Below are 43624 nucleotides of genomic sequence, written 5' to 3'. Positions count from 1 at the left end.
CCCGGCAGGTTCGACAGCGGGAGCCGTGTGACGCGAGAGTGTCACGCACGGTTCTGAGAGCGGCGGCGGGTGAAACTCCCGCCGCCGACTCACCATCGGCTGATCCATAAAAGCGAGTGGAAAGTCCAGATCGCCCAAGACGGGCTCCCTGAATTCACCGCACCTGCCTACCTCGACCCGACCGGAGAGCCAAGGCGCAACACCATGCATTTGCGGATATAGGCAGGACTTATTCGGCGGCGGCGGTGCTGTTGGCGGCGGCGAGCTCGCGGCCCGTTGACCGAGCGGTGAACGCTGCTCGCCAAGGCCGTCCTGCGGCGCGATGTCCACGCCTGTGTGACGCTCTGAGATAGCTTGGACACTCACCGTGGTCGACGTGCTCGTCGGCGCGCCGTTGACCCAGCGTCCGGAGAACGAAATCCTCGTCGACGCGATCGCCGGACAGGGGCCGATGCGGTCCGCTTCGTCGTGGCAAGGAGAGCATTTGGCACCTGACACGGGTGCGCCGTTCAATGACCGACTCGAGTCCTTTTTGAATCACAGAGCGTAGCCAAATCTAGATCATTTTCGTCTCAATTCACCCGCGCCGGGAACTGTCGAGGGGTGGGATGTCATGCTAGGTGTCCGACCATGGCCCTCTTTCGAACCGACCCCGTGTCGCCGGAGGGCCGGAAGAAGGTGGCAGATGACCTGGGCTAGGCATTCCAGTCGTCCCGACCCCGCTGAAGACCAGAGCCGGATGGCGGGTGTGCGCGCGGAAGAGGAAGTCCGCCTCACCCTGCAGAACGGCAGAGCCGCGCGAACCGTCGCCGGGCACTCTTCGAGTGCTCTCGACTGTGCGGAACTGCTGGCGATGCTCGGTCTTGAGGGAGTCCAGAAGAGGCACGCTCAGCGCACCTGACCCCCGATCCGGGTGGTCAGTTCGGCCGCGGTCAGACGGACCTCTTCCGCGAGGTCAGGCCAAGTTTCCCTGCATCCCTCGGCTCCCGGGCAGAGGTGGCGGAGGGTCACGCTGATCGCGGCCATCGGCCGGCCGCCGTGGTCGAAGACCGGGCAGGCCACCGAGGCGAATCCTTCGGTCACGTGACCGTCCTCGACCGCCCAGCCGAGTCTGCCCTCCGCGTTCAGCGTGCGGCGCAGTTCGGCGAGGGTGCGCGGGCCGCGATCGGTGCGCAGGACGAACGCCGACGCGGCCGGGAAGAGCGCACGCACGTGTGGTGACGGCAGGTGCCGCAGCATCGCCCTGCCCGACGCCGTGAGCTGGCCGGGCAGCCGGGCGCCGACCTCGGTGACCAGGGTTTCCGGTCGTGTGGGGCGCTCTTTGACCAGGTAAAGCGACTCGTTGCCGTGCAGTACGCCGAGATGAGCGGTGTGACCGACCCTGTCGGCCAGCTTGCGCAGCAGCGGGACGGCGAGCCGTTCCAGCGGGTCGTGTCGCAGATATGCCGAGCCCAGTTCGAACGCGGCGATGCCGAGTCCGTAGCGGCGTTCGGTGGGTAAGTGCGCCACAAAACCGGCGGTCTCCAGCTCGGCGAGCAGGTGATACGTCGTCGAGCGCGGCAGATTCAGCTCGCGCGCGATGGCGGCCGCCGACACCGGACCCGGCCGCGCGGCCAGGGCGCGAAGGATGCCGAGACCGCGTCGCAGTGCCGGGACCTCGCTGCTCTCACCCATGCCGACCTCCTCTGTCGCCGTGCGTGTCTTGGATACCAGACACAACCACCGGTTGGGGCCGCCCACCAGCGGGCATGGCATTGTCCAATGGGGCTATGCCGGAAACCGTACTTCTGGGGTCCGAATCGCTTCGGCCCGAACAGGTCGTCGCGGTCGCCCGTGACCACTCGCCCGTCGCGGTCAGCGAAGCGGCCGAGAAGAACCTCACCGCGACGCGTCAGCACATCGACGACCTCGCCCACGCCGAGGCGCCGACGTATGGCGTTTCGACCGGCTTCGGGGCGCTCGCCACCAGGCACATCCCGCTCGAGAGCCGTACTGCGCTCCAGCGGTCGCTGATCCGCTCGCACGCGGCGGGCGCGGGCCCGGTCGTGGAGACCGAGGTCGTGCGCGCGCTGATGCTGCTGCGCCTCCGCACCCTCACCAGTGGTTACACCGGCGTCCGCCCCCAGACCGCGCAAGCGCTTGCGGCCCTGCTCAACGCCGGGATCACCCCGCTCGTTCACGAGTACGGCTCCCTCGGCTGCTCCGGCGACCTCGCGCCGCTGGCCGCTGTCGCGCTCGCGCTGATGGGGGAGGGCGAAGTCGAGTACAAGGGCGAAGTCGTCCAGGCCGCCGTCGCGCTGAAGCACGCCGGGATCGAGCCGGTCGTTCTCGCGGAGAAGGAGGGCCTCGCCCTCACTAACGGGACCGACGGCATGCTCGGCATGCTCCTGCTGGCCGCGGCGGACCTGCGCAAGCTTCTCGACACCGCCGACATCACCGCGGCGATGAGCGTCGAAGCGCTCCTCGGCACCGATCGCGCCTTCGCCGCCGATCTCCAGGCCCTGCGCCCGCACCCAGGGCAGGCGCTGAGCGCCGAGCGCATGTGGAGGGCGCTCCAGGATTCGAAGATCGTCGAGAGCCACCGAGGCCCGGACTGCAACCGCGTCCAGGACGCGTACTCGCTACGCTGCTCGCCGCAGGTGCACGGAGGCGCACGGGACAGTCTCACGCACGCCGAGCTCGTCGCCGAGCGTGAGCTTCACTCCGCGGTCGACAACCCGGTCGTGCTGTCCGACGGCCGCGTCGAGTCGAACGGCAACTTCCACGGCGCCCCGGTCGCCTACGTGCTCGACTTCCTCGCCATCCCGCTCGCGGACGTCGCCAGCATCGCCGAGCGCCGCACGGACCGCATGCTCGACAAGGCCCGCTCGCACGGCCTGCCGCCGTTCCTCGCGTTCGACCCGGGCGTCGACTCCGGCCACATGATCGCCCAGTACACGCAGGCGGCCGTGGTCAGCGAGCTCAAACGCCTCGCGGTGCCGGCGTCGGTCGACTCGATCCCGAGCAGCGCCATGCAGGAGGACCACGTCTCCATGGGCTGGTCCGCCGCGCGCAAGCTGCGCAAGGCCGTCGAGGGCCTCAACACCGTCCTCGCCATCGAACTGCTCACCGCCGCGCGGGCACTCGACATGCGCGCGCCCCTGGTCCCGTCGCCGGTCACCGGCCGGGTCCGGGATCTCGTCCGCACCAAGGTCGAGGGCCCCGGCCCCGACCGTCATCTGGCGCCGGAGATCGCCGCCGCCGAAGAACTCGTCGCGTCGGGTGCAGTCCTCGCCGTGGCCCAACTGGAGGTCTGAGCCCATGTCCCGCACGGTCCGTGCCGCCCGAGGCACCACGCTCACCGCGAAGAACTGGCAGACCGAAGCCGCGTTGCGGATGTTCCACAACAACCTCGACCCCGAGGTCGCCGAGCGCCCCGAGGACCTGGTCGTCTACGGCGGCACCGGCAAGGCCGCCCGCAACTGGGCCAGTTTCGACGCGATCACCCGCGAACTGACCACTTTGGAGGGTGACGAGACGCTGCTCGTCCAGTCCGGCAAGCCGGTCGGCGTGTTCCGCACGCACGAGTGGGCGCCGCGCGTGCTCATCGCGAACTCCAACCTCGTCGGCGACTGGGCGACCTGGCCGGAATTCCGCCGCCTGGAGGCGCAAGGCCTGACCATGTACGGCCAGATGACCGCGGGGTCCTGGATCTACATCGGCACGCAGGGAATCCTGCAGGGCACCTACGAGACCTTCGCGGCCGTCGCGAAGAAGCGGTTCGGGGGCAGCCTCAAGGGCACGCTCACCGTCACCGCCGGGCTCGGCGGCATGGGCGGCGCGCAGCCGCTGGCCGTCACGATGAACGACGGCGTCGCGCTCGTCATCGAGTGCGACCCGCAGCGCGCCCACCGCCGTGTCGAGACCCGCTACCTCGACGAGGTCGCCGATGACCTCGACGACGCGATCCGCCGCGTGGAAGCCGCGAAGAAGGAGAAGCGCGCGCTTTCCGTCGGCGTGGTCGGCAACGCCGCCGAGGTGCTGCCGGAACTGCTGCGCCGCGGCGTCGAGATCGACATCGTCACCGACCAGACCTCCGCGCACGACCCGCTTTCCTACCTGCCCAAGGGCATCGGTGTCGACGAGTGGCAGGACTACGCGGACAAGAAGCCCGACGAGTTCACCGAACGCGCCCGCGAGTCGATGGCGGAGCACGTGGAGGCGATGCTCGGCTTCCTCGACAAGGGCGCCGAGGTCTTCGACTACGGCAACTCCCTGCGCGGGGAGGCGAAACTCGGCGGCTGCGAGCGCGCGTTCGACTTCCCGGGGTTCGTGCCCGCCTACATCCGCCCGCTGTTCTGCGAGGGCAACGGCCCGTTCCGCTGGGCGGCGCTGTCCGGCGACCCCGAGGACATCGCGGCGACCGACCGCGCCATGCTGGAACTGTTCCCGGAGAACGAATCCCTCGCCCGCTGGATCAAGCTGGCAGGCGAGCGCGTCGCGTTCCAGGGGCTCCCGTCGCGGATCTGCTGGCTCGGTTACGGCGAGCGCCACCTCGCGGGGCTGCGGTTCAACGAGATGGTCGCCAGCGGTGAGCTGAAGGCGCCGGTCGTCATCGGCCGCGACCACCTCGACTCGGGCAGTGTGGCCTCGCCGTACCGCGAGACCGAGGGCATGGCCGACGGCTCCGACGCGATCGCCGACTGGCCGCTGCTGAACGCGCTGGTCAACACCTCTTCGGGGGCCAGCTGGGTGTCGATCCACCACGGCGGCGGCGTCGGCATGGGCCGCTCCATCCACGCCGGCCAGGTCAGCGTGGCCGACGGAACCCTGCTGGCCGCGCAGAAACTCGAGCGAGTGCTCACCAACGACCCGGGGATGGGCGTCATCCGGCACGTCGACGCCGGATACGACCGCGCGGCCGACGTCGCCGACGAGCGTGGCGTCCGCGTGCCGATGCGGGACGCCGAGTGACCGCGTCCTCGCTGCTGGCGGAGATCTCCGACGTCGGCCGCGACCCGAAGCGTGGCGGCTACTCGCGCCACGCCTTCGACGCGGGCGAAACCGAACTGCGCGCGTGGTTCGTCGAGCGTGCGGGGCGGCTCGGGCTGGGCGTCGAGACGGACCGCAACGGCAACATCTGGGCCTGGTGGGGCACGCCCGGTCCGGACGCGGTCGTCACCGGGAGCCATCTCGACTCGGTTCCCGGCGGCGGCGCCTTCGACGGCCCGCTCGGCGTCGCGAGCGCGCTCGACGCGGTGGAGAGCTTGCAGGCCAAGGGATTCCGTCCCGCCAAGCCGTTCGCGGTCGTGGTCTTCGCGGAAGAGGAAGGCGGCCGGTTCGGCGTGCCGTGCCTCGGCTCGCGGCTGCTGACCGGGACCATCGACGCGGACAAGGCGCGCGGTTTGCGCGACCCGGACGGCGTCACGTTCGCCGAAGCGGCGGCGAAATCCGGCCTCGATCCCGAACGTGTCGGCCGCGATTCCGAGCGGCTCGGCCTGATCGGGCGGTTCCTCGAACTGCACGTCGAGCAGGGGCGCGGGCTGATCGATCTCGGCTCGCCGGTCGCCGTCGGCAATACGGTGATCGCGCACGGCCGCTGGCGATTCTCCTTCCAGGGTCAGGGAAACCACGCCGGCGCGACGCTGATCGGTGACCGTCGTGACCCGATGATCCCGGCGGCCGAGACCGTTCTCGCCGTGCGGAAACTGGCGAGGGCGAAAGCCGACGCCAGGGCCACGGTCGGCAGGCTCGTGCCGGTCCCGGGCGGGACCAACGTCATCGCGTCCACCGTGGACCTCTGGCTGGACGCGCGGGTGCCGGGCACGGACACGCCCGAACTGGTCGCGGAGATCGCGAAACTGGCCGAAGACGCGGCAGGTCAAGAAGGCTGCCGGGTCGAGGTGACCAGGGAGTCGTACTCGGACGACGTGATCTTCGATGAGGCGCTGCGGCGCGACCTGGGCACCTGGCTGGGCGGTCCGCCGGAGCTGCCGACCGGCGCCGGGCACGACGCGGCGATCCTCGCCGGGTTCGTCCCGTCCGGGATGCTCTACGTGCGCAACCCGACCGGGATCAGCCATTCCCCGGAAGAGTTCTCCGAGGCCGAGGACGTCGACCACGGTGCTCGCGCGCTCGCGGACGTCCTGGAGAAACTGTCGACATGACGACATATTGGTGTGAGCGCGCCTGGGTGCCGGACGGGATCGCCGATGCCGTCCGGATCGAGGTCGGCGGCGGGAAGATCACGTCCGTGACAGCGAGCGTGCCCCGCGAAGGAACCGTCCTGAGCGGACTGACCTTGCCGGGTTTCGCCAACGGGCACTCGCACGCGTTCCATCGGGCGTTGCGGGGGCGGACGCACCATGACCGCGGGACGTTCTGGACGTGGCGCGAGCGGATGTACTCGCTCGCGTCCCGGCTCGATCCGGACTCGTACCACCGCCTGGCGCGCGGCGTCTACGCCGAGATGGTGCTGGCCGGGTACACGAGTGTCGGCGAGTTCCACTATCTGCACCACGCGCCGGGCGGAAAGCCTTACGCGGAGCCGAACGCGATGGGCGAGGCACTGCGGCAGGCAGCCGAGGACGCCGGAATCCGGCTGACGCTGCTCGACACCTGTTACCTCGCGGGCGGTATCGGTGTGGAGCCCGACGAGGTGCAGCGGCGATTCTCCGACGGTTCGGCCGCGAAATGGGCGCAACGAGCCGGCGACTTGCGGGAGAAGGAGACGTTCCGGGTGGGCGGCGCGATCCATTCGGTGCGCGCCGTTCCCGAAGATCAACTGTCCGAAGTGGACAACGGTACGCCCGCGGATCGTCCGCTGCACATCCACCTTTCGGAGCAGCGGGCCGAGAACGAGCAATGCATGGCGGCCTACGGCTGGACGCCGACGGGCTTGCTCCACGACCACGGTGTGCTCGGCGAACGGCTCACGGCGGTGCACGCGACTCATCTGACGCCGCTCGACATCGAGCGATTGGGCGCGGCCCGCAGCCGAGCGTGCTTCTGCCCGACGACGGAGCGGGATCTCGGCGACGGCATCGGTCCGGCGCGGACGTTGCTGGACGCGGGGGTGCGGCTGTCCCTCGGCAGTGACAGCAACGCTGTCGTCGACGCGTTCGAGGAGACCAGGGCGCTGGAACTGAACGAGCGGCTCGCCAGCGAGCAGCGCGGCCGGTTCACCGCGGAGGAACTGCTCGCGGCGGCGACGGATCACGGCGCGATCGGGTGGGACGAGGTCGGTTCGCTGGCCGTCGGGGCGGGTGCGGACTTCGTGACCGTCAGCCTCGGTTCGGTGCGGACCGCGGGGATCGAGCCGTCCGGGGTGGTCTTCGCCGCCTCCGGGGCGGACGTCCGGGATGTCGTCGTCGCCGGGCGTGAGATCGTCCGCGACGGCACGCATCAGCTGATCGACCGGCCGGAAACGGTCTTGGCCAAGGAGATCGAGGCATTGTGGCAGTCCTGATCACGGGTATCGGCGAGCTCACCACGAACGACGACGAGCTGGGCAAACTCCGCGACGCGGCCGTCGTCGTCGAGGGCGAGACGATCGTTTGGGCGGGCTCGGCGGCGGACGCGCCCGACGCGGACGAGCGGATCGACGTGGACGGCCGCGCGGTGCTGCCCGGCTGGGTGGACAGTCACACGCACCTCGTCTTCGCCGGGGACCGGACGGCCGAGTTCGAGGCGCGGATGGCCGGGAAGGCGTACAGCGCCGGGGGCATCGCGGTCACCGTCGACGCGACGCGGTCGGCCTCCGACGAGCAGCTGGCGGCGAACCTGCGGCGTCATGTCGACGAAGCGGCGAGGCAGGGGACGACCTGCTTGGAGACGAAGACCGGGTACGGACTCAACGTCGAGGACGAGGTGCGCTCGGCGCGGATCGCGGCCGGTGTGGCGGACGAGGTCACGTTCCTCGGCGCGCATCTGGTGCCGCCGGGTGCGGACGCGGAGTCCTATGTGGATCTCGTGTGCGGTGACATGCTCGACGCCGTGGCGCCGCTGGTGCGGTGGGCGGACGTGTTCTGCGAGACCGGCGCTTTCGACGAGGCGCAGTCCGGGCGGGTGCTGAAGGCGGCGCGGGAGCGTGGCCTCGGACTGCGGGTGCACGGGAACCAGCTGGGGGAGGGGCCGGGAGTGCGGCTCGCCGTCGAGCTGGGGGCGGCGAGTGTCGACCACTGCACGTACCTGAGCGAAGCGGACGTCGAGGCTCTCGCCGCTTCGGACACTGTCGCGACCTTGCTGCCCGCGTGCGATCTGTCGACCCGGCAGCCGTTGGCGCCGGCGCGGCGGCTGCTGGACGCGGGGGCGACGGTCGCGCTGGCCAGCAACGCGAACCCGGGCAGCTCGTACACGACGTCGATGGCGTTCTGCGTCACGACCGCGGTGCTGCAGATGCGGATGACGATCGACGAGGCGGTCTGGTCGGCGACGGCGGGCGGCGCTCGCGCTTTGAGGCGTGACGATGTGGGCTTCGTGCGGCCAGGAGCGCGTGCCGACCTTCACGTGCTTGAGGCGCCTTCGACGACCCATCTGGCGTACCGGCCAGGGGTGCCGCTGACGGCCGCTGTCTGGCGACGCGGTGAGCTTCTGACCAGCGGTTTCGCCTCAAAGTGATAGCAAAGGTCCCTTGCTTTCCCCGTCGGGGTCAGGAGGCTTGACCGAGGGTTTCTTCGACGCGTTCCCGCAGCTCCGGCGGGAGTTCGCCGAGCAGGTGGGACCACTGCTCGATCCGCTTCTCGCTCAGGTGGGTGAGCAGGTCGAGCACCGGCGCCCACAGGTCCTCGTCGGCGGCCGCGACCCGCAGGAGGCCCCGGAACCGGCTCTCGGAGAGCAGCCCGAGGACGTGGTCGATCCGGCTCTTGTCGTCGAGGACGAACGCGATCCGGATCAGTGCCTCGTCGCCGATGACGCCGAGAGCCCTTCGTACTGTCGGATCGGGCAGGTGGCCGACGAACCGGCCGACGGTGATCCAGTCCTCGCGGCGCACCAGTTCCCCGGCGACCGCGACCACGGTGTCGAGCGGGATCCGCGCGATGATCGCGCTCGCCCTGCGCGGGTCCAGTTCGGCCGCGACGTCGGACAGGAACTGCGGCTTCAGCCGCTTCGCGACGTCGACACCACGGGAGGCGTCGACCAGCCCGGCGATCCGGGCGCACAGAAGCGGGCCGAAGACCTTCTCGGCGATCTTCGCGAGAATCGGGCTCGGGACGAGCTTGCTCGCCATCGCCATCCGCTCGAGGGCGGCGAGATTGGCGTCGAACAGCGTGTCCGTGACCTGCTCGCGGAACGTCTGGAGTTCGGCCGCGTCCACGGTCTCCAGGTAGGAAAGCCGCTCCGGGGTGGTGCCGAGGACGCGGGCGAGTTTGAGGATCTCCGCCTGCGAGGCGAAGTTCTCGGTGCTCACAGGCCCACCACCTTGCGGATGGTGCCCCGCAGCAGCGCGGGTACGTACTTCAGACCCTCTTCGCCCGCTTCGGCCAAGGCTTTGGCCTGGTGGTGGCGCGCGTCGCGCAACGCGTCGGAGAGGTCTTGTTTCTCGTTGTCGGCCAGCGCTTCGATACCTGCCGGGACAGGACCGCCTAGCTGACCGGTGAGTGTGCGCTCGGCCATGGTCGCTCATCATGCCTCATGACCCGCGCGGAGGCCGGGTGATCGGACCATCTTGACTTTCGTCCATGGCGAAGCGGCTGTCGCGGCTTGTAGCGTCCGATCCTGTGAAGGATGCGGAGGAGCCTGTGCGGCGTGGGCGGCGGCTGGCCATGGACGTCGCGCTGTGGCTCGGGCTCTGCGGTTGGGTGGTCGTCGACGCGGGATCCAGCACGAGGCACTGGGAACTGCTGGTCGGGCTCATCGCGACCACGGCCGCGATCGCGGTGTCACGCCGGTACCCGGTGGTCTCGCTCGCCATCGCGATGCTCGCGAGCTTCGTCATCCTGGGCAGTTTCGGCGGTCGAGTGCCGATTTGGGAGGGGTTCCTCCTGGTCGCGGTGAGCTATCTCGCCGGCTACCGGCAGCCGATCGCGAAGCCGATGTTGCGCGTTTTCGCCGTCGTCACCTTGGTCGCGATCCCCGTCGCGCTGATCTGGGGCGACGACGGGTTCGCCGACTGGGGCGCGGTGCTCGGGCTCCTGGTCTTCGCGTCGGTGACGCCGTGGCTGCTGGGCAAGTACATCCGGCAGCGCGAGGACATGGCGCGCGACGGCTGGCGTCGCGCCGAGGAGATGGAGAGCCGTCAGCGGCTCATCGCCGACCGGGCGAGGCTGCGCGAGCGCACCCGGATCGCCAGTGACATGCACGATTCGCTGGGTCACGAACTCAGCTTGATCGCGGTCCGGGCCGCGGCGCTCGAAGTCGCGGGCGGCCTCGACGAGAAGCAGCGGGAGGCCGCCGGTGACCTGCGGCAGAGCGCCGCGACGGCGACCGAACGGCTGCGCGAGATCATCGGGGTGCTGCGTGAGGACGACGCGCCGACCGAGCCGGTGGACGAGAGCATCGACGAACTTCTCGACCGGGCGAGGACATCGGGCGTGCTGATCAAGTCCTTTGTGGATGATCCGGCCGACGGCGAGCCACGCATGGTCGATCGCGCGGCCTATCGCGTGGTGCAGGAGTCGGTGACGAACGTCGTGAAGCACGCGCCCGGCGCCGCCGTCACCGTCCGGGTCGTGCGATCCGAAGGACGGACCGATGTCGTGGTCACCAACGCGCCGCCGCCGGCGGGACCCTTGCCCGGCCGGGCTTCGGGACGACGCGGGCTGATCGGGCTGCGTGAGCGGGTCCGGCTGGTGGGCGGGACCTTGCGGGCGGTACCGCACGACGGCGGCTTCGAGGTCAGTGCGAGCTTGCCGCATGACGCCGCACCGTCTGAGGAGTCGCCGGAAAGCCAGGCGGCGATGGACGCCGAAGTGGGACAGTCGACGTCGGCGAGGGAACTCGAACGCGCCCGCCGGGATGTCCGGCGCAGCCTGATCCAGGCGATCGTCGTGCCGATCGGGCTCTTCGGGGTGCTGGTCGGGATCAGCGGGGTGGTGTTCCTCGTCCAGTGGTACGGCTCGGAACTCCTCAAGGGGGACTATGACCGCATCCGGCTGGGCCAGCCGAGGGCGGAGATCGCATCCGTCCTGCCCGGTGGCCAGCGGAGCGCGCGACCCCGTCACGGGGAACCACTGGTGCCCGCCGGGGCGACCTGCGAGTACTACGGCACCGAGCGCACCCTGTTCCATAGGTACTACGAGGCTTACCGGCTGTGCTTCGCCGACGGGAAACTCGTGGCGAAGGACGTGATCAGTGAAGACGAGCAAAGGGGGAACCCGGATGATCCGGGTGGTGCTGGCCGATGACGAGGCGATGATCCGCGCCGGGGTGTCGGCGATCCTGGCCGCGGACGCCGGGATCGAAGTGGTCGCGGAGGCCGAGGACGGCCGCGCCGCCGTCGAGCAGGTCCGCGCGACCCGGCCGGACGTCGTGCTCCTCGACATCCGGATGCCGGTCATGGACGGGCTCAAGGCGGCCGAGGAGATCCGGCGGCTGCTGCCCGAGATCGGCGTGATCATGCTGACCACGTTCGGCGAAGACACCTACATCGAGCGTGCGCTGGGCCTCGGCGCGAGTGGTTTCCTGCTGAAATCAGGGGATCCCCGCGAGCTGCTGTCCGGGATCCGCGCGGTCGCCGGTGGGGCGGCCTTCCTTTCGCCGAAGGTCGCGCAGCGGGTGATCGCCCGCTTCTCCGGCAATCGGGTTTCCCGGGCCGAAGAGGCGAAGGCGCTGATCGGCAAGCTGACCCCGCGCGAACAGGAAGTGCTGGCGCTGCTGGGTTCCGGACTGTCCAATGCGGACATCGCCGGGAGGCTGTTCGTGGTCGAGGGCACGGTGAAGGCTTATGTGAGCACCATCCTCAACCGGCTCGGCGCGCGGAACCGGGTGCAGGCGGCGATCACCGCGTACGAGGCGGGGCTGGTCGGCGGGGAACGGGAGGAATCCAGCCGCTGACACCGGCGCCGGCGCGGGCGGTGAGCGCGCCGGGGAGCAGGCGGGCCACGCCGTTGCGGACGGCGACTGCGAGCGGATTGCGCAGCTGCGGGCCGAGTTTCCCCGCCTGGACCGAGGCTTTGACGACCGCTTGACTGCGCGGGCGGCGCTGCTCGTCGTAACTCTTCAGCGCCGCGTCGACGTCTTCGGTGTCGCTGAGCGCGGCGGCGAGGACGACGGCGTCCTCGATCGCCTGGCAGCCGCCTTGACCGAGGAACGGCGGCATCGCGTGCGCCGCGTCGCCGAGGAGCGCGACGCGTCCCCGCACGTAGGACGGCAGGGGAGTGCCGAGCAGATAGAGATCGTGGTGGAGCAGCGCCTCGGGCGCGGTCGCTTCGATGAGCTCGGGGATGGGCTCGTGCCAGCCGCCGAAGCGCCTCCGCAGGTACGCCTTCGGGTTTTCGTGCCGGATTCCCGGTTCGGCGACGTAGCTCGCCCACCAGTAGACCCGGCCGTCGTGCAAGGGGATGACGCCGATCTCGGCGCCGTCGTCCCAGCTCGTGCTGAGGTCGGCCGCGTGGGGAAGGGCGGTCACCGCGCGGAAGGCCGTGCTGCCGCTGTAGACCGGTTCGGGATGCCGCGGCCACAGCTGTTTCCGGAGCGCGCTGTGGATTCCGTCGGCGGCGACGATGACGTCTGTGTCGAGATCGTCAAGATCGTCGAGGCCGGTGACCTCGGTGCCGGTGCGGACGCAGCCCGCGGGCAGGGCGTCGCGGAGCGCGTCGATGAGGTCGGCGCGGTGGATGGCGGCGAGTGGGCGCCCGTGGTGACGGCGGAACGCCTCGGCATCCCAACGGGTGATGCGGCGGCCCGCGCGGTCGTGGAGGCCGCCCGAAGCCTGTTCCCGCAGTTTGCCGAGGTGGACGCCCAGTGTTTCGAGTGACCGCAGGGCGTTCGGCCACAGGGAGATGCCCGCGCCGGCCGCGGTGATCTCCGGCGCCCGTTCCAGGACGGTGACCTCCCAGCCGATGCCGTGCAGTCCGATGGCGGCACTCAGTCCGCCGATTCCCCCGCCGACCACGATCGCTTTGCGCATGTCGACCTCCTCTACATTTGTAGAGTACTACTACACTTGTAGAGTGCGAAAGGCGACGATCGGGGACGCGGCCATCGAGGTGATCGCGGCCGAAGGGATGCGCGGACTGACGCATCGGGCCGTCGACCGGTTCGCCGGGCTGCCGCCGGGGTCGACCTCGTACTACGCGCGGACGCGGGCGGCGCTGCTGGAGCTGGCGATCTCGCGGATGGTCGAACTCGACGACGTCACCCTGGATCCCGCGCCCGGGCAGCTGGCGGAATACGTGGCGGGGTTCGCCCACGCGGCGATCACGCGGGGGCGGACGCGGATGCTCGCGCGGTACGAGTTCGCGCTGGAGGCGACGCGGCGGCCGGAGTTGCGCGAGGCGTACGACCGCGGGGGGCTGGTCATCCGGCGGCGGTGTGCCGAGGTACTGGCCGTCCGCGGATCGGCCGAGCCGGAGCGGCACGCACGGGTGCTCGTCGCGTGGCTGGACGGGACGATCTTCGACGCGCTGGCCGGGACGGGCTCGCTGCGGCCGCCGGATCTCGCGGAGATGACGCGGGGAGCGCGGGAGGTCTTGGCGGGGCTCGGAGTGGCGGGGTAGCAGGGGACCTTTGCTATCGCCTGGGCGCTGACCTGCGGTTTTGGCGCGGAAGAGAGCAAGGGACCTTTGGTGTCGCTTCTCTCGATGTTGAGGTAAGCGCGAGCTGGCAGTGGCGGTGTGAAGGGACAGTTTGGGTCGGGGGTGTGTGGAAATAGGGACGTTGAATGTCCCTATTTCCACACACCCTGCACGGACGGTCACCTCTCGGGCGTGATCGGACCGGTGGTCACCCTTGTCAGGGCGCTGCCCGGAAGTCCTGGGACCCGAGAGTCCGTGAAGGCATCCTTGCCTACCTTGAGAGTAGGGAAGGAGACCTTCACGGACCTGCCGCTCCACCTGAAGTGTCGCGTGGAAGCGAGAGCAAAGGTCCCTTGCTCCCCCGCTCAGGCGTCGCGTCGCCGGAGCACGGTGGAACCGGCGGCGAGTCCGGCCGCCGCCCAAGCCGTGCAGAGCACGATGCCGACCCAGGGCGCGTAGGGCGCGACGCCGCCGAAGATGGGGTTCGGCTCCCCTGCGGAGAGCATCGCGTTCACGCCCGCGAAGCCGGGGAAGTAGTTCACGAGGTCTTCCCCGCCCAGCGAACCGGCGAACATCGGGATCATCACCAGCAGGACGAACACCGTCACGATCGTCCCCGCCGTGCTTCGCAGCGCCGTGCCCAGGCCGAGGCAGAGCAGGCCCAGCAGTCCGAAGTAGCCACCCATGCCCGCGGCAGTCGTGAGGACATCGCCCACCGAGGAATCCCGCGCGGGGATCAGCGGTGCCGAGATCGCCACGGCGAGAAGGGTGTTCAGAACGCCGTAGCCGAACAGGACCGGCAACAGGACCGCCGATTTCGCCGCGAGAAGCCGGTTCCGCACCGGGATCCACTGCAAGGTCGAGCGGATGCTGCCGCTGGCGTATTCGCTCGTGATGAACAGCGCCGCCAGCGCGACCACGGCGAACTGGGTGAGGTAGAAAGCCGCCCCGGTCACCACGGCGTGCGGGGCCATCGAGTTTTCGACGCCCGCGTGCGCGGCCAGGCCCAGCGCGCCGGAGTAGGCGAGCATCAGGACGACCCCGAGGCTCAGGCACCACCACGTCGAGCGGACCGACCAGAACTTGGTCCATTCCGAAGAGATCGCGTTCATCGTGCGCTCCACTGCTTGAAGAAACCGGTCAGCCGGTCACGGAAGAAGTCCAGCGCCTTCCGGGAATCGATCGAGCCGTACTGGTTCTCGACCTCTGCCGGCGGAATCTGCGGCCGCAGCCCCAACTGGTCGATCAGGATCGCCGCGTCGGTCACCGACGAATGGCCACTGTCCTTGACCAGGAACCGCTCTTTCGGCCCGGTGAGCCGCGGCCAGGTCTCGTCCCAGGTCGGGCTGAAGTGCTCCTCGCCGATCGGACTCGTCAGGAGAAGCAGCGGCCGGTCGAGGGAAACGGTGCCGTAGAAGGGGCCGTCGACGTTCACGCCCGCTTTGACCCGCCGGTCGGCGGCCATCGTGGCGGCGGTCGCCGAACCACCGGCGGAGTGACCGGCCATCCCGATCTTCCCGGTATCGATCGACCAGCGCCGGTCCTTCACCAGGGTGTCGATGACGAACGACGTGTCGATCGCGCGGTTCGCGATCGCGGCGGGCCAAGGGTCGTTCTGCTGTCCACAAGGGACGCACTGGCGCAGGCCGCCGGGGAACTCCGTCGCCCAGGCTTCGTAGGCGTGGTCGATCCCGGCGACCACGAAACCTTGTGCGGCAAGATGTTCCGCCACCGAGGTCAGAGTGATCCGGTTGTTGCCCGCGCCCGGCGAGAGCAGGACCAGCGGGCGACGTCCGGGCAGCGAAGGCGCGTTCTCCCTCGAGTGGACCCGCACCTTGCTCAGCGTGTCCGGCGGCACGTCGAGCTTCCGCCCGGCGACCGCGGCCGCCGACTCCGCGTGCGTCATGTACAGCGGTGCCCGCCCGATCGGGACCGCCGGGTACCAGACGTTGACCATCAGCTCGCGCCGCTTCTCGGGCACCCAAGGATCGGCTCGCGCCTGGTCGGTGAGGTGCAGCGTGCGCAGTCCGATCGGGAACGGGCCGCCCGGCGCGGGCAGCGACAGATTCGGTGCCGCCGCCGCGGCCGCCGGCACCCCCAGCAGACCGGCGATCACCGCCACCAGGACCATGAGTGACTTCATGCCGCGACTCCCGTTCCGTATTCGACCGACGACGCGGTCAATTCCATGTAGGCCTGTTCCAGCGACGCCGTCTGTTCGGTCAGCCCGTGCACGCGGATCCCGAGTTCGTGCACCGCGTCACCGACACGGTGGACGGGCAGGTCGTGCACGATCAGTTCGTCCCGGTCGGCTTCCGTGGTCGCGCCGAGCGCGCGCAGACGCTGGTCGAGTGCGCGCAGTTCGGCGGGAACGGGCACCCGTACCGCGACCGACGTCCGTGAATTGCCCGCGATGAATTCGTCCACCGGGGCGTCGGCGAGCAGTTTTCCCTTGCCGATGACGACCAGCCTGTCCGCGGTCAGCTGCATCTCGCTCATCAGGTGGCTCGACACGAACACCGTGCGGCCCTCCGCCGCCAGCGAACGCATCAGCTGTCGCACCCAGCGGACGCCGTTGGGGTCGAGGCCGTTGACCGGTTCGTCGAACATCAGCACGCCCGGGTCGCCCAGGAGCGCGCCGGCGATGCCCAGCCGTTGTCCCATGCCGAGCGAAAACGTCCCGGCTCGTTTGCCCGCGACATCGGTGAGACCGACCGTCGCGAGCACCTCGTCCACCCGGCTCGCCGGGAGCCCGTTGCTGCGCGCCATCGCCAGGAGGTGCTTGCCCGCGCTCCGGCCGGGGTGCAGTGCCTTGGCCTCCAGCAACGCGCCGACCTCACGCAGCGGATACCGCAGGTCCGCGTACTTCTCGCCGCCGATGTGGACCTCGCCGCCGCTCGGCGCGTCGAGGCCGAGCGTCATCCGCATGGTCGTCGACTTGCCCGCGCCGTTGGGACCGAGGAAACCGGTCACCTTGCCCGGCTCGACGGTGAAGGACAGCCCGTCGACCACCGTCTTCTCGCCATAGCGCTTCGTGAGTCCTCGAAGCGTGATCATCCGCGCCCTCCTTCGTGTACCGAAAGTTTCCGACGCGGGGACACGTGCGGACATCGCCCCGAAGTCATCGGTCATCCCTTACTTTCGACAGGTGCCGCTCGGCACGAGTCACCCCGGAAAGGCAGAATCGGCGCCATGACCACCCGCGAACAACGGCGCGTGAATCCGCTCGACCTGGTGATGCTCGTCCTCGCCGTGTTCTCCGTCGGGCTGCTCGTCTACGTGACGTTCTTCCCGCATTCGGACGAGACGGCGCACACCGTCTTCATCATCGACACGGCGGTGTGCGGGATCTTCGCGCTCGAATTCCTGTGGCGATGGCGGCGCAACGGCTGGGAGAAGTGGTTCCCGCTGCGCAACTGGTACGAAATCCTCGGCATGATCCCGATCGCGCATCCGGCGCTGCGCGGGTTCCGGCTGCTGCGGATCCTGGTCGTGCTCGTCCGGCTCGCGCGCACGGCCGACCGCGCGTTCGGGGAGCGGTTCACCCAGCGGCTGGTCGAACGGCTTTCGCGGCCGATCGTGCTGGCGATCAAGAAACCGATCACGATCGCGGTGCTCGACGAGGTCGTCAAGGTGCTGGAAACCGGGAACTACCCGCAGAACCTCGCACGGTCACTGGGTGACAACCAATCGCTGCTGCGGGGGATCATCGCCGAGAAGCTGAAGAACGACCCGCAGGCCGGACGGCTTTCCAAGCTTCCGTTCCACGACGAGGTGGTGCGTTCGGTGATCGACACCGCGATGCGCGTGATCCTCGAAGTACTGACGGACCCGCGGATCGACGAGTTCTTCGCGCATGTCGTGCGGGAGAACCGGGAGCAGATCCGGAGCGCGGTGCAACTCGGGCTGAACGAGAAAGAGGACGACGAGGAGCTGGCCGCGCAGCTGCCGACCAGGCCTCAGCACCAGATGATGGACTGAAGGAGATTCTGGAAGTGTCATGAAAGGGGCTTTCAGGACGAAAATTGTCCTGAAAGCCCCTTTCATGACATCCGGCGCCGCGCGGTCCGCCGGGTCGGAGCCGCGCTCAACGGGTCTTCCGGCCAGGGATGCTTCGGATAGCGCCCGCGGAGATCGGCGCGTACGGCCGCGTAACCGTTGCGCCAGAACGATTCCAGATCCGCGGTGACCGCCGCGGGCCGACCGGCGGGCGAGAGCAGGTGCAGGACGACGGGGACGCCCGCCAGCTCCGGCGTCGCGAGCCAGCCGAAGGTCTCCTGCAGTTTCACGGCCAGCACCGGCTGCTCACCCGAGTAGTCGACCCGGATCCGCGAACCCGACGGCACCTCCAGCCGGTCCGGCGCCAACTCGTCCAAGCGCGACGCTTCGGGCCAGGGCATCAGCCCGCGCAGCGCGGCGCCCGCGTCCAGCGACGCCAGGTCCGACCGGCGGCGCGCCGAGCCGAGATCGAGCCAGCTGTCCACAGTGGACAAGAGGGCGGCGTCATCGACCGCGGGCCACGGTGAGCCCAGCACCCGATGCAGGAAGGACAGCCGTTCGCGCAGTCGCCGCCCGTCCTCCGACCAGCGCAGCAGGCCGAGTCCCTCGGTGCGCAGGCCGTCCAGCAGCGCGGCGCGGATCGCGTCCGGCGCGGGGGAGCGCAACGGCTTCTCCGACAGCACGATCGCCCCGAGCCTCCGCATCGAACGCGCTACGACGTCCCCGCCCGCCCAGTGCACTTCGTCCACCGTCGAAACGAGATTCGGCGCCGCGCGCACGGCGAGGGCCTCGTCGGCGGGGGCGGCCAGCCGGATGATGCCCTGCGCGCGGCCGGGATCGCGGGTCGCTTCGGCCACCGCCAGCCATTCGACGTCCGCCAGTCCGCTGCCGCGCGGCAGTTCCGCCGCCGTGCCACCGGCCATCAGATACACCGGCGTCCCCGCGGAACGCCGCCGCGCGAGCCGTTCGGGATGCGCCAGGGCCACGACCAGTGCCGGATCGGACGCCTTGCCGCCGTCGGGCACCAGCTTGGAAAGTCTTCGCACGTCGGACTTCCAGCGCCCGTCGTCCCGCACACGCCGCAGCTCGGCTTCGAGATCGGTCAGGGTGCCGCCGCTGTCCAGCAGCGCGACGACCTCGGCCGCCGAACGCGCGTTGGTCCGCGCCGCGCCGTCCAGCAGCGCCCGCGCCAGGCGCGGATGCAGCCCGAGCCCGGCCATCTTCCGGCCGCGGTCGGTCACCGTCCCGTCTTCGGTGGTCGCCCCGAGCGTGGTCAGCAACGCGCGACCGGCGGCCAGCGCGCCTTCACCCGGCGGATCCCACCAGGAGAGGCCGGAGCCGTCCGGAGTGGACCAGCACGCGAGTTCGAGCGCGAAGCGCGCCAGCTCCGCCGTCCTGATCTCGGGTTCGGGGTAGGCGGGCAGGGACCCCTGCTCGTGCGCCGCCCAGCACCGGTACGCGCGCCCCGGCGCCTCGCGCCCGGCCCGGCCGGTGCGCTGTTCCGCGACGGCGGCCGAAACGCGGACCGTCGCCAGCCCCGGCAGTCCGCGCCGGTGATCGACGCGGGGGACCCGGGACAGGCCGCAGTCCACCACCGCGCGGACACCCGGCACGGTCAGGCTGGACTCGGCGACCGACGTCGAGAGCACCACCCGGCGGCGGGCACGCGGGCGCAGCGCGTCGTCCTGACTCGCCGCCGAAAGCCGTCCGTGCAGGGGCAGTACGTCCGCGTCCAGGCCGCCGAGCATGCCGCTGACCCTGGAGATTTCACCGGCACCGGGAAGGAAGGCGAGTACGTCACCGTCTCCTTCGGACAGTGCTTTGTGGATCGCTCGGACCACGGTCGCCTCGATCCGCTCGCCGCGTGCGGGCGGGGAGTACGAGACGTCGACCGGATAGGTCCGCGCGTGCGCGGTGATCACCGGCGCGTCACCGAGTAGGGCCGCCAGCCGTCCGGCGGCCACGGTGGCGGACGTCGCGAGCAGGCGCAGGTCGTCCCGCAGCCCTGCGCGCACGTCCAGCAGCAGCGCGAGCAGCAGGTCCGCGTCGAGGTGGCGCTCGTGGCATTCGTCGAGCAGGACGGTCGACACCCCGGCCAGTTCGGGATCGCCCTGCACCCGCCGGACCAGCAGTCCCGAAGTGACCACTTCGATCCGCGTCGAAGACGAGACCTTCCGGTCTCCGCGTACCGAGTAACCGACCGTCTCGCCGACCCGTTCGCCCAGCAGGGACGCCATCCGCGCCGCCGCGGCCCGTGCGGCCAGCCGCCTCGGTTCGGCGACGATCACCCGGCCTTCGCCATTGTCCAGCGCGAGCGGCACCAGGGTGGTCTTGCCGGTTCCAGGGGGCGCGACGAGCACGGCGGTGCCATGGGCGTCGAGAGCGGCTTCGAGTTCGGGCAGGACGGCGCGAACCGGCAGATCGGGAAGGGTCACTGCTCGGTGACCTGCGGCGGGGGCGGGATTCGGTAGCCGGACGGGCCGATGTTGCGGTTCAGCGAGTCGAGCCAGTCGCCGGAAGAGATCATCTTCTGGATGGCCCTGGCCACCGCCGCGCGGCCCTCCGTGTCACCTTTGCGCAGGCCGACGCCGTATTTCTCCTTCGAGAACGGCTTGCCGACGACTCTCAGCAACTCCGGGTTCTGCGCCACGTAGCCCGCCAGGATGACGTCGTCGGTGGTCACCGCGTCGACCTGCTGCGCGAGCAGCGCCGTGACGCAGTCCTGGTAGCGCGGGTATTCGACGAGCTGGACGGCCTGGGCGAACTTGTCGCGCACCTGCTCGGCCGAGGTGGTGCCGCCCACGGCGCACAGTTTGCGGCCGTTGAGGTTCTCGGGACCGGTGATGTCGGTCGACCGGAGGCGGACGAGCAGGTCCTGGCCGGTGTCGAAATACGGTCCGGCGAAGGCGACCGTCTGTTTCCGTTTTTCGGTGATCGAGTAGGTCGCCACCATCAGATCCGTGACCCCGGATGTTATGTCCGTCTCGCGCGACGACGGCTTGCTGTCGTGCCAGGTGATGTGATCCTCGTCGACACCCAATTCGCTCGCGATGTACTTCGCCACGTCGACGTCGAAGCCGACATACCGTCCGTCGACCGTCCGTTTGGAGAGACCCGGCTGGTCGAAGCGGATGCCGATGGTGAGTTTGTTGGACCCGACGGCGCGCGCGACGAGGGAATCCGCCGGACCCGCCTCTTTGCTGCAGGCCGCCGTTGTGACCAGCATCAAACAGACCGTCAGCAGGGCGCGTCCCCTCATCGGGTACCTCCGTCCGCCGCCTCACGTTGTTCTCAGGGTCGACGGCTAGCCTAGGCCCGTGCGTAGACCGCCCCAAGTCGTGCTCGACGCCGTGGGCACCCTCGCCCGGCTCGGACTGGCCGCCGTCTGGTTGATTTCCGGAGCGCTGAAGATCAGTGATCCGGGGCAGACCTATGTCGCCGTGCAGGCGTTCGACGTCCTGCCGGACGGGCTCGTCCGCCCGGTCGCGATCGGGATGCCGCTCGCGGAACTGGCGCTCGGCCTGCTCCTGCTCGCCGGGTTCGTGACCCGCTGGGTGTCGGTGCTGTCGGTGCTGCTGCTCGCGGTGCTCATCGCCGCGATCGCCCAATCGTGGGCGCGCGGGCTGAGCATCGATTGCGGCTGCTTCGGCGGTGGCGGTCAGATCGCCGCGGATCAGACGCAGTATCCGCAGGAGATCGCCAGGGACCTCGGGTTCGCCCTGCTGGGTGTCTGGCTGATCGTGCGGCCGCGGACCTGGCTGTCCGTGGACGGCTGGCTCGGGAACTCTCGGGGCCCCGCCGACGACGACTATGTGGGTATCGCTGAAGGGAACGAATAATCGTGGGTGGAGCTGAGCGCAACGCTCGGAAACGCAAGCAGCAGCAGACGGCCTCGCGCTCCGTGGCACAGGCCAGGGGCGTCGCGGGCGGCGACAAGAAGAAGGTCGTCGCGATCACGGTCGCGGTGGTCGTGCTCGCCGCGCTGGTGATCGGCGGCGTGATCTGGACGACGTCCAGCAAGGACAGCACCGAGGGCAAGGTGATCGCGGCGCAGTCGGGCACCTGGGCGGCGGGCGTCGTCGAGAAGCGCGACGGGGCCGTCGTGACGGCCGGCAAGCCCGAGGCGAAGAAGTCCATCGACGTCTACGCCGACTTCCTGTGCCCTGTTTGCAAGCAGTTCGAAGAGTCGTTCAAGGGGCAGATCGAGGAGCAGGTGAACAACGGGACCCTGCAGGTCCGCTATCACATGCTGCCGATGCTCAACCAGCGTTCCGACCCGCCGGGCTACTCGCTGGACTCCGCCAACGCCTCGCTCGCCGCGGCCGACGCGGGCAAGTTCCTCGCCTTCCACGACGCGCTGTTCAAGGACCAGCCGCAGGAAGGCGCGCGCGGATTCGACAAAGCGCAGCTGATCAAGCTCGGCAAGGACGTCGGCATCACCGACCCGGCCTTCGCGACGGCGATCAACACCGGCGTCTACGAGCAGCAGATCCAGGACGCGTACAAGAAGACCTCCACGGATCCGTCGCTGCAGCAGGACTTCGGCAACGGTCCCGGCTTCGGCACGCCGACGGTCGCGTCGAACGGGCAGGTCGTGAAGCTCGAGAAGGACTGGCTGAAGAAGGTCGTCGGCTAGTTTTTCGCCGCGTTTAGTCCTCTAGTTGCGGTAGTTGCGCGTGCAAAGACCGCAACTAGAGGACGAAACGCAGGGGAGTCAGGGGCGCGAAGCGGAGGCGACGGACGCGAGGGCCTGTACGCGGGCTGTCTCGGCGGAGCGCGGCCAAACGAGGCCCCACTCGACGTCGGGTGAACCGGCGAAGGGCACGAAGCGGATCCGGGGATGCGAGAAGTACTCCTGCGCGTGCGCGGCGAGCGGGCAGATTCCGGCGCCGGTGGCGATCGCGGCGAGCAGTTCCTGAAACGTCGCGAAGGGTTTGCCCCGGGTCACGAGATATCCGGCAGGCGTCAGCCACTGTCGCGGTTCCTCGAACCAGTACGGCTTTGGCGGATGTGCCGCGCGGAGGACGGTGTCGCGCGCGAGATCGTCCAGGGTGACTGACTTTCGTCGTGCGAAAGGGTGTTTCGACGACACCGCGAGCACCATCGGTTCGGCGTACACGGCCGGTCCGGTCGCGAGATCGGCTTCGTCGACCGGAAGCAGGGTCACCAAGACGTCGACCTCACCCGATCGCAGCATCGCGAAGGGGTCGGCGAAGTCGGCCTCTCGGATGAGCAATTCCGTGCCGGGATAACGCTGCCGGAAGCGATTCAGGAGATCTTCGGTCAGATCGGCGACGCCGGGGGCCTCGAAGCCCAGCCGCAGCACGCCGCCGATCCCGCGCCCGGCCGCGACCGCGCGTTCGATGCCTTCGTGCAGCGCGCGGTACGCGGGGCCGAGGTCGTCGCGCAGCCGTTTGCCGATCGGGGTGAGCTGGACCCGCCTGCTGGTGCGGGCGAACAGCGGGGCGCCGATCCGGCGTTCCACCTGTTTGATCGTCTGGCTCACCCGTGCCTGCGAGACGTGCAGCCGCTCGGCGGTGCGGCCGAAATGCAATTCGTCGGCCAGCGCCAAGAAGATCTCGATGTCCCGCAGTTCCATAATCCCCAGGTTATCGATTCGGGCCGGTGTCGGTCACCGGGAACCGTCTTTTCCGCAGGTCTAGACCACGCCAGCTTTGTCATGCGTTAATTCAAGTCTTGAACTTACGCATGGTGTCGAGGAGGACCCGAATGCGGAGATTCACCCTGGGGATAGTGACGGCCGCGCTGGTGCTGGGGTCGCATACCCCGGCAGTCGCCGGAAACGGCCCCGCTTACCGGGACGCTTGGCGGCCGGTAAAAGTGCGCGTGGCCGATCTGCTTTCGCGGATGACCCTCGACGAGAAGATCGGCCAGATGACGCAGGCCGAGCGGCTCGGGATCAAGGCGCCCGGCGACGTCACCAAGGGCATGCTCGGTTCCCTGCTCTCCGGCGGCAGCTCCCAGCCGACCCCGAACAACGCGGTCACGTGGGCCGACATGTACGACAACTTCCAGAAGGAAGCTCTCGCGACCCGGCTCGGCATCCCGCTGATCTACGGTGTCGACGCCGTCCACGGCCACAACGGGCTCTACGGCGCCACGGTCTTCCCGCACAACATCGGCCTCGGCGCGACGCGCGATCCCGCGCTGGTCGAGAAGATCGGCCGCGCGACCGCCGAAGAGGTCTCGGGCACCGGCATCGACTGGAACTTCGCGCCGTGCCTGTGCGTCGCGCGCAACGACCGGTGGGGACGCACGTACGAGTCCTTCGGCGAGGTACCGGAAATCGCGTCCGCGATGACGACGGCCATCGACGGGATGCAGGGCCGTTCGCTGTCCGCGCCCGGATCGGTGCTCGCGACCGCGAAGCACTACATCGGCGACGGCGGCACCACCGGCGGCGACGACCAGGGCGAGACCGGCATCAGCGAAGCCGAACTCCGCAAGGTGCACCTGCCGCCGTTCCGCGAGGCCGTCCGCCGCGGCGTCGGCTCGGTGATGATCTCCTACAGCAGCTGGAACGGCCTCAAGATGCACGCCGGTTCCTACCTGATCAACGACGTGCTCAAGGGCGAACTCGGGTTCTCCGGCATCGTGATCTCGGACTACAACGGCATCGACCAGATCGACCGGCAGCCGGGCTTCACCCCGGCCGAGGTCACCGCGTCGATCAACGCCGGCATCGACATGGTGATGGTGCCCTTCGAATACCGGAAGTTCATGGACACGCTGAAGTCCGAGGTCCTCGCCGGACGGGTCACGCAGGCGCGGATCGACGACGCGAACAAGCGCATCCTGACGAAGAAGTTCGAGCTGGGCCTGTTCGAACGGCCGCTGACCGATCGCCGGTTTCTCAAGACCGTCGGCAGCGACGAGCACCGCGCCCTCGCGCGGCAGGCCGTCCGGCAATCACAGGTGCTGCTGAAGAACGAGAACCGGGTGCTGCCGCTGGACAAGTCGCGCAACCGGATCTTCGTCGCGGGCAAGAGCGCCGACGACATCGGGAACCAGAGCGGCGGCTGGACGGTCGGCTGGCAGGGCAAGAGCGGTCCGGTCACCGAGGGAACGACCATCCTGCAAGGGATCCGGCACACCGCGAAGCCGTCGTCCACGGTCACCTTCGACAAGGACGCGAACGGGATCGACAAGTCCTACGACGTCGCTGTCGCGGTGGTCGGGGAGACGCCGTACGCCGAAGGCCGCGGTGACAAGCCGGAGGGAATGGGGCTCGACGCCGAAGATCTGGCGACCTTGAAGCGGCTGCAGGACAGCGGCGTCCCGACGGTGGTGGTGCTCGTTTCCGGGCGGCCGCTGGACATCGCCCGGCAGGTGCCGGCTTGGGACGGGTTGATCGCGTCGTGGCTGCCCGGCTCCGAAGGCCAGGGCGTCGCGGATGTGCTCTTCGGTGACTACAACCCCACCGGCAAGCTGCCGGTGACCTGGATGCGCAGTGCTGACCAGCAGCCGATCAACGTCGGCGATGGAAAGTCCGGGCTGTTCCCGTTCGGGTTCGGCCTTCGCTATCGGCATGGGTGGTGAGCAAGATGAAGAAATTCGCGGTCCGGCTCGCTCTGCTGTTCGTTTCGTGTCTCGCACTGGCGCTGGCGCCGGTGACGGCACAGGCGGCACCCGCGTTCAAGGTGCTGGCCTTCTACAACGGCACCTACGACGCGGCGCACATCAGCTTCGTCAAGGAAGCCAACCAGTGGTTCCCGAACACCGCTTCGCAGAACAACTTCAGCTACACCGCGACCAACAACTGGAACCAGCTGAACTCCCTGCAGCCTTCGCAGTACCAGGTCGTGCTGTTCCTGGACGACCTGCCGCAGACCTCGTCGCAGCGCGCGGGTTTCGAGCGCTACGTGAAGGCGGGTGGCGCGTTCTTCGGTTTCCACGTCGCCGCGTTCAACACCAATCCGTCCACTTGGGACTGGTATCACAACAAGTTCCTCGGCACGGGCGCGTTCAAGTCCAACACCTGGGGACCGACGACGGCGACGCTGAAGGTGGAGAACCGGCCGCATCCCTCGACCACGCGGCTGCCCGCGACGTTCACCTCGTCGGTGAGCGAGTGGTACGCCTGGAACAGCGACCTGCGCAAGAACCCGGACATCCGGATCCTCGCGTCGGTGGACCCGGTGAGCTTCCCGCTGGGGACCGACCCGAACCAGTCCTGGTACAGCGGGTATTACCCGATCCTCTGGACCAACAGCAAGTACAAGATGCTGTACGCCAACTTCGGCCACAACAAGATGAACTACGAGACGAACCAGCCGTTGTCGTCGACCTTCGGCAGTGAGGTGCAGAACCGCTTCGTCATCGACGGTCTGCTGTGGCTCGGCGGCGCTCTCGTAAGTCCGTGAAGGCCTCCTTGAGGGACCCTGAGTCCCTCAAGGAGGCCTTCACGGACTTTGACCCCAGCACCCAGTCGTGCGGGCGACAGCAAAGGTCCCTTGCTACTCCTCGATGGCGCCGCCGACCGAGCGCAGGTGTTCGCGGAACGTCAGCGAAGGCGTCTTCGCGCGCTCCGCGAGGAAGTCGGCGAAGCGCACCTGCTGGCGAAGGGACTCTCCGGCGCGGATCCGGTCGGCCTGGAGCCGTTCCGTGTCGCGGATGCTCTCGGCGCGGTCCAAGACCTCGTCGGCCCGGTCGGCCGCGATGAACAGGACCCCGTCCTCGTCGCCGAACACGAGGTCGTCCCGGGTCACCGTCCATTCGCCGACGACGGCCGAGTCCAGCGCGCCGTCCGGGCGGGCCGAGACCGAGAGCGGGCCGGTCGGGATCGAGCCGAGGCTGAACACGGGCAGGCCGATCTTCTTGATGTCGGCAGTGTCGCGGTGCAGGCCCCAGATGACGACGCCGCCCAGCCCGGCCGCCTCCGCTTCGAGGACCGCGAGGTCCCCGACGCAGCTTTCGTCGAGCCTTCCGCGGTTGTCGACGACGAGGATGTCGCCGGGGTTCGCGGTTTCGTACGCCTCCAGGAAGACGTCGACGCTGCCGACGTGCCGGGCGGGGGTGACCCGCCCGGCCACGCGGCCGCCGGGCACGACCGTGTGCGTGCCGGCGGGCGCGCATCGGACCGGTACGCCCGCGCGGACGCAGCCGTCGGTCAGATGCGCGGTGGTCAGCTGGGAGAACCGCTGCCGAAGCTCCTCGGGATCCATGTCCCGACTTTAGCCACGGCGCCACACCACGGGGGTGTTGCCGCCGCCGCTGCTCTCCAGCGTTCCGGCGATCTCGCCGTTGTCGCCCACGACGATGCCGTACGCGTTGCCGGGGGAGGGAAGCGTCGTCACCGGGCCGCCCGGGGACCACACCGTGGGAGTTCTCGGCGAGATCCATCCGGTGACCAGGCCGGATCCGTTGAGCGCCATCGTGTACATGTTGTCCGGGACCTCCTCGGAGGTGTCGATGGACGACCAGAGCCGGTCGCCCAGCTGGGTCGAGGCCAGCACCTTCCCGTTCCGGATCGCGATCCCGCGTGATTCCCGGAGGCCGTCCGGGAGGACGAGCTGCCGCAGTACCCCGTCCTTCCAGAGCCAGGTGCCGCCGAACTGCTCGTTCAGCAGGATGGTTCCGTCTTGGTCGATGCCGACGGGGAAGAGCAACGGCGGGACGTCCAGCAGCACCGGGTGCTCACGGTCGCCGGACGGCCAGAAAGCGGCCGTGGAGCCGTAGCGGATGTCGTTGAACACCGTGCCGACGACGTCGCCGCGGTCGTTCGTACCGCGGGCTTGCGTGTTGTAGTAGCCCGGAACCTTCCCCAGGAACTGGAAGCCGCCGTTCTCGAAGGCGAAGGCGTGCTTGTCCGGGTAGCGGCTCCCCTCCGGGTAGGAGACGGCGTTGCCGAGGACCGAACCGGACGCGTTCTCGTCGACCGCTTCGACCGAGGTGTAGCCCGCCGGGATGCCGTGGTCCTCGAAGGTCCCGCCCGCCCAGGTGATCAGCCTTCCGTCGTAGGTCCCCGCGTAGCCCCCGGTGCCGTTCGTGGCGTTCACCCGCGCGGTTCCGCCACCGCCGGACGGCAACGGCAGGTAGCTCATCGTCCAGTCACTCGCCGACGCGGTGCCTGCCGACAGCAGTCCCGCGGCGACGGTGGCCGCCATGACCAGGCTCGTGCGCTTCATCGAAACCCCCTGTGAGTCGTGTCCGTCCTGTTTAACGGGGGTGCGCTCCTGCTGTCTGCGTCACCTGACACGGAGCGTGCCGTAAGTAACATCCGTGCAGGATTGTATGTAAGGGGTTGATAAATACAGACCTGTCTGTATCTTCAGTTTCAGTAGCGACCGGCAACGACAAGGAGCGTCGTGGTGGCCAACAAGGTGTACGTCGTCGGCGTGGGCATGACGAAGTTCGAGAAACCCGGACGCCGCGAGGACTGGGACTACCCGCAGATGGCCAAGGAGTCCGGGACGAAGGCGCTCGAAGACGCCGGGATCTCGTTCGACGAGGTGCGGCAGGCCTACGTCGGCTACGTCTACGGCGAGTCGACCTCGGGGCAGCGCGCGGTCTACGAGCTGGGCATGACCGGCATCCCGGTGGTCAACGTCAACAACAACTGCTCGACCGGGTCGACGGCGCTGTACCTGGCCGCGGAGGCGATCCGGGGTGGTCGCGCGGACTGCGTGCTCGCGCTCGGGTTCGAGAAGATGCAGCCGGGATCGCTCGGCTCGACCTACGACGACCGCGAGCAGCCGATGGGCAAGCACCTCCAGGCGCTCGCGGAGATCTCCGAGGTGCTCTTCCCTCCCGCGCCGTGGATGTTCGGCGCGGCGGGCCGTGAGCACATGAAGACCCACGGCACGACCGCCGAGCACTTCGCGAAGATCGGCGAGAAGAACCACCGGCACTCGGTGAACAACCCGTACGCGCAGTTCCAGGAAAGCTATTCGCTGCAGGACATCCTGGACTCGCGGATGATCTACGACCCGCTCACGAAGCTTCAGTGTTCCCCGACCTCGGACGGTTCGGGCGCGGCGATCCTCGCCAGCGAGTCCTTTGTGGACTCGCACGGGCTGGCGGATCAGGCCGTCGAGATCGTCGGGCAGGCGATGACCACCGACTTCGCCAGCACCTTCGACGGGACCGCGAAGAACATCATCGGCCACGACATGAACGTCCAGGCCTCGCGCCAGGTCTACGACCAGGCCGGGCTGGGGCCGGAGGACTTCCAGGTCATCGAGCTGCACGATTGCTTCTCCGCCAACGAACTCCTGCTCTACGAAGCGCTGGGACTCTGCGCCGAAGGGGAGGCCGGGAAACTGGTCGACGCCGGGGAGACCACCTACGGCGGGAAATGGGTCGTCAACCCGTCCGGCGGGCTGATCTCCAAGGGGCACCCGCTCGGCGCCACCGGCCTCGCGCAATGCGCCGAACTGACCTGGCAGCTGCGGGGAACCGCGGACAAACGCCAGGTCGACGGCGTCGAAGCCGCGCTGCAGCACAACATCGGACTCGGTGGCGCCGCCGTCGTCACCGCCTACCAGCGCGCCGTGCGCTGATCTCACCGAAAGGAAGAACCATGGGCAAGATCAGTGCCTCCGTCGAACTCCCCGCGGCTCCCGACAAGGTCTGGGCGGAGTTCTCCAACCCCAACAACTTCGAGAAGTGGCTGACCATCCACACCAAGTGGAGGGGCGAGGTCCCGGCCGAATTCTCCAAGGGGGCGCAGGCTTCCGAGGTCGTCACGATGCTCGGGATGCCGAACACGATCACCTGGACCGTCGACGAGTTCGAGGCGCCCTCGAAGCTCGCGATCTCCGGGACCGGGATGGCCGGGGTGAAGGTCAAGTTCGAGCTGTCGGTGGAAGCGTCCGGCGACGGCTCGCTCGCCAGCATCGACGCGGAGTTCGCAGGACAGATGATCATCGGCGCGCTCGGCAAGGCCGTCGAGAAAGACGGCAAGAAGAACCTTGACGCCTCCCTCGAGAACTTCAAGGCGCTGGTCGCGTGACCGACGAGCGGTTCGATCCCGGCGGGCTCGGCAAGTGGACCGACGAGTCCCGGTTCGAGGTGACCCGCGAACGGCTGATCGAGTACGCGAAGGCCACCAACGACCCGATCCCGGCGCATCTCGCCGGGGACGTCGCGAGCCCCGTGTTCGCGATCGTGCCGGTGTTCGAGTCGCTGATGGAACCCGCGCTGGAGGTCGTCCCGGTCGGGCTGTTCGGCCGGATCGTGCACGGGGAACAGGAATTCCGCTTCCACCGGCCGATCAGGCCCGGTGACAAGCTCGTGTCGCGAGCGCGGATGACCGGGTATGAGGGCCTTCCGAACGGCACCCGCGGCACCATCCACCTCGAATGCCGGACCGAGGACGGCGACCTCGTCAACGAGCAGTACGTGACGTTGTTCGTCCGCGGGTTCGACACCGGCGAGACCCGGGGCGAACTCGGGCCGGAGCACAAGTTCGACGACGCGCTGCGCGCACAGGCGCCGGTGGCGGAGGTGAAGCAGCACGTCGACGACGACCAGACGTACCGGTACGCGCCCGCCGCGGGCGACCCGATGCCGATCCATCTCGACGAAGAGGTCGCGAAGGATTCGGGACTGCCGGGGATCATCGCGCACGGCCTGTGCACCATGGCGTTCACGTCCTGGGCGCTGCTGACCGAGGTCGCCGGGTCCGATGTGGACAGACTGAAACGATTCGCCGTCCGGTTCGCCAAACCGGTACTGCCCGGCCAGGACCTGACGACGCGGATCTGGCGCGCGGGCGCCGGGAGCCACGCGTTCGAAACCACCGTCGGCGAGACGGTCGTGATCAAAGACGGTCTCGCGGAATTCGCGGAGTAGGAGCCAAAGTCATGGGAGCACTCGACGGGCGGGTCGCCGTCATCACCGGCGCCGGGCGCGGGATCGGCCGCGAGCACGCGCTGCTGTTCGCGCGAGAGGGCGCGAGCGTCGTGGTCAACGACCTCGGCGGGGCGAACGACGGAAGCGGCGCCGACGTCGGCCCGGCACAGGAGGTCGCCGACGAGATCCGCGCGGCCGGCGGGAAGGCCGTGGCGAACACGGCCAACGTCGCGGACTGGGCGGGCGCCGCCGAGCTGGTCGCGCAGGCAGTGGACGAGTTCGGCAGGCTCGACGTCGTCGTGAACAACGCGGGCATCCTGCGCGACGCGTTCATCGCCGGGCTGGAGGAGTCCCAGTGGGATTCCGTGATCGCGGTGCACCTCAAGGGGCACGCGGCGGTGCTGCGGCACGCGGCCGCGTACTGGAAGACGGCGAGCAAGGCCGGCGAGCGGGTGGCGGGCTCGGTGATCAACACCGCGTCGGCTTCCGGGGTCACTCTGCCGAACGCGGGACAAGCCAACTACGGCGCGGCGAAAGCGGGGATCGCCGCGCTGACCTTGGTCGCCGCCGAGGAACTGGAACGCTACGGCGTGCGGGTCAACGCGATCGCGCCGATCGCGCGCACGCGGCTCACCTTGGCGACGCCGGGGATGGGCGCGATCTTCGCCCAAGAGGTGGAGGAAGGGGAGTTCGACGCGTTCTCCCCGGCCAACATCTCCCCGCTGGTGGCCTACCTCGCGACCGAGAAGTGCCCGCTCACCGGCAAGGTGTTCGCCGTGCAGGGCGGCGCGATCTCGGAACTCGCGGGCTGGCACGACGTCAAGGTGATCGAAACCGAGGAAGCCTGGCAGATCGACGACATCGCGGCGAGGCTGCCGTGATCGAGTGGTCCGAGACCGAACTGTTGATCCGGGACGCGATCCGCGAGTTCGTCGACAAGGAGATCCGGCCGCACGTCGACGAGCTCGAAAGCGGGACGCTGCCGCCGTACGACCTCATCCGCAAGATGTTCGCCGCCTTCGGCATCGACGCGCTCGCGCGGGAATCGGTGACGAAACTGCTGGCGAAGGAGGGCGGCTCGGGATCCGGTGGCGGCGGGCTCGCGTTCGGCGGGCAGGAGGCGATGGCGCTCATCGCGGTGAGCGAGCTGGCCGGGGTGAGCCTCGGCATCGTCGCTTCGCTCGGTGTGAGCATCGGCCTGACCGCGCAGACGATCCTGACCAAGGGCACGCGGGCGCAGAAAGAGCGCTGGCTGCCCGGGCTGGCGACGTTCGAGAAGGTCGGCGCGTGGGCGATCACCGAGCCCGACTCCGGCTCGGACGCTTTCGGCGGCATGAAGACGTCGGTGCGGCGTGACGGCGACGAGTACGTCCTCAATGGACAGAAGACGTTCATCACCAACGGCCCGTACGCCGACACGATCATCGTCTACGCGAAGCTCGACGACGGCAACGGCGCCGCCGTCCGCGATCGCAAGGTGCTGACCTTCGTGCTGGACAAGGGCATGCCCGGCCTCACGCAGGGCAAGCCGTTCAAGAAGATGGGCATGATGTCGTCGCCGACCGGGGAGCTGTTCTTCAGTGACGTCCGGCTCGGGCGCGATCGGCTGCTCGGCGAGTCCGAGGACGGCCGTGACGGTGACAGCAAGTCCGAGGTGAAGTCCGGCTTCGCCGTCGAGCGGATCGGGGTGGCGGCGCTGGCGCTCGGGATCATCAACGAATGCCACCGGCTCTGCGTGGACTACGCGAAGAACCGGAAGCTGTGGGGTCAGGAGATCGGGCGGTTCCAGCTGATCCAGCTCAAGCTGGCGAAGATGGAGGTCGCGCGGATCAACGTGCAGAACATGGTGTTCCAGCTGATCGAGACGCTGCGCGCGGGCAAGATGCCGACGCTGGCCGAGGCTTCGGCGATGAAGCTGTACTCGTCGGAGGCGGCGACCGAGGTCGCGATGGAGGCCGTGCAGTTGTTCGGCGGCAACGGGTACATGGCGGAGTACCGGGTGGAGCAGCTGGCTCGGGACGCGAAGTCGCTGATGATCTACGCGGGAAGCAACGAGATCCAGGTGACGCACATCGCGAAGGGGCTGCTGGGTCGCTGAACGGGAGCAAGGGACCTTTGCTGTCGCGTGTGTCATGAAAGGGTCGTTCAAGACGAAAAACGTCTTGAACGACCCTTTCATGACACTGGGGCGGAGGTCACCCGAGGACGACTGACCGGCCCAGCCGCACGGAGTCGGCGAGCGACTCCAGCACCGACACGGTGCTGCTCAGGTCGAGACAGGCGTCGGTGATGCTCACCCCGTAGGGCGCCGGATGGTCCTGTCGTCCCGCTTCGAGGAACGACTCCATCATGATCCCCGCGATTCCCCGCTCACCACAGGCGATCCGGCGGGCGATGTCGGCGACGACGCCGCCCTGGCGACGATGGTCCTTGCGGGAGTTGCCGTGCGACGCGTCCACGACGACGCGGTCCAGGGACTTCGTGGCGCGTAACCCCTCGATGGCGGCGTCCACGGTCTCCGGGTCGTAGTTGGCCCCGGCCGTGGTGCCACGGAGGATCAGGTGTGCCGCCGGGTTGCCGGGCGAACTTCGCACGACAAGCGCGCCGTGTTCGTTCACGGCCGGGTGGCGCTGCGCGGTGCGGGCGCAGTGGATCGCGGCGGTGGCGACCGTCAAGTCACCGTCGAGACCGTTCTTGATCCCGATCGGCATCGGCAGCTGGGACGCGAGCTCCCGGTGCGACTGGCTGGAGACCGTCCGCGCTCCGATCGCACCGTAGCTGAGGAGATCGCTTACATAGGGGGCGAGCATCGGCTCGACGAATTCCCCCGCCAGTGGCAAACCACTCTCCGCGGCCATGACCAAGAACCGGCGGCCGGTGCGCAGGCCGCCGGCGATGTCTTCGGAGCCGTCGAGCCAAGGATCGTGGAGCAGGCCCTTCCAGCCGACCCCGGTTCGCGGTTTTTCCAGGTATGCCCGCAGCACGACGAGCAAGTGGTCCTTCATCGGTTCGGCCGCCTTCGCCAGCCGTTCGGCGTAGTCGAGGACAGCGACCGGGTCGTGGACGGAACACGGGCCGACGACGGCCAGCACCCGTCCGTCACGGCCGTTGAGCACGTCGGTGATTTCCGAGCGGTGTTCCCGGATTTGGTCGATGACCTGGCTGGGAACGGGATGTTCGGCGGCCAGTTCCGCCGGGCTCGGCAACAGTTCGTAATCGGGGATCGTGGTCACTGCGCTCTCCGTTTCTTGGTCCGGGAAACGCCGACGCCGGCAAGGCACAGAGCCCCGCCAAGGACTGCGAGCAGAGTGGGAACCTCATCGAGGAAGAGCCAGGACAGCGCGATCACGATCACCGGGACCACATAGGTGGTCACGCCGAGCTTTCCGGCAGGCGTCCGGGACAACGCGTAGGCCCAGGTGTAGAAGGCGAGCGCGGTGGGCAGCAAGCCCAGATAGACCACCGACCAGGTGGCCGATGCCGGTGCTGTCGCCACGTCGTGGATCAGCTGACCGCTGAACGGAAGACAGGCGACGGCGCCGACGACGCAGCCGAAGGTCGTGGCCTGCAACGCGGTGGCGTGGCTCAAGGCCGGTTTCTGGGAGACGACTCCCACCGCGTATCCCGCCGCCGCCAGCAAACAGAGCGCGACCCCCAGTGCGCTGGAGGAGCCGTGCTGCGAGGCGAGTCCCACGATCGCCGCGCCGGTGAAAGCGACGACGAGCCCGATCACGAGAGGGCGAGGAAGTCCTTCCTTCAGGACGATCCCGGCGAGGATGGCGGCGAAGACCGGGCCGATCCCGACCAGGAGCGACGCCGTCCCCGCGTCGGTATAGCGTTCGCCCCAGTTCAGCGCGACCATGTACAGGCCGAACCAGAAGACCCCGGCACCGGCGATGCCGGGCCATGCCTTGCGCGGCGGGAACGGCATGCCCTTGACCGCCGCGATCACCCCCAGCGCGAGCGCGCCGACCAGGAGCCTGCCCAAGGCGAGTGACCCCGGCTCGTAGTGCGCACCGGCGAAGCGGATGCCGACGAAGGCGGACGCCCACAAGACCAACGTGACGGTGATCGCGGCGACGGCCTTGATGTCGAGCCCGGCTTCGGCTTCGGTCCGGGTGCTCATCGGACGGCCGCCAGCGTCCGGAGCGCCCGGCGGTCCAGCTTGCCGACCGGGGTGCGGGGAAGGGATTCGACGACGATGATGTCCTCCGGGATCTCGTACCAGCTCAGGTTCTTCTGTGTCAGGGAACCGATTTCGGCGATCACCCGGTCCGGCTCGGCGCCCTCGTCCAGTTCGACGTGGGCGCGCAGTGAAGTCGTGGAGGACTCCCGGCGCACCGAACAGACACCGGCCGCGCGGACGGCGGGGTGACTCACCAGGAGATCTTCGATTTCGGCGGGATGCACGTTCTGCCCGCCGACGATCTCGATGTCGTCCAGCCTGCCGTGCAAGCGGACGAAGCCGTCGGGATCGATGGTGGCGGCGTCGCCGGTCACGTACCAGTCGTCCGGCGTGCGCAGTGGCGTGTCGGAACCGCGAGGGACCCCAGGCGCGATCGTCGGGCCACGGACCTCCAGCTTCCCCTCCACACCGGCCGCCACTTCTCGGCGCAGCTGGTCGACGATCCGCATGCGGTACGGCGGAAGAATCCGGCCGATGGTGCCGTCCCTTTGCGAGGACAGGGTGTTCGCGATCAGCGCATGACCTATTTCAGTGGTGCCGAAGATATTGAGGAACCTCGTCCCGAGCGTTTCGCGGAGCGTGGTTTCGACGCTTTCGGGCAGGGGTTCGCCGGCGACCAGCGCCAGCCTCAGGCCGCGGAGCACCGCGGTGAAGGGATGCTGGAGCAGCCGTGCGTAGAAACTTGGCTGTCCATAAAGGACCGAAACCCGGTGCCGCGTGATCAGCTCCAGGGCCGCGGATTCGGTGAGACGTTCCCGGCTGAGCACCGTCGAGCCTCCACGAAGCAGCGGCAAGAGGATGGAGTTGCCGAACCCGTAGGAGAAGTACATTCGCGAAACGGAAAGGGTGACGTCGTCCGGGGTGAGGTCCACCACCGAGCCGATGGCCTGGTCGTAGACCGCCGGGTCACCGTGTGTGTGGAAGCAGAGCCGGGGAGTCCCTGTCGTGCCGGAGGTGAAGAAGGCGAACGCCGGCGTATCCGCGTCAGCCGCGGCGTACTCGGTTGCCGGTTCATGGTCGCGCAGCCGGGCCGGCGGGACCGGATCGACCTGATCGAGGCCAGGTGTCCCCGGTTCCGCGATGATCAGGAAAGGACTCGCGGTTTCGACCGCGCGCTGGATGGCCGCCTCGTGGATGAAGGTGTTGACGGGGATCGCCACGGCCCCCAGCCGGATCGTGCCGAGGACGGCTTGCACGAGTTCGACACCGTCGGGGAGCAGCAGCAGGACACGGTCTCCCGCCTTCACCCCGTGTGCGGCCAGTCCGCCGGCGTATCGTGCCGAACCGGCGTACAACTCCGCATAAGACACCGTCGCGTCTTCGATACGGTAGGCGATTCGTCCTGGCCAGCCTTTTTCTTCGGCGAGTGCGGCTAGGTGATGGGCCAGATTCATTGGACTATCGCCTCGATTTCGACGAGCAGATCGGGGCGGCAGATGTCGACGTTCAAATAGACGACCCGTGCATCGGGAGAAAAGACTTCCTTGCACCGTGAGCGGACGAACGGGATGTCTTCGGAACGGCTGACGTAAACCTTGATCAAGTCGAGGTCCTGGAGGGTGTAGCCGCCTTCCGCCCGGACTTTCCCCAGGTTTTCCGTGCTGATCAGCGCCGCGATGTTCTCCAAGGTGACGTCGACCTGGCCGGAGATGTCTCCCTTGTGCACGGTTTCGTCGCCGATGATGCTGGCGGTCCCGGAAATGTACAGGATTCCGTCGGCGAAGGTGGCTCGCGCGAAGCTTGGCGCTTTGGGGCCGTAGCTGTCCGGATAGTGGTAAGCCGGAGTCTGCCGGGGGTTCTCGAGATGGTGCACGTCGGCGTCGGCGCGCCCGGAGATGAAGTAGAGGTACACGCCGTTGCCCCGGGTGCCGATCCCGGTGGCCGCCGGGATGTGCAGGATTCTGCCTGACCACAAGGCGAAGGCTTCGGACCGTCCCGCGCAGAAGTCGCGGTAGATCTCCACGCCGTCGGCGTTGTCGTCGATGATGCCGCCGACCAGGTTCCACATGCGGAGGATGTTCGGATAGCCGAGACGCGTGGCGAGCTCGAAGGCGGAGTCGTAGGCGATCCGGGCCGCATCGCGATAGACGCCGCGTTCCGTGACCTGGACGGCACAGAACAGATGGCGGCCGTCCACGGCGTAGACCAGGCCGCCTTCCCTGCCCGCCACGACCGGGCCCGAAGCGGCGAAAACCTCGTGGAATCCCGGCTCGGTCTCCGTGGTCATCGGTACGCCCACCGTCGGTACGCCCTTGTGTATTTCGGGGGCGAATCCATTCTTCTCGAATGCCACACGGGCAAGAATGTGCTGACTGTCCGATTGTTCTCCTGACTGCTCGAACCTTATGTTCGGTCGCGTGTCTTTCGGCGAGTTGAGCAGGTCGACAAAACTCGACATCCGAATTCCCCTCAGTACAAGAGTCGCAGCTCTGCTATCCGCGTCATTGCGTGAAGTGTCTGGGCCGAGCTGGCCGATCGGAAATGTATCCGCAGCCCGACCGCAAGGTCAACTGGAAACGGGGAAAATGGGAATCGCCCGAATGGACTCTTGAAATGCCGGGATGCCGGAGTTCGGATGAGGTTCCCGAGTCGTCATGCCCTGGATCCCTACGTTTTCAGCAACGAGACCGAGGGTTCGATGCTGAAAACGCCGCGAGGCCTGGGCGCTCAAGTGAGCGAAGGTCCCTGGCTTGCCTCTTAGGGGCGCAGACAGTGCCCACATGTCTTACGCCATCCGCAGGCAGAAGGCCGTCCGGCACAGGAAACCCCCTTGCTCGCGCCGGGCGCGAGCAAGTTCGCCTCGTGCGTCGTTCCGGGTGTCACGAAAGCCACTTTCGGGACGTCTGATGTCCTGAAAGTGGCTTTCGCGACACCCGGTGTGGAGGTGAGGTGCCGGTACAGGGGGCCCGGGCGTCCACGACCAGGACGCATCCGCCCACTCGAATGTGTCCCGTGTGGACAGTCGGGGCGCGGCTGCTCTCGCTGGCGGGTCCGCCTGGGGGCGGACCCGCTCACGAGTACGACATGTTTCGCCTTCAGAGGACTATTAATAAATGCGGCAAAGGTCTAGGTGCGTTCGATGAGGTGACCCACGACCTCGGGGCCGGGGTGTGCGTGGCCGGAGCCGTCGCGGCGCGGGTCGATCTCGGGCAGTTCCACCGGGTCGCCGTTGCGGGCCGCGCCTGCCGGGCGCGGGCCGATCCAGCCGACGACCAGCCGCGTTTCGCCCTTGAGGAACCGTTGCGCCCGGACACCGCCGGTCGCGCGGCCCTTCGCCGGGTACTCGTTGAACGGCGTCACCTTCACGCTCGCGCCGGTCGCGGTGACGACCATCGGCTCGCCGTGCTCGGCGTCGTCCGTGCGGATCGCGGCGAAGAACACCGCCTCGGCGTCACCGTTCAGGTTGATCCCGGCCATGCCGCCGCCCTTGAGGCCCTGAGGCCGCACCAGCGAAGCGGCGTAGCGCAGCAGTGACGCTTCGGACGACAGGAACGCCAGAGCCTCGTTGCCGTCGGTGAGCCAGGTGGCGCCGACGACCTCGTCGCCGTCCTTCAGGCTGATCACGTCGAACTCGTCCGAGCGGACCGGCCATTCCGGCGCGCACACCTTCACGACGCCGAGTTTCGTGCCGAGCGCGAGGCCGGGTGAGCCGGCTGCCTGCTCGCCGAGCGGCGCCAGTCCGATGACGTGCTCGCCCTTTTCCAGCGGTACCAGTTCCTTCGCGGCCATCCCGCCGCGCAGGGAGACGGTGCCCGCTTGCTCGGGCAGCACCGGCAGCGGCAGCACATCGGTCTTGAAGGCGCGCCCGCGGTTGGTCACCAGCAGCACCTGACCGCGTGCGGTCGAATGCACGACGGCGGACACCGAGTCGTGTTTGACGCGGCCGTTGCGGCGCCGTACTTCCGACGCCTCCTCCGATTCCGCGGCCGTCCGCGCGACCAGGCCGGTGGCGGACAGGATCACCTGGCACGGATCGTCGGCGACCTCCAGCGGACCGGACGGCTTCGACGCGGCGAGAACCTCCTTGAGGTCACCGTCGATCAGCGCGGTGCGGCGTTCGGTCGGGGAGTCCTTGGCGACCTTGGCCAGCTCGGCCGAGACGACCTTCTTCAGCACGGACTCGTCGTCGAGGATCTTCGACAGCTCGGCGATCTCTTCGCGCAGCTTGTCCTGCTCGGCCTCGAGTTCGATGCGGTCGTACTTCGTGAGCCGCCGCAGCGGGGTGTCCAGGATGTACGTCGCCTGGATCTCCGAGAGCTTGAACCGTTTCATCAGGCCGTCCTTCGCGGCCGCGGCGTTCTCGCTCTCGCGGATCAGCTTGATCACCTTGTCGATGTTGAGCAGGGCGGCCAGCAGGCCCTCGACCAGGTGCAGGCGCTCTTCGCGCTTGCGGCGGCGGTAGCGTGTGCGGCGGGTGACGACCTCGTAGCGGTGGCTGAGGAAGACCTCCAGCAGCGCCTTGAGCCCCAGCGTCCGCGGCTGCCCCTCCACCAGCACCAGGTTGTTGATGCCGAAGGACTGCTCCAGCGGCGTCAGGCGGTACAGGTCCGCCAGCAGCGCCTGCGGGTTCACGCCGACCTTGCATTCGATGACCAGGCGCGTGCCGTTCTCGCGGTCGGTGAGGTCCTTGACGTCGGCGATGCCGGTGAGCCGCTTGGATTTGTTGACCTCGTCGGTGATCTTCTCGATCACCTTCTCCGGGCCGACGCCGTACGGCAGTTCGGTGACGGTGATCGCCTGGCGGCCGCGGCTGCCCTCCAGCGGGCCGGTCTCGGCGCTGGCGCGCATGCGCACCACGCCGCGGCCGGTCTCGTACGCGCGGCGGACCTCGTCGAGGCCCAGCAGCGAACCGCCGGTCGGCAGGTCGGGGCCCGGGACGAACTCCATCAGCTTGTCGAGGGTGGCGTTCGGGTGGTTGATCAGCCACCGCGCCGCGCCGATGACCTCGGTCAGGTTGTGCGGGATCATGTTGGTCGCCATTCCGACCGCGATCCCGGAAGTGCCGTTGACCAGCAGGTTCGGGAACGCCGCGGGCAGCACCGACGGCTCTTCGAGCGAACCGTCGTAGTTCGGCCGGAAGTCGACGGTGTCCTCGCCGAGTTCGCCGACCAGCAGCATCGCTTCGGGGGACAGCCGCGCCTCGGTGTACCGCGAGGCGGCCGGGCCGTCGTCGGGAGAGCCGAAGTTGCCGTGCCCGTCGACCAGTGGGACGTTGAGCGAAAAGTCCTGCGCGAGCCGGACCATGGCGTCGTAGATCGCCGTGTCGCCGTGCGGGTGGTACTTGCCCATCACGTCGCCGACCACGCGGGACGACTTCACGTACGCGTGCGTCGGCCGGTAGCCGTTCTCGTTCATCGAGTACATGATCCGGCGGTGGACCGGCTTCAACCCGTCTCGCGCGTCCGGGAGCGCCCGCGAGTGGATGACGGAGTAGGCGTACTCCAGGTACGAATCCTCGATCTCCGTCTTCAGCGAGTTGTCGAAGACGTTCGCGCCGGGCTGGTCGAACGCGGAGGGGTCGACCTTGGTGGTGGTGCCCTTACGGCGTGCCATTGCTCAAAGCTCCTTGAATAGCAACGAAATCAGGCGTCGATGGCTTCGCGGTCGACCCGGTCGGAGGATTCGACCAGCCAGTTACGGCGCGGCTCGACCTTCTCGCCCATCAACAGTTCGAGCGCGTTCTCCGCGGCTTCGACGTCGTCGAGGGTGATGCGGCGGACCGAGCGGGTGGCGGGGTTCATCGTGGTGTCCCACAGTTCGTCGGCGTCCATCTCGCCGAGGCCCTTGAACCGCGGCACCGGCGTGACGATCTGCTTGCCCGCGCGCTCCAGCGCCGCGAACTTGGTCTCCATCTCCTTCTGGCTGAAGGTGAAGTGGGTCTCCGGGTTGCGGCCCTTGATGACCAGTTTGTGCAGCGGCGGCATCGCGGCGTAGAGCCTGCCGTCCTCGATGACCGGCCGCATGTACTTGGCGAACAGCGTGATCAGCAGTGTCCGGATGTGCGAACCGTCGACGTCCGCGTCGGCCATCAGGATCACCCGGCCGTAGCGCATGGTCGTCAGGTCGAACGTGCGCCCGCTGCCCGCGCCGAGCACCTGCACGATCGAGGCGATCTCGGCGTTCTTCAAGGTGTCGCCGAGCGACGCCTTCTGGACGTTCAAGATCTTGCCGCGCAAGGGAAGCAGCGCCTGGTACTCCGACACGCGCGCCATCCGGGCCGAACCGAGCGCGCTGTCACCCTCGACGAGGAACAGCTCACTGCGGGAGACGCCGGTGGTGCGGCAGTCGACCAGCTTCGGCGGCATGGCCGCGCCTTCGAGCGCGGTCTTGCGCCGGGCGGCGTCCTTCTGCTGTTTCTGGGTGAGCCGGACGCGTGCCGCGTCGACCACCTTCTGCAGCACGATCTTCGCCTCGGACTTGGTCTTGCGATCTTCGGTCCAGGCGCGGATGTGCTTGTCGACGACGCCCTGGATGACGCGGGTGATCCCGGCGGTGGACAGTTCGTCCTTGGTCTGCGAGGTGAACTGCGGCTCCGGCAGCCGGACGTGGACGACCGCCGTCATGCCTTCGAGCACGTCCTCGACGGTCGGCATGTCCTCCTTGGGCTTGAGCAGCCCGCGGGTCTTGGAAATGGCGTCCTGCAAGGATTTCAGCACCGCGCGGTCGAAGCCGCGGCGGTGCGTGCCGCCGTGCACGTTGCGGATGGTGTTGGTGAAGCACTCCACCGTGCGCTCGTAGCCGGTGCCCCAGCGCAGCGCGACCTCGATCTCCGCGTGACGCTCCACATTGGACTGCATGACACCGCTGGCGTCCGCGGCGTTCTCCTTGTACGTGCCCTCGCCGTTGATGATCAGCGTGCCGCAGACGGGCTTCTCGCTGTCCGGGGCGAGGAAGTCGACCATGTCGGCCAGGCCGTTGGGGAAATGGAAGGTCTCTTCGCTGATCGAATCGTCGACGGCGGTGCGCAGGATGTACGTGACGCCCGGGACCAGGAACGCGGTGTTGCGCATCTTCGCGCGGACGCCTTCGACGTCGAGCACGGCGCCCGTCTCGAAGTAGCGCGAGTCGTACCAGTACCGGATCGAGGTGCCGCCGCGCTCGCCGCGCTTCATCTTCCCGGTGATGTTCAGCCCGGACTTGCGGGTGAACTTCGCCTTCGGGCCAGGCCCGTCGAACACGCCGGGGACGCCGTGCGCGAACGACATCTGGTGGACCTTGCCGTCCTGCTTCACCGTGACGTCGAAGCGGTGCGACAGCGCGTTCACCGCCGAAGCGCCGACACCGTGCAGGCCGCCGGAGGTCTTGTAGCCCGAGCCGCCGAACTTGCCGCCGGCGTGCAGCCTCGTCAGCACCAGCTCGACACCGGACAAACCGGATTTGGCGTGCGTGCCGGTGGGGATGCCGCGACCGTCGTCGTCGACCTGGACACTGCCGTCGGCGTGCAGGGTGACCACGATCTTCGCGGCGTGACCCGCCACACCTTCATCGGTCGAGTTGTCCACGACCTCGGAGAACAGGTGGTTGATGCCGCGGCTGTCGGTGGAGCCGATGTACATCCCGGGACGCTTGCGGACCGCTTCCAGACCCTCGAGATGCGTCAGGTCGTCGGCCCCGTACAGGGTCTCAGCAGTCACTGGGTCTTTCTCCTGGAGTCGTGGCTCGCGAACTTGCTCGTGACGGTGGCGTTCAACGCGACACCGTACTGGAGGATATCCGGCCGCCCCGACAGTTACTCTTCTCCAGCGTCCTCGGTGTGGCGAACCACCTGTCCCGATGGCCGGGTCATGGCCGCTGAAAGCGGCTTTCTCCTTCTTCGGATGAGGCGTTATCGTTTCCCGTGTCACAGGGTGACGGGGGGAAGGCAGTGGTCGTCGGAATCGGCCCCACACGTGCGTCGACCGCACAGCGCGTGGTGAGTCTCTGGTATTTCGTGGTGGCGGTCGGGTCACTCGGCGTGTTCGCGCCGCTGGCGTTCGTGCACGCCGCGTGGCGACTGCGACGGGCCGTCCTGTGGCTCTACGTGCTCGGCTACAGCCTTCTGTCCTTCTTCATGACCTACTCGCTCGCGCGGGCGGGCGACGCGGACGACACGGAGATCGCGTTCGGCTTCTTCTGGTTCTTCGGCACGATCCTGTTGGTCACCGTGTCCTGTGTGCACCTCGCCCAGCTGAGGAAGAAGATCCTCTACCCGCCGCCCACGGTGTGGGTGGAGTCCGGCATGCACTGCGGGCTGTTCTCGATCGACATCGCCGGGTTCGGGCAGGTCGGGCGCAGCAGCGAGATCTTCGTCCAGGTCCGGCGGATGCTCTTCGGCCTGCTGGAGAACGCCTTCGCGGGCAGCGGGATCGCCTGGGAGGTCTGCCTGAAGAGAGACACCGGGGACGGGATGATCGTGGTCGTCCCGCCGCAGTTCCCGAAGTTCAGGCTGCTGTACCCGCTCCTCGCCCAGCTCGCGGCGGACCTGGCCAGGTACAACGTGGTCACGGCGCCCGAGCTGCGGATCCGGGTGCGGGTCGCGATCCACGCCGGCGAGGTCACGCTCGACGAATACGGCGTGACGGGGCGGCCGAAGGTGCTGCTGGCCCGGCTGCTCGATTCACGGGTGCTGCGTGACGCGCTGGCCGAGGCGCCGGACGGTTCGCCCATGGTCGTGCTCGTCTCGGACCGGTTCCACGAGGACGTCCAGGACCAGGGCGGCCCCGGTCTCGACACGATGAGCTACCGGCAGGTGCTCGTGCACGAGAAGGAGACCGAGGTCCGCGCCTGGCTACACGTCCCGGATCCGGTGATCAGAGTGCTGCCGTGAGCACCTCCAGCGCGCTGTGCTGACGGGCGGCGTCGATCTTGTCGACCGGTCCCGCCCAGCGCAGGCCGTGCTGGTCGAGCGACGTGCGATTGTGCGCGATCGTCGAGTTCGCTTGGCGCGTCAGGTAAGCGCGGTACGGCCTGCCGGACAGGGCCCGGTCCA

General features: G+C 68.5%; 40 protein-coding genes and 1 pseudogene (1 of these 41 running past the window's edge). 22 read left to right on the top strand and 19 right to left on the bottom strand.

Annotated features, from left to right (window positions below):
• Positions 1 to 90: 90 nt before the first annotated feature.
• The 3 genes and pseudogenes from ACZ5IK_RS33125 to ACZ5IK_RS33115 all read left to right on the top strand — a co-directional run.
• Positions 91 to 222 (top strand): annotated as a pseudogene (locus ACZ5IK_RS33125) (HNH endonuclease signature motif containing protein); the annotation flags it as partial.
• A 145-nt stretch (positions 223 to 367) separates the two neighbouring features.
• Positions 368 to 550 carry a hypothetical protein gene (locus tag ACZ5IK_RS33120; protein WP_465491303.1) on the top strand — a complete coding sequence of 61 codons (183 nt, stop codon included), beginning with the start codon at positions 368 to 370 and terminating at the stop codon, positions 548 to 550.
• Positions 551 to 685: 135 nt separating this feature from the next.
• Positions 686 to 901 (top strand): hypothetical protein, encoded by a 216-nt coding sequence (locus tag ACZ5IK_RS33115; RefSeq protein WP_146044386.1) that lies wholly within the window; start codon positions 686 to 688, stop codon positions 899 to 901.
• On the opposite strand, the gene ACZ5IK_RS33110 is transcribed toward ACZ5IK_RS33115, so the two are convergent.
• The gene (locus ACZ5IK_RS33110; protein ID WP_465491302.1) at positions 889 to 1674 is read right to left on the bottom strand and encodes an IclR family transcriptional regulator; all 786 of its coding nucleotides are present in this window, start codon (positions 1672 to 1674) and stop codon (positions 889 to 891) included. The genes ACZ5IK_RS33115 and ACZ5IK_RS33110 overlap by 13 nt on opposite strands.
• A gap of 95 nt (positions 1675 to 1769) precedes the next feature.
• Between ACZ5IK_RS33110 and hutH the strand changes: the two genes are divergently transcribed.
• Genes hutH through hutI form a run of 5 tightly spaced genes read left to right on the top strand, consistent with a single transcriptional unit; the run spans position 1770 to position 8598 of the window.
• Entirely contained in the window at positions 1770 to 3296 is a 1527-nt protein-coding gene (gene hutH / locus ACZ5IK_RS33105; protein ID WP_465491301.1) for a histidine ammonia-lyase, read from the top strand.
• Between the two features lie 4 nt (positions 3297 to 3300).
• Positions 3301 to 4953, top strand: coding sequence for a urocanate hydratase (gene hutU / locus ACZ5IK_RS33100; RefSeq protein WP_465491300.1), 1653 nt, complete (start codon positions 3301 to 3303; stop codon positions 4951 to 4953).
• A complete protein-coding gene (locus ACZ5IK_RS33095) occupies positions 4950 to 6146 on the top strand; it encodes an allantoate amidohydrolase (RefSeq protein WP_465491299.1) in 1197 nt (398 codons plus the stop codon). Before hutU ends, ACZ5IK_RS33095 begins: the two co-directional genes overlap by 4 nt.
• Complete coding sequence (locus ACZ5IK_RS33090) at positions 6143 to 7447, top strand: formimidoylglutamate deiminase (protein WP_465491298.1); 1305 nt, start codon at positions 6143 to 6145, stop codon at positions 7445 to 7447. The genes ACZ5IK_RS33095 and ACZ5IK_RS33090 overlap by 4 nt, the downstream gene beginning before the upstream one ends.
• Complete coding sequence (gene hutI, locus ACZ5IK_RS33085) at positions 7435 to 8598, top strand: imidazolonepropionase (RefSeq protein WP_465491297.1); 1164 nt, start codon at positions 7435 to 7437, stop codon at positions 8596 to 8598. The genes ACZ5IK_RS33090 and hutI overlap by 13 nt, the downstream gene beginning before the upstream one ends.
• A gap of 31 nt (positions 8599 to 8629) precedes the next feature.
• On the opposite strand, the gene ACZ5IK_RS33080 is transcribed toward hutI, so the two are convergent.
• Together ACZ5IK_RS33080 and ACZ5IK_RS33075 are read right to left on the bottom strand one after the other, a co-directional pair.
• Positions 8630 to 9388 carry a hypothetical protein gene (locus tag ACZ5IK_RS33080; protein WP_465491296.1) on the bottom strand — a complete coding sequence of 253 codons (759 nt, stop codon included), beginning with the start codon at positions 9386 to 9388 and terminating at the stop codon, positions 8630 to 8632.
• A complete protein-coding gene (locus tag ACZ5IK_RS33075) occupies positions 9385 to 9594 on the bottom strand; it encodes a hypothetical protein (RefSeq protein ID WP_465491295.1) in 210 nt (69 codons plus the stop codon). Before ACZ5IK_RS33075 ends, ACZ5IK_RS33080 begins: the two co-directional genes overlap by 4 nt.
• Before the next feature lie 125 nt (positions 9595 to 9719).
• Here ACZ5IK_RS33075 and ACZ5IK_RS33070 point away from each other — a divergent pair, with 125 nt between their 5' ends.
• Positions 9720 to 11324 carry a sensor histidine kinase gene (locus ACZ5IK_RS33070; RefSeq protein ID WP_465491309.1) on the top strand — a complete coding sequence of 535 codons (1605 nt, stop codon included), beginning with the start codon at positions 9720 to 9722 and terminating at the stop codon, positions 11322 to 11324.
• The gene (locus tag ACZ5IK_RS33065; RefSeq protein WP_410605870.1) at positions 11299 to 11973 is read left to right on the top strand and encodes a response regulator transcription factor; all 675 of its coding nucleotides are present in this window, start codon (positions 11299 to 11301) and stop codon (positions 11971 to 11973) included. The genes ACZ5IK_RS33070 and ACZ5IK_RS33065 overlap by 26 nt, the downstream gene beginning before the upstream one ends.
• Here ACZ5IK_RS33065 and ACZ5IK_RS33060 read toward each other — a convergent pair.
• On the bottom strand, positions 11918 to 13048 hold the full coding sequence (locus ACZ5IK_RS33060; RefSeq protein ID WP_465491294.1) for an FAD-dependent monooxygenase: 1131 nt from the start codon (positions 13046 to 13048) through the stop codon (positions 11918 to 11920). The genes ACZ5IK_RS33065 and ACZ5IK_RS33060 overlap by 56 nt on opposite strands.
• A 43-nt stretch (positions 13049 to 13091) precedes the next feature.
• On the opposite strand from ACZ5IK_RS33060, the gene ACZ5IK_RS33055 reads away from it, so the two are divergent.
• On the top strand, positions 13092 to 13637 hold the full coding sequence (locus tag ACZ5IK_RS33055; RefSeq protein ID WP_465491293.1) for a TetR/AcrR family transcriptional regulator: 546 nt from the start codon (positions 13092 to 13094) through the stop codon (positions 13635 to 13637).
• 383 nt (positions 13638 to 14020) lie between these two features.
• On the opposite strand, the gene ACZ5IK_RS33050 is transcribed toward ACZ5IK_RS33055, so the two are convergent.
• Genes ACZ5IK_RS33050 through ACZ5IK_RS33040 form a run of 3 tightly spaced genes read right to left on the bottom strand, consistent with a single transcriptional unit; the run spans position 14021 to position 16712 of the window.
• Positions 14021 to 14767: an ABC transporter permease gene (locus ACZ5IK_RS33050; protein ID WP_465491292.1), complete on the bottom strand. Its 747-nt coding sequence runs from the start codon at positions 14765 to 14767 to the stop codon at positions 14021 to 14023.
• Positions 14764 to 15798, bottom strand: coding sequence for an alpha/beta hydrolase family protein (locus ACZ5IK_RS33045; protein WP_465491291.1), 1035 nt, complete (start codon positions 15796 to 15798; stop codon positions 14764 to 14766). The genes ACZ5IK_RS33050 and ACZ5IK_RS33045 overlap by 4 nt, the downstream gene beginning before the upstream one ends.
• Positions 15795 to 16712: an ABC transporter ATP-binding protein gene (locus tag ACZ5IK_RS33040; RefSeq protein ID WP_465491290.1), complete on the bottom strand. Its 918-nt coding sequence runs from the start codon at positions 16710 to 16712 to the stop codon at positions 15795 to 15797. Before ACZ5IK_RS33040 ends, ACZ5IK_RS33045 begins: the two co-directional genes overlap by 4 nt.
• A gap of 135 nt (positions 16713 to 16847) precedes the next feature.
• Here ACZ5IK_RS33040 and ACZ5IK_RS33035 point away from each other — a divergent pair, with 135 nt between their 5' ends.
• Complete coding sequence (locus tag ACZ5IK_RS33035) at positions 16848 to 17636, top strand: ion transporter (RefSeq protein WP_465491289.1); 789 nt, start codon at positions 16848 to 16850, stop codon at positions 17634 to 17636.
• 62 nt (positions 17637 to 17698) lie between these two features.
• Here ACZ5IK_RS33035 and hrpB read toward each other — a convergent pair whose 3' ends face one another.
• Together hrpB and ACZ5IK_RS33025 are read right to left on the bottom strand one after the other, a co-directional pair.
• Positions 17699 to 20089: an ATP-dependent helicase HrpB gene (gene hrpB / locus ACZ5IK_RS33030; protein ID WP_465491288.1), complete on the bottom strand. Its 2391-nt coding sequence runs from the start codon at positions 20087 to 20089 to the stop codon at positions 17699 to 17701.
• Positions 20086 to 20913, bottom strand: coding sequence for a glutamate ABC transporter substrate-binding protein (locus tag ACZ5IK_RS33025; protein WP_465491287.1), 828 nt, complete (start codon positions 20911 to 20913; stop codon positions 20086 to 20088). The genes hrpB and ACZ5IK_RS33025 overlap by 4 nt, the downstream gene beginning before the upstream one ends.
• A gap of 91 nt (positions 20914 to 21004) precedes the next feature.
• Here ACZ5IK_RS33025 and ACZ5IK_RS33020 point away from each other — a divergent pair, with 91 nt between their 5' ends.
• Complete coding sequence (locus ACZ5IK_RS33020) at positions 21005 to 21493, top strand: MauE/DoxX family redox-associated membrane protein (RefSeq protein WP_465491308.1); 489 nt, start codon at positions 21005 to 21007, stop codon at positions 21491 to 21493.
• A 2-nt stretch (positions 21494 to 21495) separates the two neighbouring features.
• Positions 21496 to 22290 (top strand): DsbA family protein, encoded by a 795-nt coding sequence (locus tag ACZ5IK_RS33015; RefSeq protein WP_465491286.1) that lies wholly within the window; start codon positions 21496 to 21498, stop codon positions 22288 to 22290.
• Between the two features lie 78 nt (positions 22291 to 22368).
• Here the strand turns inward: ACZ5IK_RS33015 and ACZ5IK_RS33010 are convergent, their stop codons facing one another.
• Positions 22369 to 23253, bottom strand: coding sequence for a LysR family transcriptional regulator (locus tag ACZ5IK_RS33010; RefSeq protein ID WP_465491285.1), 885 nt, complete (start codon positions 23251 to 23253; stop codon positions 22369 to 22371).
• Between the two features lie 131 nt (positions 23254 to 23384).
• On the opposite strand from ACZ5IK_RS33010, the gene ACZ5IK_RS33005 reads away from it, so the two are divergent.
• Together ACZ5IK_RS33005 and ACZ5IK_RS33000 are read left to right on the top strand one after the other, a co-directional pair.
• The gene (locus tag ACZ5IK_RS33005) at positions 23385 to 25214 is read left to right on the top strand and encodes a glycoside hydrolase family 3 protein (protein ID WP_465491284.1); all 1830 of its coding nucleotides are present in this window, start codon (positions 23385 to 23387) and stop codon (positions 25212 to 25214) included.
• Positions 25215 to 25219: 5 nt separating this feature from the next.
• Positions 25220 to 26038 carry a ThuA domain-containing protein gene (locus ACZ5IK_RS33000; RefSeq protein WP_465491283.1) on the top strand — a complete coding sequence of 273 codons (819 nt, stop codon included), beginning with the start codon at positions 25220 to 25222 and terminating at the stop codon, positions 26036 to 26038.
• Positions 26039 to 26131: 93 nt separating this feature from the next.
• On the opposite strand, the gene ACZ5IK_RS32995 is transcribed toward ACZ5IK_RS33000, so the two are convergent.
• Together ACZ5IK_RS32995 and ACZ5IK_RS32990 are read right to left on the bottom strand one after the other, a co-directional pair.
• Positions 26132 to 26839: an RraA family protein gene (locus ACZ5IK_RS32995; protein ID WP_465491282.1), complete on the bottom strand. Its 708-nt coding sequence runs from the start codon at positions 26837 to 26839 to the stop codon at positions 26132 to 26134.
• Positions 26840 to 26848: 9 nt separating this feature from the next.
• Complete coding sequence (locus tag ACZ5IK_RS32990) at positions 26849 to 27802, bottom strand: hypothetical protein (RefSeq protein ID WP_465491281.1); 954 nt, start codon at positions 27800 to 27802, stop codon at positions 26849 to 26851.
• Between the two features lie 180 nt (positions 27803 to 27982).
• Here ACZ5IK_RS32990 and ACZ5IK_RS32985 point away from each other — a divergent pair, with 180 nt between their 5' ends.
• The 5 genes from ACZ5IK_RS32985 to ACZ5IK_RS32965 are packed head-to-tail and all read left to right on the top strand — an operon-like array spanning position 27983 to position 32568.
• Positions 27983 to 29176, top strand: a complete 1194-nt coding sequence (locus ACZ5IK_RS32985; protein ID WP_465491280.1) for a lipid-transfer protein — start codon at positions 27983 to 27985, stop codon at positions 29174 to 29176.
• A 20-nt stretch (positions 29177 to 29196) separates the two neighbouring features.
• Positions 29197 to 29628 carry a type II toxin-antitoxin system Rv0910 family toxin gene (locus tag ACZ5IK_RS32980; protein ID WP_465491279.1) on the top strand — a complete coding sequence of 144 codons (432 nt, stop codon included), beginning with the start codon at positions 29197 to 29199 and terminating at the stop codon, positions 29626 to 29628.
• Positions 29625 to 30470, top strand: coding sequence for a MaoC/PaaZ C-terminal domain-containing protein (locus ACZ5IK_RS32975; RefSeq protein WP_465491278.1), 846 nt, complete (start codon positions 29625 to 29627; stop codon positions 30468 to 30470). Before ACZ5IK_RS32980 ends, ACZ5IK_RS32975 begins: the two co-directional genes overlap by 4 nt.
• An 11-nt stretch (positions 30471 to 30481) precedes the next feature.
• Complete coding sequence (locus ACZ5IK_RS32970; protein WP_465491277.1) at positions 30482 to 31351, top strand: SDR family oxidoreductase; 870 nt, start codon at positions 30482 to 30484, stop codon at positions 31349 to 31351.
• On the top strand, positions 31348 to 32568 hold the full coding sequence (locus ACZ5IK_RS32965) for an acyl-CoA dehydrogenase family protein (protein ID WP_465491276.1): 1221 nt from the start codon (positions 31348 to 31350) through the stop codon (positions 32566 to 32568). Before ACZ5IK_RS32970 ends, ACZ5IK_RS32965 begins: the two co-directional genes overlap by 4 nt.
• Before the next feature lie 97 nt (positions 32569 to 32665).
• Here the strand turns inward: ACZ5IK_RS32965 and ACZ5IK_RS32960 are convergent, their stop codons facing one another.
• The 6 genes from ACZ5IK_RS32960 to ACZ5IK_RS32935 all read right to left on the bottom strand — a co-directional run bounded on the left by ACZ5IK_RS32960 (position 32666) and on the right by ACZ5IK_RS32935 (position 42290).
• Positions 32666 to 33703, bottom strand: a complete 1038-nt coding sequence (locus ACZ5IK_RS32960; RefSeq protein WP_465491275.1) for a 3-deoxy-7-phosphoheptulonate synthase — start codon at positions 33701 to 33703, stop codon at positions 32666 to 32668.
• A complete protein-coding gene (locus ACZ5IK_RS32955) occupies positions 33700 to 34596 on the bottom strand; it encodes a DMT family transporter (protein WP_465491274.1) in 897 nt (298 codons plus the stop codon). Before ACZ5IK_RS32955 ends, ACZ5IK_RS32960 begins: the two co-directional genes overlap by 4 nt.
• The gene (locus ACZ5IK_RS32950) at positions 34593 to 36050 is read right to left on the bottom strand and encodes a class I adenylate-forming enzyme family protein (RefSeq protein WP_465491273.1); all 1458 of its coding nucleotides are present in this window, start codon (positions 36048 to 36050) and stop codon (positions 34593 to 34595) included. Before ACZ5IK_RS32950 ends, ACZ5IK_RS32955 begins: the two co-directional genes overlap by 4 nt.
• Entirely contained in the window at positions 36047 to 37054 is a 1008-nt protein-coding gene (locus ACZ5IK_RS32945; protein WP_465491272.1) for an FkbO/Hyg5 family chorismatase, read from the bottom strand. The genes ACZ5IK_RS32950 and ACZ5IK_RS32945 overlap by 4 nt, the downstream gene beginning before the upstream one ends.
• A gap of 668 nt (positions 37055 to 37722) precedes the next feature.
• Positions 37723 to 40209, bottom strand: a complete 2487-nt coding sequence (locus ACZ5IK_RS32940) for a DNA gyrase/topoisomerase IV subunit A (RefSeq protein WP_465491271.1) — start codon at positions 40207 to 40209, stop codon at positions 37723 to 37725.
• A gap of 29 nt (positions 40210 to 40238) precedes the next feature.
• On the bottom strand, positions 40239 to 42290 hold the full coding sequence (locus tag ACZ5IK_RS32935; protein WP_465491270.1) for a DNA gyrase/topoisomerase IV subunit B: 2052 nt from the start codon (positions 42288 to 42290) through the stop codon (positions 40239 to 40241).
• 275 nt (positions 42291 to 42565) lie between these two features.
• Here ACZ5IK_RS32935 and ACZ5IK_RS32930 point away from each other — a divergent pair, with 275 nt between their 5' ends.
• Entirely contained in the window at positions 42566 to 43462 is an 897-nt protein-coding gene (locus tag ACZ5IK_RS32930; protein WP_465491269.1) for a hypothetical protein, read from the top strand.
• Here the strand turns inward: ACZ5IK_RS32930 and ACZ5IK_RS32925 are convergent.
• Positions 43446 to 43624: the 3' end of a glycoside hydrolase family 76 protein gene (locus ACZ5IK_RS32925; protein WP_465491268.1), read on the bottom strand. Its footprint extends 1246 nt past the window's final position; the window shows 179 of its 1425 coding nt (coding positions 1247-1425); its start codon lies off the right edge, out of view; the stop codon is at positions 43446 to 43448. The two genes, ACZ5IK_RS32930 and ACZ5IK_RS32925, sit on opposite strands and share 17 nt — an antisense overlap.

The sequence above is a fragment of the Amycolatopsis sp. NPDC031561 genome (assembly GCF_055580625.1).
The sequence above is the reverse complement of the archived record's forward strand: the minus strand, read 5'-3'. Positions and strand labels throughout refer to the sequence as shown.

Bases quoted from the DNA above. Each gene is read 5' to 3' on its own strand.
- ACZ5IK_RS33115 (WP_146044386.1), top strand. From the start codon at position 686: ATGACCTGGGCTAGGCATTCCAGTCGTCCCGACCCCGCTGAAGACCAG.
- ACZ5IK_RS33110 (WP_465491302.1), bottom strand. From the start codon at position 1,674: ATGGGTGAGAGCAGCGAGGTCCCGGCACTGCGACGCGGTCTCGGCATC.
- hutH (WP_465491301.1), top strand. From the start codon at position 1,770: ATGCCGGAAACCGTACTTCTGGGGTCCGAATCGCTTCGGCCCGAACAG.
- hutU (WP_465491300.1), top strand. From the start codon at position 3,301: ATGTCCCGCACGGTCCGTGCCGCCCGAGGCACCACGCTCACCGCGAAG.
- ACZ5IK_RS33090 (WP_465491298.1), top strand. From the start codon at position 6,143: ATGACGACATATTGGTGTGAGCGCGCCTGGGTGCCGGACGGGATCGCC.
- ACZ5IK_RS33075 (WP_465491295.1), bottom strand. From the start codon at position 9,594: ATGGCCGAGCGCACACTCACCGGTCAGCTAGGCGGTCCTGTCCCGGCA.
- ACZ5IK_RS33065 (WP_410605870.1), top strand. From the start codon at position 11,299: ATGATCCGGGTGGTGCTGGCCGATGACGAGGCGATGATCCGCGCCGGG.
- ACZ5IK_RS33060 (WP_465491294.1), bottom strand. From the start codon at position 13,048: ATGCGCAAAGCGATCGTGGTCGGCGGGGGAATCGGCGGACTGAGTGCC.
- ACZ5IK_RS33050 (WP_465491292.1), bottom strand. From the start codon at position 14,767: ATGAACGCGATCTCTTCGGAATGGACCAAGTTCTGGTCGGTCCGCTCG.
- ACZ5IK_RS33045 (WP_465491291.1), bottom strand. From the start codon at position 15,798: ATGAAGTCACTCATGGTCCTGGTGGCGGTGATCGCCGGTCTGCTGGGG.
- ACZ5IK_RS33040 (WP_465491290.1), bottom strand. From the start codon at position 16,712: ATGATCACGCTTCGAGGACTCACGAAGCGCTATGGCGAGAAGACGGTG.
- ACZ5IK_RS33035 (WP_465491289.1), top strand. From the start codon at position 16,848: ATGACCACCCGCGAACAACGGCGCGTGAATCCGCTCGACCTGGTGATG.
- ACZ5IK_RS33025 (WP_465491287.1), bottom strand. From the start codon at position 20,913: ATGAGGGGACGCGCCCTGCTGACGGTCTGTTTGATGCTGGTCACAACG.
- ACZ5IK_RS33010 (WP_465491285.1), bottom strand. From the start codon at position 23,253: ATGGAACTGCGGGACATCGAGATCTTCTTGGCGCTGGCCGACGAATTG.
- ACZ5IK_RS33005 (WP_465491284.1), top strand. From the start codon at position 23,385: ATGCGGAGATTCACCCTGGGGATAGTGACGGCCGCGCTGGTGCTGGGG.
- ACZ5IK_RS33000 (WP_465491283.1), top strand. From the start codon at position 25,220: ATGAAGAAATTCGCGGTCCGGCTCGCTCTGCTGTTCGTTTCGTGTCTC.
- ACZ5IK_RS32995 (WP_465491282.1), bottom strand. From the start codon at position 26,839: ATGGATCCCGAGGAGCTTCGGCAGCGGTTCTCCCAGCTGACCACCGCG.
- ACZ5IK_RS32990 (WP_465491281.1), bottom strand. From the start codon at position 27,802: ATGAAGCGCACGAGCCTGGTCATGGCGGCCACCGTCGCCGCGGGACTG.
- ACZ5IK_RS32980 (WP_465491279.1), top strand. From the start codon at position 29,197: ATGGGCAAGATCAGTGCCTCCGTCGAACTCCCCGCGGCTCCCGACAAG.
- ACZ5IK_RS32970 (WP_465491277.1), top strand. From the start codon at position 30,482: ATGGGAGCACTCGACGGGCGGGTCGCCGTCATCACCGGCGCCGGGCGC.
- ACZ5IK_RS32955 (WP_465491274.1), bottom strand. From the start codon at position 34,596: ATGAGCACCCGGACCGAAGCCGAAGCCGGGCTCGACATCAAGGCCGTC.
- ACZ5IK_RS32950 (WP_465491273.1), bottom strand. From the start codon at position 36,050: ATGAATCTGGCCCATCACCTAGCCGCACTCGCCGAAGAAAAAGGCTGG.
- ACZ5IK_RS32945 (WP_465491272.1), bottom strand. From the start codon at position 37,054: ATGTCGAGTTTTGTCGACCTGCTCAACTCGCCGAAAGACACGCGACCG.
- ACZ5IK_RS32940 (WP_465491271.1), bottom strand. From the start codon at position 40,209: ATGGCACGCCGTAAGGGCACCACCACCAAGGTCGACCCCTCCGCGTTC.